Genomic DNA, 57,671 nt, shown 5'->3' on the forward strand with positions numbered 1-57,671 from the left:
CAAAGTCCGATATTTCCTTTTCAATACCGTTGATGATAATGGAAATTCGATGCTTACCTGGATAAAATTTTCTTGTTGTAATGAGTACAAATTTTTGTCTTCGGTTAATCACTAAACTTCCGCCAGGTAAATAATCACGTTCAGAAATTTTAAATACCTTTTTACTCAATTGGCCATTTTGTTTCATATAGTAAATACCATATTCCAATCTAACTTTTTGTGGGGCAGTATTTTCATTAGCGATACTGAAGGAAAACTCCAAATGACTGCCAATATTTACAACCGGGGTTAAAATCTTGAAATTTGAAAGATTTATGCCTTTATCGCTCAATCCATAATGTTTTAAAATTTCCGAATGCCCTTGTTTTAAAAGGGTTCGGCTTCCATGCTTTACAATAGCATCTGTATCCTTACTTAATCCCGACCATCGCTTTGCAATTTCCAGCACAACAGATGGATGATCTTTTGCAATATCGTTTAGGTTATTGGCTACACTTCTTCGTACATATTCAGAAGTATCTGCTTTTAAGTTTTCTAAAATTGGTAATATGTCAGAAGGATCTTTTTTTAAAGCTGGAATACCCATAGCCCAAGGTAATCGAGGTCTGCTACCTTCACTTGCCAATCTTCTTACTTTATGATTTTCATGTGTCGACCAATTTAGCATTACCTCAAGCATTGCATCTCGATATTTTAAAACAAAAGGGCGAACGGCAAATTCGCAACTTATAAATTGTGTAGTGAATTCAAGCGCTTTTACTGCACTTTCAAAATCATCTAAGCCATAAGTTTCGATGTAATCGGGAAGAAACATATAAGGCAAAGAATCTTCGCCAATGCGTTCAATTCTCAATTGATTGATGATTTTATCAAGGATTAAAACACACTGAGTAAAGTTTTGTGGCATAAAATGATGCAAAACAAGTGTGGTATGCTTCATCCTTTCTTTAAGTGCTTTTGATTCAAAGTCCTCAACGTAAATCATTTTGATAAACTTATCCCTATCGAAGCCATTTAAGGTTTTAACGAATACGTTAGATAAATTTTCGTAAAAATTTGGAGCGAATAAATCTTTTAGAAGGTAGCTCATATCTGTAATTGAATCACAAATTAAATGATAATTTTAACAGCGTTTAAAAAAGCTTTTGCACAATTCGGTTAGTATTTTGTTGATATTTGCTTAATGGAAAAATTTAATATCGGATGGATTGGACTGGGTAATATGGGTAATCCAATGTCGGCACAGTTAATTAAGGCAGGTTATAAGGTAACGGTTTTCAACCGAAGTAAGGATAAAGAACAAGCACTTTTAAATATGGGTGCGAGTTTAGCTGCTCATCCGGCTGATTTGATAACCGAGAATGAGATCGTTTTCGTGATGGTTTCTGATGATGAAGCAATCAAACAAATCTTTACCGGAACAGATGGTTTGCTGAAACATGATTTAAGCCATAAGATTATCGTAAATATGAGTACAGTTTCGCCTGGCATAAGTAAAGAAATGGCTTTGCTGTGTATAGCAAAAGGTGGCGATTATTTGGATGCTCCTGTATCTGGCAGCGTTAAGCAAGCAGAAACCGGAACCTTAGTAATCATGGTTGGTGGAAAAGAAACGACTTTCAATCAGGTTAAACCTGTTTTTGAAAAACTTGGAAAACTAGCAAAACTCGTTGGCGAAACAGGTGCAGGGAATAATGCTAAGCTTGCCATAAACGGACTTTTAGCATTACATGCGCAAGGTTTGGCTGAAGCAGTTTTATTCGCTCAATCGAAAAATATCGACACCCAAAATTTACTTACTTTGATAGAAAATAGTGCTTTAGGTAATGTTTTCAGCAAAATAAAAGGCGAGGCAATTGTAAATGATAATTACAACGCTGCTTTTGCCTTGAAACATATCGTTAAAGACTTAAACTTAGCTAAATCTGAAGGCTTAGCATCTCCACTCGCTCAAGCTGCACTCAAAACTTATGAAGATGCTAGTCAAGCATATGGAAGTGAGGATATTATCGCTGTCTTAAAAGCGTTGAAAGCTTAGTTATTGGTGAAAAACTTTATGTTTTAATGGTTTTACGCAAACTAGTAAAACATAATTATTCATTTACGTAGTAACCAACACACTTCGCAAAGTTGTGCCTATCTAATAATATTGCAAAACTTTAGTTTGTTTGACTTGTTAGAGATTTAACAATCAAATCTAAAAGTTATGAACATCACATTAGAACAAGCAGAAAAAGTAATTGCAGCGGCAAAGGAAAAAGCTTCAGCCATTGATACCAAAATGAATATTGCTGTTGTAGATTCAGGTAGTAATTTAGTTGCTTTTGTACATATGGATAACAGTTGGATTGGTTCTGTTGATATTTCGCTAAAAAAAGCTAAAACAGCGGCATGGTTTCAAATGGATACAAAAGCATTGACACCACTTGTACAGCCGGGTGAAGCATTATTTAACATAGAGCATTCAAATGGCGGGCTAATAACTTTTCCGGGTGGGGTTATTCTAAAAAACTCAGATGGCGAAATAATCGGTGCAATTGGTGTATCTGGAAGTACAGTAGATGATGATCACGAAGTTGCTGTTGCCGGAGCAGAGGCGGTTTAATTTCACTAATTTCTATTCATTAAATTAGGATAAAAACGCAAAAAAATTTGCCCACCGATGGGATTTTTTCCATAGAGATTATCTAAGGCACTATTGGTGCTATAGATAGAAAACTGCCCACCTATCGCCGAGCGGAATTTGGAAAATTTAAATACATCGTAGTTTAAACCTAAGCTCAAAGCATTAACGCCGAATAAGTTCTTATTAAAACTATTTTCATCCAGGTTTAATTCTTCTGCTGATTTTTGAACCCACTCATAACGACTATAGATCGAAAGTTTTTTAACTCGGTAAGCAGCTTCCAAAAGCACAGCATTTTCACCTTCATGGCCCTTGCTTTTATTCAAGCCCCATAAAGCGGTTGCGTTTAAGTTTTTTTCATCGCCCATTGGCAAAGCGTAAATTGCCGATGCGATGGTTCGGTTAACATTCTCATTATCGTGAAGTATTTCTGGGCTTTTAATCCAACCTTGCGAAACTTGCAAAGCCCAATTTTTATTCGGGTTGAAAGATAATCTGGCAGAATATGAATCAAATCGTGGTTTGTCAAAGTCAAAACGATTTTCATCAGGCTCTCTGCCAGTAAAAGAAGAAGCTTCTATTTTAATTTTATTATATCTAAAACCTACTGTAGCAACTCCAAAAGTAATGTGTGTACCATCATTCCAATGGTGTGATATTGGGGCATCGGGGTTTGCAAGTGCAGATGGACGGTGCATAAAGGCGACAGAACCTAAAGCGGGTTCACCGGGATAACCCAAGTAAAAAGTAAGATCCGATTTCTTCGAAAAAGCATATGTGTAGGCTATAGAGAGCTCAGAAAATAAATCGTGCGGATGTTGCTTATCAACCAAGGGAATTCCTTTCCAGCTTTCTCCGGTTTGAAACAATAGTGGGTAACCTGCGCCACCTTCGGTTAATCTATCAAAAGAAAGCATGGCACCAAAGTGCAACAAGCCCTTTTTGCCAACTTTACGCTGTCCCATTGCCATAAACCAGTTCGGCGCATCAAATTTATCGCCACCTCTGCTGCCTTTGTTTCCAACATCTTGCTTAGTGTATCGTAAAGCTATGTTTCCATGTAGCATAAACATCCATTTTTTCGAATGGAGCATTATGCCGTACATAGGTGCAACATCTGGTAACCATGAAGTTCCTGAACCATTTCTATTCATTGGTAAATTTAGAGAATAGGCATGGCTCATTGGCGTAGCATCTTTCATATTATGCATGTCATGGTCCATGTGTTTCATACTGGTATCAACCTTATTTTTAGCCGTATCCTTTTTGGCAGATTGATGCATTTCATGTTGTGCATTTGCTATCGAGGTAATACCGATAAATAAAATACCGAATAATTTGATTTTCAAATCCATATAGAGTTGATTAATGATTTCTTGTATGTAGTGCAAAATTATGCTGATTTATTTTCGTGATGTTACATCATTTATAAAATGATTTATATAATTTTTGAAATATTGAAAAGAAAAAATAAATAATATTTGTTTCGTACGAAAAACATCGTACCTTAGGAGTATGAAAATAAATAATGGAGATAATAATTTACCAGAACCTACAAAAGCCGAGTTAGAAATCCTTCAGGTTTTGTGGGAGTTTGGTCCCTCTACCGTTCGTTTTGTAAATGATAAGTTAAATGAGCAGCGGGAAGTGAATTATACATCTACCCTTAAACAGATGCAAATTTTAACTGAAAAAGGTATTTTGAGGCGTGATGAAAGCCAAATGAAACACATTTACATTCCGGTTGAAGCAGAATCTAAAACTAAAAATCAATTATTAGACAGGTTTGTAAGTACGCTTTACAAAGGCTCCGCTTCTTCTTTAGTTATGCAATTACTTGGCAATGAAAAAACCTCTAAGGAAGATATTGATAAAATCAAAAAATTGCTTAACGACTTAGATAATTAAATCAATTATTTATAAAGAACCACAAATTATGGAGTTTAATTTATCAGATATTTTTGCGCCGAATTGGCTAAACGCTTTTGGTGCAATGTTATTTCACTCGCTTTGGCTTGGTTTATTACTATCGTTTTTGGTAGCAATAATTATTTTCTCTACCAGAAAAGCTACAGCAGGCCTGCGCTATAATTTGCTAACTGGTGCAATGTTTTTGTTTGTATTGGCGGTTTCATTTGTGTTTTGCAAGTCTTTTAATTATCCGGAAATACTAAAAATTCGGGCTTCGGCAACTGAACAAATTGCTGAATCAATTTCAACACCAAATAGCATTGCTGCAAATAAAATTGAAGCTGGTATTGATGGTCTGATGAATATTTGGAATATCTACTCACCGGAAATTGTCCTTTTATGGCTTATTGTGATTTGCATTAAGAGCATTCATTTGTTTGTTGGCTTAAACGGTGTGTACCACTTAAAGCGAAACAAAATATATGCCGCTGGAATAGTTTGGGAAGAGAAATTGGATGTTTTGGCTCATCAATTTGGCATTAAAATAAAGATAGGAATCATGCAATCTGGTTTGGCGCAAGTGCCAATGGTCATAGGTCATTTTAAGCCTCTAATCCTGATTCCATTGGGCTTACTGAATAGTATTTCAACAGAAGAAGTTGAAGCCATTTTATACCATGAATTGGCGCACATTAAACGTAAGGATTACCTGGTTAACCTTTTACAAAGTTTTGTAGAAATAATATTTTTCTTTAATCCAGCCGTGATTTGGCTATCAAAACTCATTCGTGATGAACGTGAAAATTGTTGTGATGATTTAGCAGTAGCAAAAATAGAAAACAAGAAAAATTATGTCAAGGCATTAATCGTTTGTCAGGAATTTCAATTAAATGCACCAAAATATGCGATGGCTTTTAGCAATAAAAAAAGCCCGTTGTTCAAAAGGGTAAGCCGGATGCTATACAATAACCAAAAAACGCTAAATAGAATGGAAAAAACAATTCTTAGTGCTGCATTAGTATCTGTTATGGTATTTTCAGCAGCGTTCAAAAATTTAAGTGCGAAAGATACTTATGTGAAAAATACAGTTGATGTTAGATTAAATCAACCTGCTCAAAGTTTACAAGATTCCTTAAAAAATAAATTAGTTAAGCAAAAGGTCGATGCTGTTAAAAAAGAAGTTGAAAGGCAACGAACCAATTTAGATTTAGAGAAAGAAATTGCAATTCGTATGGAATCGCAAGAATTGAAATCTAAAGCAAGTGAAGGTGATGCGAAAAGTAAATTGGCAGATGAAAAATTCGCAGTAGAGCAAAAAAAGTATGATGCGGAACAGAAGAAATATGAAAGCGAGCAAAAACGCTACGAATCTGAACAGAAGCGTTATGAAGTAGAGCAAAAAATTAGAGCGGAGATTCAAAAAGCTAGAGAAAAGAGAGGTGGAAATAACAATAAGTTTCCTGTGCCACCTACTCCACCAGCGCCGCCAAGTCATGGCGCACTTAATGTTCCGGTAGCAGCCCCAGTTCCACCAATCGCTCCTGATGAAGAAGTTTTTGTAAAACAACAGTTGAAACTTCGTAAAAGCAGTTCTAAAACTTCGGTTAGTACCAGTTCTCAAACATCTGTTGAGTCTGTAAGTGTTACAGATGCGGATGAATCTGAACACAAAAAGATTATTAAAGAAATGATAAAGGATGGGCTTATTAAAAATGAAGCCAAATTTTCATTCTTTCTGGATAAAAACAGTTTAATAGTGAATGATAAAAAACAGAGTGAACAAGCTCATCAGAAATATAAAAGCAAATATTTACCTAGTATCAGTAGTGTTTTCTTATATCAAAATGGAACTTCAAAGCGCAATTAGTTTATAGAAAAAAATTGTAGCTTTAATACGCATCCCGTTTAAATTAAATTTTAGGGGTATGCCTACAATTATTAAAGTACTTCCTAATAATACACGCATCGAATTTGATAAAGGCACTTTTGACGATTGTTGCGTGTATATTTCCAAACCCAACGAACGCAGGTATGCACCGCTCGATACAGATACTTTGGGCGTTTAAACCAATTGGGCGAAAAATATGCTCACCAAAAAATCTATAACGATTTTGTTAAATTTTATTCACTTACCGATAAAAATATCAGTCAGGTAATTTTAAGGTTAATTGATGCGATAGCAAAAGAATATGCAGAAGATGAGCTTGAAATTAATATTTGGTTTACAGTAATTTATGCGGGCATGATTGCCGAAGAAAATAAGGCTCATGCCATTTTGAAAAAACGCATTAAACGATTGGGTATGCACCAAGTATTCGTTCAGCATTTAACTCCGGTTTATGCTGCCAACTTTTCAAAAGGTAAAAAATGGAAAGAATTAGATTTATTTATGAAAGAGAGTGGATTTTAATTATTAATAATTCATAATTAAAATCTCATTTATTTCACCGCGTTTAGTTGCATTAGAATTAATCATCCTTTTTGCTTTTACCCTAAAAATTGTGTTTTCAGGCTTATCGTAGAGCTGGTCAAAAAAATCATCATCAGCATTAATATTTTTAGGATCAGAATTACTCAGCAACCAAAATTTGTTTCGCAAGGTTAAATTTTCCGTAAAAAGAGCAAGTCTTTTTTGTTCAATATCATTAAAATCTCCAGTTGCGTAAGCGTTAAAAGATGCCGTTTTGCTAATAGGTTTGTAAGGTGGGTCGAAATAGAAAAAAGCATTATGTGAGGCAAAATTAAGCGTGCTTTCGTAATCGCCGTTTAGGATGGTAACCTTTTGCAATAACTTACTGATGGCTAAAATATTGGTTTCATTGCAAATTTTTGGTCTTGCATATCGTCCGAAAGGAACGTTAAACTCATTCTTTTTATTAACGCGATAAAGACCGTTAAAACAAGTTCTGTTTAAGAAAATAAACAATGCAGCATTAATAATATCTGCCTCTGATTTTGAATTAAATAGCTTTCTTTTTTCTAAAAAATAATTCTTTTTGACTTCGTCATTTAATAAGGCATAGTATTGATTTTGAATATCTTCTAAAAGATAAATCAATTCCTTTGGTGACTCTTTAATACTATGATAGACATTAATCAAATCAGCATTTACATCATTAATAATAGCCTCTTTTACTTCGAAATTTTGAATAAACCAGAAAAATACCGCACCACTGCCAATAAATGGTTCAACGTAGGTTAAATCCTGTAAAGTTTTTATATTTTCGGGTAAGTACTTTTCAATGGCAGGAATTAATTGTGTTTTTCCTCCTGCCCATTTTAAAAATGGTTTTGCTATAATTGATTTTGTATGGTTTGGCAATGGTTTAAAGGCTGCTGAATGAATACGCAAGTTATAAAAATAGATTGATCTGTAATTCAAAAGATACTTTAGTTTACACAATTAAGTCCAAACCCTGTTAAAAATGAGAACAAAGTTGTTCCGCACCATTTGCTTATTCGCATTTTGCTTGCTATCATCTGCACAAGCTTTTAGTCAGTATTTAAAATTCGAAGCTGAATTTAAAAATATAATGGAGCGCTACAAAAATGTTGGTGTTTCATTAGCAGTTGTTAAAGGTAACGAAGTAGTTTTTAGCAAAGCTTATGGCTTAAAAAATATCGAGCGAAATGAAGCCTTAACCGAACAGAATATTTTCCGTATTGCTTCCATTTCAAAATCATTTTCGGCAACTTCTATCATGCAGTTGTTAGAGAAAGGAAAAGTGAAACTATCTGATGATTTTGGCGATTTGATGGGTTTTAAAATCAGAAATCCAAAATTTCCGGATAAGGTAATTACGCTGAAAATGGTAATGTCGCATACATCTAGTTTAAATGATAGCCAAGGTTATTTTAGTTTAAATGTGATTAATCCAGATACAAATCCAGACTGGGCAAAATGTTATAGCGATAATGAACCTGGAAGTACATACGATTATTGCAATCTAAATTATAATATGGTTGGTACGCTGATTGAGAAAATTTCAGGAGAGCGTTTCGACCAATATGTGAAAACCCATATTCTAAATCCATTGAAATTATATGGCGGTTATTGCGTTGATTCTTTAGATAATACTCGGTTTGTAAGTTTGTATGAGTATAATGCGAAAACCAGCGTATTTACCGAGGCCGCCCAAGCTTATGCGCCCAGAAGAGAAGAAATTAGCAATTACGTTATGGGCTATAGCACTCCAATTTTTTCGCCAACTGGCGGAATGAAAATTTCGGCTGTTGATTTGGCAAGGTATATGGCTATGCATATGAATTTGGGTACATTTAATAAAGTGAAAATTATCTCCAGAAAGAGTGCGAAAATAATGCAAACCAAAGTTTCTGAACCTGAGGAATATGGGCTTGCATTGCAAAAAACCAGTTCGCTTATTCCGGGTGTTGAATTAACCGGACATACTGGTTCTGCTTACGGTTTATACAGCACCATGTTTTTCTCCAAAAAAGAAAATTTCGGAATTGTAATTGTTACAAATGGCTGCAACCCAACTTATACGGATGGTTTTCCGGATTTTTCTCGTGCGGCGATAAATTGTGTGTATAATAACCTGGTTAAAAAGCTTAATTAAAAAGATACCCGCTGTAAGCCAAACCTTTTGCCACACTTTTAAAGTTATCGCCAGAGTTTAAGTTAATATGCGGAAAACGAGTTTTAAATAAACTTTGTACGGCCGGAACTAAGGAAGTTCCACCTGTTAAAAACAAGCTATTTATTTCTGCTGGATTAATATTGTTCTTCTCCAGAAACGCATTCAAATACTCATTAATTCTTTTAAGGTCTTTATCAATAATGGCATTATAATCTGATGAACTGATGTTATCATCAATAGAAATGCCCATGTTTTTGTATTTGAAATTGCTTTGGTTTTTCGAAGAAAGTTCAATCTTTGTACGTTCTATAGATTGAAAGACTGAATAGCCGAGATTGTTATCCACCAAAGTAATCAGGTTTTTAAATTTCGGGTCGTTACCAGAATAGTAATAATAGTTTTCGATGTCTTTTTTGATTCTCAAACCATTAAAAAAGTTCATTTTGTCCCAGGTACAAATATTTGCAAACAACGATTTAGGAACCATTAATTTTTTACCCGGACTGGCTTCATACTGTGTGTTTTTACCGAAATGAGGTGTGCCTTGTTCCCACATAAATGCCGAGTCGAAACTATCGCCGCCAATGTAAATGCCACCGGTGGCCATCATATCATCTTTCCTGTCTAGACTTCCTACTTTAGCAGGATCAAGAACCAAATAAGTAAAATCTGTTGTGCCGCCGCCAATATCTGCAACCAAAACATTTTCTTTTTGATTCATCGTTTTTTCGTAAGCAAATGCTGCACCAATTGGCTCGAATTGAAATCTTAATTCCTCAAAACCTGCTTTTTCGGCTGCCTTGTTTAGTCGGCTTTGAGCAAGCGTATCTTTCTGGCTGCTATCATCATCAAAAAATACCGGACGACCGATAACCGCTTTCTTACAATCTGTGCCAATAATTTTATCTGCTCTTGATTTCAACTCTGTTAAAATAATGGCAACCAAATCAGAAGCATTGTAACGCTTATTTTGAATTAGTGTTTCTGTAAAGCTACTTCTCGATAAAATCTGTTTTATGGATTTAATAAAACGACCCTTCATACCGTCTTCTAAATAGGTTTCTATCGCTTTTTCGCCAACCACGTATTTTTGTTCGCCAGCAAGTGCGTGGTTTTCTGGAAAATAAATGAGTGAAGGAATAATTATCGTATCAATGATTTCTGCTCTTTGCTCATCATAAATAGATAGTGCAGAGTTGGTTGTTCCAAAATCGATTCCATACAGATATTTGCTCATTTCGAAGAAGATTAATTTAACAGATTTTCGGCGGGGTTGCGAAAGTATGAAAAATTGGTCGATTCTCCAATCTTAAATAAATAAGTCCTGTATGTAAAAATGATTTTCCCACGTTCAACTTAACGTAGAACTGATATTTACAGCAAGCTATAGGTTTAGTCCAGCCACACCACTATATTTACGTTATACTTTTTATCCGGCATTGTCTAGATTTCGGATTGCAATAATTTGCCAACCTACTGTCATTAATAGAAATCTAGCGAGCCGGCAAATTTTTGTTTCTTTTTGTTGTCAAAAAGAAAAAGCCAGTCTGGCTCAGACAATATTGGAACGATTTCCAAAGTTTAGTGACTTATCCAAATGATTAAGAAAGAATTAAGGTCATCAAATCGCTTTAAGATTCCCATTTTCATGGGAATGACGAACACTTAAAATTTTATTCAGCAAATAAGTTACCGAATTAGTAATATAAATCTTTGCTATATTCAAATTACATATAAGAACTATTGCTTATCAATTTTATATAATCTTCCACCATCGGTAACAGCATATAAAGCGTTGTCAGTTCCTTGTGTAATATCTCTAAAGCGCTGACCTTCACCACTCAATAATCTTTCTTCACTAATAATTTTATTATTTTCGATTACTAATCTAACAATGTGAGTTCCGCTTAATGAACCTATAAAAAGATTGTTTTGCCATTCCGGTACACGGTTCCCTTTATAAAAAGTCATTCCGCTTGGAGAAATTACTGGATCCCAGTAATAAGCGGGTTGCTCCAATCCGTTTTGTTGTTGTGTTGCAGAGCCGATTGCTGCGCCACCATATTCGATGCCATAAGTTATGGTTGGCCAGCCATAATTACTGCCAGGCTGAATTCGATTCAGTTCATCACCGCCTCGTGGTCCATGTTCGCTTTGCCATAAATCTCCGGTTGTAGGATGAATAGCCAAACCCTGAGGATTTCGGTGACCCATGCTGTAAAGTTCAGGTAATGCACCAGTGGCTGTAAATGTTGGGTTTCCTGCTGCTGCGGCACCACTAGTTGTAATTCTTACAATTTTACCTAAGGCTGCAGAAACCGATTGAGCGAGTGGTCTTGTCGCTAAATCAGAACGTTCGCCTGTACTTACGAGCAGATTTCCGGTGCGGTCGAATAAAATTCTACCACCATAATGTAAGGTTCCGTTATAAACCGGATTAGCTCTGTAAATAATCGTGGCATTTTCAATTGTACGCTCATTATCTGCAAGCCTCCCTTTTGCTACCGCGGTTTGCGTTCCGCCAGTTGAGTTAAGTGAAAATACCCAATAAACCATTCGGTTTGTGCTAAATTGAGGATCGATACATAAGCCCAATAAACCACCTTGTCCAGAAGCATTTACTGCCGGAACTCCGGTTATTGCAGCACTTAGCGTACCTGTATTGGTTGCAATACGCATGGTTCCACCTTTTTCCGTTATCAATAATCTTCCATCTGGTAGTGGTGTAATTCCCCAGGGTGATGAAAGATTAGTTGCAATTGCTGTACCACTAAAGGCCGTTGTTGTAGCTACTTTTCCAACTCGTGTTTGCCCGCTAAATGCAGGCTTGTAATTTGTATTTGGTGCATTTGTTTCCACACCAGGTCCCGTAGCTGGTTCTGTTCCCGGTTCATCAACACCACCATCATCTACCTTAGAACATGCAGTAAATACCAGTAGCGAAGCTACCATTAGTGAGTAATAAAGTTTTAATTTCATCATGTTTTCAATTTTAGGGTTTAACATAATAGATGGTAATACTTTAACACTCATCAGGTTAAAAGGTTCTATCGATTATATGGAATTTTATTCTCTAGCTTGCTTCATTTCTTAATATTTGCAGAGGTGGTTTATTTAAAATACTTCTGCTACTTAAATAACCGGTAATTACCACTAAAGCTATAACGCTTGTAAATAATATTATTGTTGGCAAGAATGGTGGAATAAAGTTTGAATCAAAACTAAACTTTGCCAGACCCCAACTAGCAGCCAATGCCAAAATTAAACCTGCTGCAGCTGCAAGCAAGCCCAGAAAAAAATATTCAATTACATTAATGGCCAATATCTGCTTTCTGCTGGCGCCCATTGTTCTCAGCAAAATGCTTTCTTTTATCCTTTGATTTTTACTGGTAAGCACAGCTGATACTAAAACTATCCATCCGGTTATCATGCTAAAACCAGCCATAAACTGAATTACAAAACCAATTTTACTTAATATTTCATCTAGTAGTTTTAATACTAAACCTAAATCGATAACTGAAATGTTTGGAAATTTGCGCACTACATTGCCTTGAAATGCAGCAGAAGTTTCACTATTTGGAATCCTGGTCATTAATACATGAAATTGCGGAGCTTGCTCTAAAACGCCGGCAGGAAATACAACCCTGAAATTGGTTTGCAGTCTGGTCCAGTTCACTTCTCTTAAACTGCCAACAACGGTAGGTAACAACATTCCTTGAACATCAAAGGTAATTTTATCGTTCACCTTAACTTTAATGCTGCGGGCGAAGTTCTGATCTAACGAGATATAAATTACATCATTCGGGCTATTAACTTTTGGTATCCATTTTCCATCCACGATTTTTTCAGCAGCCGTTAAGGTATCCTGATAAGTGGCACGAAGTTCATTTCTAAAAGCCCTGTTGTTGGTGCTGTCTTGCCCAGCTTTCTTTCCGTTAATTTCCTCAATGCGCATGGTAATCACCGGAACCTGATTCATCAATGGCAACTTGTAAGATTTGGTTAAATCTGCAACGGCTTGCTTTTGGGAAGTCTGAATATCAAACAAAACCATATTTGGCTGATTGGTTCCCGATGATAATGTAACGCGATTGATTAATATCCCCTGAACGAAATAGAGCGTACAAATGAATGCCGTTGATAGTCCGATAGATACCGTAAGCATTAAGGTTTGGTTATTTGGGCGATATAAGTTTGCAAAACCTTGTCGCCATAAATAGCTTAATGATGAGGGAATTAGCTTTCTAACCAGATACATCAAGACACTTGAAAGTGCCATGAGCAGTAAAAAAGCAATTAAAATCCCAATGGTAAAGGCTAAGGTTTGTAACCAGCTTTTCATTTGTAAATAGGTAAAGCCTGCAACAAAGCCCAACATTAACAAATACACAATTGCTTTTAAATAATCTCTCCTTTTACTTGAGTTGCTTTCAAATGTTGCTCTTATTGCATTTAACGGAGAAATTCTTCTAACCGAAAGGAGCGAGGGTAAAGCAAACAAAACAGATATTACCAAACCAAGTAACAAGCCTTGTCCAATAGCAGACCATGAAATTTGCATCGTAATTTCTACCGGGAGAAAATCTTTCAGCACAATTGGTAACAAAAATTGTATCAATGTGCCCAATAACGAACCAATTGCAGCTGCAATAATTCCGATGAACGAAACCTGCATAAGGTAAATATAGAAAGCATCCCAAGCTTTTAAGCCCATACAACGAAGCGTGGCAATTGCAGAAAGTTTTTCTTGAATGTAAACGTGGATAGCGCTTCCGACACCAACACAACCTAGCAATAAAGCAATAAAACCCGTTAGTGCTAAAAAGCGATTCAAATCTCTGAACGAGCGCCCGGTTTGTTCTTTCCTTTCAGCAACGGTATCAATGTCTAAGCCTTCTTTTTCGGCTTTAGATTCAAGATTTTTAACAACCTCGTTAAGTTTATCATCACTATTAAACTTATAATAAAACTTATAATTTATTCTGCTTCCGGTTTTTACCAACCCGGTTTTATCGAGATATTTTAAAGGAATATATACAATTGGCGCAACGCTTGCTGCAATTCCGGTTTGCCCGGGTGCTTTATCTAAAGTTCCGGCAATTTTAAATTTTAACTCGCCGACAATAATCGAATCTCCCGTTTTTGCACCAAACTGAAGCATTAGCGTTTTATCAACCAAAGCATCACGGCCTTTAAAAAAACTTTTTGCAGCGCTTAATGGTGTGGTTTCTATTGTTCCATAAAATGGATAATTACCTTGCAGGGCTTTCATTTGCACCAATCGGCTTCCTCCACCTTTTAAAAAATAAACCATCGAGGCAAATGTACTTTCAGTTGCCCTATCATCGCCCATGGTTTTTAGTTTGGCTTCCGTTTGCTTGTTTATTGCCTTACGACTCTCAATAATTAAATCGGCACCGGTTAGTTCTTTCGCCTGCCGGTCTAAATCGCTTTGCAGATTATCCTTAAAAGAATAAACAGCTACAAGTGCGGCAATTCCTAAAACGATAGAGGAGATAAAAAGGAGTAGGCGTGAACGGTTTTTGCGGCTGTCTCGCCAAGCCATTTTGAAAATCCAGGATAGCGGAACGGTTTGTTTTATTTGATTATGCATAACTCGGATTTTCGTCAGCGATGATTAATCCACCTTTCATTTTTATAACTCTGCTTGTTCTCGATGCCAAATCCAAATCATGCGTTACAATAACCAGTGTTGTACCCGCATCTGTATTTAAATCGAATAGCAGTTTTATAATTTTTTCACTTGTTTCGGCATCAAGATTTCCAGTTGGTTCATCAGCAAATAAAATGGCTGGTTTGTTGGAAAATGCCCTTGCCAAAGAAACCCTTTGTTGTTCGCCACCAGAGAGTTGTATTGGATAATGATGCGCTCTTTCTGCCAATCCAACTTTGTCTAAAAGTTCTATAGCTTGGGGTTTAATATTTTTTATGCCCCTTAATTCTAAAGGTACCATCACATTTTCTAGAGCGGTTAGCGTAGGCAGTAACTGGAAATTCTGAAAAATGAAACCTACATGTTGGTTACGTAATGAAGCCCGTTCATCTTCAGATAATTTATCTAGTAAAACTCCGGCAAGTTCAACATTACCTTCAGTAGCTCGGTCTAAACCCGCACAAAGACCTAATAGCGTAGTTTTTCCACTTCCTGACGGACCTGTTATGGCAACAGTAGAGCCCGTTTCTATGCTCAGGTTAATGTTATGTAAAACCGTAAGATCGTGACCTGCACTCTGATAAATTTTGCTTACATTTCGGATGTTCAGAATATTTTCCAATGGCTGAATAATTAAATATGAGGACAGCTACATAGCAAACTTAGTATGCATTTAGCTGTTAAAGATATTGTTTTTTGATAATTAGAGATTGAAATTATAGATATGTTACGAAAACGTATAATGAGTTTAATTGTTTTTGCCGGAATGTTTACAGCCTGCTCAAACAATAAAAGTTCAGAAGAGATTGTTGATAAAGATTCCGTTAAAAATGGCGCAATCGAAGTGGAATCGCCAATAAAAACAATCTTGTTTTTTGGTACAAGTTTAACCGCCGGATTAGGATTAGATCCTACTGAAGCTTATCCTGCAATAATTCAGCAAAAGATTGATGCAGAGAAATTGCCTTATAAAGTAATTAACGCTGGATTAAGCGGTGAAACTTCTGCTGCAGGCAAAAGCCGTATCGATTGGCTATTGAAGCAAAAAATTGATGTTTTTGTATTGGAACTTGGTTCTAATGATGGTTTGCGTGGTTTGCCAGTTGCAGAAACTGCCAAAAATTTGCAAAGTATTATTGATAAGGTTAAAGCTAAATATCCCGAAGTGAAGATTGTTATTGCAGGTATGCAAATGCCGCCAAGCATGGGTGCCAAGTATACAGGCGACTTTAAAAATATATTTCCAGAGGTTGCAAGAAAAAATAATGCTACGTTAATTCCATTTCTTTTAGATAAGGTGGGTGGTGTGGCAAAACTTAATCAGGCAGATGGAATTCATCCAACGGCAGAAGGCGATAAAATTTTGGCAGATAATGTTTGGGTGGTTTTAAAACCTTTGCTTTAAACTAACAGATTGCAGTTTTTTTGCAAAATAAGATTATTTAATTTTTATCGTTAAATATTTTTGAATGAACAGTTAATGTTATAAATTGGCGTACGCTCGGAAATTTTAACATTTTACATGACTCCCGTTACAGAACACATCCGCCCGATCCCCGAGAATGAAGTTAGCAGGCTTGCAGATTTAGCCGAATTCGACCCTGATTATACAGATCTTCAAAACGATTTTGAACATTTAACTGCACTGGCGGCCAAAATTGCCGGCACTGATATTTCTTTAGTGAATCTCATAGATTCTTTTACACAATGGTCTATTTCTCATTATGGAATCGATTTAGAACAGATGCCAAGAGAAGAATCGATTTGCCAGTACACTATTATGGAAAGCGGGCACTTCGAAGTAAATGATTTATCATTGGATGACAGATTAAAAAATTTCTTCTACGTTGGAAATCCATTAAACTTAAAGTATTATTTTGGTGTACCACTAACCACACCTAATGGTCATAATATTGGCGCATTATGTGTATTGGATACTAAAACCAATAGGCTTACTGAGGATAAAATAGAATTACTTAAACTCATTGCAAATGAAGTTGTTGATAAGCTAATTAATTTGAAAATTCTCCATAGGGTAAAGGCTGAACTGGATGAATACAAAAGCGATCAGCGTAAAACGGCTCATGATATAAGAGGGCCACTATCTGGCATTACGGGTATAATTGATATTATTCGTAAAAAGATGGATAAAGCAAAACCTGAAGACATTCTTGATTATATTGAAATGATAGATAAGACAACGAAGGCTGTTTTATCCTTGTCAGAAGAAATTTTAAGCAGGAAAAAATTTCCAAAAGATGATGATTTTGACCTGACCATATTTAAAGATAAGTTGGAGAAGTTATACCTTCCACAGGCAAAGGCTAAAAACATTTTCTTTAAGGTTGCAATTGGAAATATGAACACCAAGGTTTTATTCGCCAAGAGTAAACTTTTGCAAATTTCTGGTAACCTGATATCCAATGCAATTAAATTTAGTTCCGATTATGGAACGGTTACGGTTAAGCTCGGGCTGGAAATAAAGGATAAATCGAAAACTTTAAAGATGAACGTTTCTGACAATGGAAATGGTTTAAGCGAAACTGCGGTAGAAAAAATACTAGCTGGAAATCTAGAAACAACCAAAGGAACAAAAGGAGAGCGTGGTTACGGTTTAGGTTTGCCAATGGTTGTAGAAAATATCAGAAGTTTAAATGGCGATATACAAATAGAATCTCAGGAAGGATGGGGTACAAACTTTGAAGTAACCATACCGCTTACGTAAAAATTAAATAAGATGATTAATTATCAGAACACCTAACAATCCAAGTATGGAAACAATGGTTTCCATCATGGTCCAGGTTTTAAAGGTTTGTTTTAAGCTTAGGTTGAAATATTCCTTAAACATCCAAAATCCGGTATCGTTTACATGAGAAAACATTAAACTGCCTGCACCAACGGCTAAAACCATTAACTCTGGTGATGCACCAATACCTATTAACGGTAAAACTATGCCAGATGCGGTAAGTGCGGCAACGGTAGCAGAACCCAATGTAACCCTTAAGGTAGCAGTTATTAACCATGCCAGAAATAAGGGTGATAAATTCAGGCCCATGGTAAGCAATTTAACAGTTTCACCCACGCCACTATCTACCAGGATTTGTTTAAAGGCACCGCCTGCTGCAATAATTAGAATAATCATGGCAATACTTTTAACGCCCTCAACGCAAGATTCCATTGCCTTCGCAACCGGATTAGTTTGAACTAAAACCGTTATTAAAACGGCAATAAGTAAAGCGGATGTTGGATCTGATAAAAAGATGAATATTGGTTTTAATAAATATGGTTGTGTTATGGCCGTTCCAATTGTGCCGGCAATAATTAGGAATACAGGCAATAAAGCTGTAAAAAAACTTTTTCCTCCGGATGGTAAATTTTCATCTTCCGAAATAGTAAACTGCGTCGAATCACTATCTGAAGGTCGTTTAATAATCATTCTCGGGAAATAAACACCGGCAATTATTGCAATGGGTAGACTTAATATTAAACCATATATCAAGGTTTTGCCAACATCAGCCTTAAAAATTGCGGCTAATGATACAGGACCCGGATGAGGTGGTAAAAAACCGTGAGTAACAGAAAGTGCAGCTGCCATCGGTATACCGATGTAAAGCTTGGGTAACCCTGTTGCGCTTGCAATCGCAAAAACCAATGGAATCAATACAACAAAGCCAGCGTTGTAAAATAGTGGAATGCCGACCAATAAGCCCGTAATTAAAACCGCCCATTGAATATTTTTCTGTCCGAAGGCTTTAATTAAGATAAAAACGATTTTACGGGCAGCACCACTATCTTCAATTAATTTACCCATCATGGCACCCAAGGCCAATACCATCACCATTCCTCCCAGGGTACTTCCTACGCCATTGCTAATAGCGCTCATTACTTTAGTGGCAGGCATACCTAAAAATAAACCGGTCAAAATAGCTACTAATAAAAGCGCTATCATTGGGTTTAACTTTTTAATTATCAATATAAAAAGGAGCACTATGCCTAAAAAGACAATGAGTAATGACATGGTTAGAGGTTTAAGGTTGATTAATTTCCTGCATGCATTCTTTTAAATTAAGATATGCTTTTTTGTAAATGGTAAATCTTTGTTTATAGAAAATATGGTTTGCAGGATTGGGATTAATCATATCAAATGTTTTCTTCTTGCTTGGATAATAATCTACAATTCCAGTAGTTTTAGCAGCAAGGTAGGCAGCACCTACTGCTGATGCATCTTCTTCAGTGATAAGCAAAATTTCTTTTCCGGTAACATCAGCTAAAATCTGCATCCAAGTTTGAGAATGAACAAATCCACCGCTTGCATGAATTTTTTGAATGTTGGCGCCGTTTGCTTCCATTTCGGTTAATACATCGTTTAAAGAAAAACAAATGCCTTCAATTACAGCTCTTGCCATATGTTTTTGGTGATGCTGATTCGACAATCCTATAAAAACACCGGAAGCTTTACTATTCCAGATTGGTGCTCTTTCGCCTGTTAAGTACGGGAGGAAAATTAATCCATTACTGCCAATATCTGTTTTCTCCATCTCTTCAAACAAATGGATATAATCTGCTTCATTAAGCTCGTTTTTGCCAAATACATTCTTCATTAGCCATTGTAAGGCTAAACCTCCATTATTAATAGGTCCACCGCAAATAAATGTTTCTCTATCCAAAATGTAATTGAATGTCATGGCCTTTTTATTTACGATTGGCTTAGTACTCGCAACACGTAAAGCACCAGATGTACCAATTGTTAATGCTGCCGAACCTTCAAAAATTGCTTCGCTTCCTAAATTTGCCAAACAACCATCACTTGCGCCAATTACAAAACTTAGATTTTCACTTTTGAGCAAATGCTGATGTATTTGAGTTATTTTCGAACTGCTATACGATGTTGAAACAGGTTCAGATAGATTAGCGGTGCTGATATTGCAAAGTTCTAAAGCTTTATTATTCCACTTGAGTGTATCAATGTCAAATAACCCTGTGCATGAAGCAATAGAATAATCAACTACATATTCGCCAAATAGTTTAAACCAGATGTACTCTTTAATAGAGATAAATTTATCAGTTTGAGCAAATAATGCAGGCGCATTTTCCTTTAGCCAAATAATTTTGCACAATGGCGACATTGGGTGTATAGGTGTTCCCGTTTCAGCGTATAGTTTTAAACCAATCTCACTACTTAACAATCTCTCGGCAATGGTAGCGCTGCGATTATCTGCCCAGGTAAGCATTGGCGCTAATGGTAAACCTTCCGCATTAACTAAAATTAAGCTATGCATTGCACTACTTAAACCTATTGTAATTGGTTCAGCGCCTAGTTCAGTTTTTAAATCAGCAATACATTTTAAAAATGCTTGCCAAATAACTTCAGGATCCTGCTCACTATATCCAGGTTTAGAAGAATGGGTAGGATAATGGTGCTGACTCGTACTTATGGGTTCATAATTTAAGTTAAGTGCCACAGCCTTTGTGCTGCCAGTACCGATATCGATTCCTATAATGTATTTCATGCAAAACTTTAATGTATGCTTATCAGCTTAATTTAGGAGTTGCTTAGTTTGAGTAGATTGCCTAACATTCAATGTCGCTTGAATCCTAAAGATACCATATTCTGTCGGCTTTGTTTCCGGATTTAATCTTTTAAGCAGCTGCTTAACAATTTTTTCACCTAAAAGTTGAATCGGTTGTTCAATTGCTGTGATTGATGGTTTAATAAATTCAAGCAATTCAAAATCATCGAACGAAATTACCGCACGAGAACTAATTAGTTGCTCTTGCCCAATTCGGGATAATTTTAATCCATCCATTGTTAAATAGTTGGTCGAAAAAATAACCGAGTCCAAATCGGGGTTTTGCTCCAGAAACACTTTAATGCTTTCTGTGGCGTCTTCAGAATTGGTATATTTTATTTTTAAAACATTTTGTTGCTTGCCGGCATGCTCCATTGCGGCACTATAACCATTCAAACGATCTATCATTTGTTGTTGTTGTGTATCAATGGTTACAAATGCAATATTACTAAAGCCTTTATCCAACAAGTGTTGACCTGCATTTTGGGTTGCCAAGTAATTATCGGTAAGGATATAGTCGGCCTTTAAATCAGGTAAATACCTGTCAAATAACACAACAGGGGTTTTACCATTTACCAACTCACCAATTTCCTCTTCTAATCCCTCTGCCGTTGCAATAATGTAACCATCAACATGCCTTTCCTTAAACAGGCTCAAAATTTCATTAATCCTTTTTTTATCATTTCCGGTACTGCTAAATATGATTTTGTAACCATCTGCAGAAGCCTTCTGGTCTATTACGCTGGCAAGACCAGAAAAAAATGGTTTTGAAATATCATCAACTAAAAAACCTATAATTTTGGTTTTGCCGGTTCTTAAACTGCGGGCGATGGAGTTTGGTTGATAGCCTAATTCGGCGACTACGCTTAATACTTTTTCAGTTATGCTGGCGCTGATGTGTTTTTCTTTTGCTCTACCATTTAAAACAAATGATACGGTGGTTGTTGATGTACCCACACGGTTTGCGATATCTTTAATCGATATTTTTTCGTGCATTGATTTATTTATGCTTAATAAGTTATTATTAGCCAGAATATTAATAAGGCTTAAAACAAATATATAATTAATAATTGCCCATTAGCATCAAATTGTATTTAAGCTTGCACAAATCATGAAAAATAGAGATTTTCTCACTAAAGATTATGGCTTATCGAGGTTTGCATCGCTTTGTGCTTTATCCACCGAAAGTATTCCATTACCCTCAATCAGAAAACAAACAAGCGCTATCAAAACAATTAGTGAAAGCCAAAACTCACTATAAGGTTTAAATATGCCATGCGATAAATTGACGAAAAATGTTGCACCCACGAGTATTGGCAAATTAAGGAGGCAAAAGGTACGTGTGTATGTGCCCAATGTTATCGCCAGGCCACCTATAATGTGCATTAAGATAATTAAGTGTGCGAATAAACTGATGGAAACCGCTGCGCCTAAGTGTGCACCTCGCATTAAAGCATTAAATGCATCAAGATTAATCCAGAAAGCCACACCTTTCCAAATTAATACTATGCCTAAAATAATTCTAAAAACATCAATCCATGCAGGATGGTGACTATCGCCCCATTTCTGAATTTTTTTTATTGCGCTCATAATAAATAACTTGGTTAGTTTAATTTACGAAAAAAGCATTAATATCTACTAAAAAATATAATATTATTAACTGGCATTTGATAGCTGCAAGGATTTAGTTCTAATTCTACTTAAAGTTTCTAATCGCATACCCAAATAGCTAGCCAAATAGCGTAATGGAATCCGGTTGGTATTTGAATATGTATTTTCGAATTTAAGATACCTGCCCATTGCAGAAGGTACTCTGGCAAGAATTGCACGTTCAGCGGCAGCGTGATATTGCAATTCAAGCAATTTTCTGCTTATCAGATTCGTTTCGGGGAAGTGAGCCAGGAAATCGATATTTTGATAGGGGATAGAAATTAGTTCACTATCTTCCAGTGCCTGAACGTATTCATATGATGGTTTTGAATGTTGATTTGGGTTACGGATAGCCGCGATGAGTTCATTGTCGATGCCGAACCAAGTACTGATGTCTTTTTGATCTTCCTTTACAAAGCCTCTAACCAAACCTTTAACCAAAAAATAAATGGAGTTGTTATTTTCCATTGGGGAAAGAATGAACTTATTCTTCTTAACGTGCATATACCTGCAGGTTTTCAAATGATAGTTTATAAAGCCTTCGGATAGGGGATGAAACTGCTCAAAGAAATTTAAAAGCGGTTGTATAAATAAAGGATTTTCTGAATCTTTTATCATATAAGTTCGGGAATAATTTAGAGATGTATGCTAATGCGGGAGAAATCCATTGAGGTAATTTTTCCCATTATCAAAGGTATCCTCAATTATTCCAAAGCAACTAGAATTATAGCTCCTTAAGCCCTAACGATTCAACGGTTAGATGAATTTATATTCTTAAAAATTATTCTTAAGGTTTACTGATTGAAATAACTGCTTGGTAAAGAGCCTTTTTCTTTTTTAAAGGCGTTGTAGAAAGTAGCCAGGTTCTTAAAGCCCGATTCTTGCGCAATCGCTTCTATAGTCATCCTCGAACCCTTCACAGGATAGACCTTTAGAAAACATTCTACCCGATAAGCATTAATCCAATCCCTGAAATTCTTTCCAAACTCCTTATTTATAACGTAAGAACAATGATGAATGGGGATATTTAGTTTAGTAGCCAAATCAATAATTTGCAAATCTGATTTTAAATACAACTGCTCCTCTTCCATTTCTTTTTTAATAAGTAAGTTGTAGTATAATAGCTGCTCATCTGAAAGCAGGTTTCTTTTTTTACTTACCGCAATCTGTTTTTGAACGGATTCTTCTTCAACCAAAACTATTGGCTCAGGTGATACGGCTTGTACAAGATATGATTTTCCCTCCCACGTAGTAGCAACCAATAAGTAACCGTAAAAAAGTTTAGGTCTGTGAAGTGCGTAAGATAAAATCAATAATAGTGCAACGCAGTTAAAAATAATGAACGAAGTATGATTTAAAGGGATATTTAATGAAAGATAAATAATTGGCGCTAACCCTATAATTTGGAATAATGTAGCTACACCCAGAATAAATAATACCCAATCTCTCCCTAAATCTTCTTGCTTGTAGGTTTTAATAATGCCAGATTTTAACACAGACCGCCAGCAAAGAAATAAATAAAACAGCATTAATGCGGTTCTACCCAAACTATGAATATAACCTGGAAATAGCCCGTTTCTCGCCTTCAAAGTTAAATATCCGTTTTTTGCAAGCTGCTCTGAAATAAGTGACCAATCGAGCTGTGGCATTCCCGGCCACGGAATTACGTGTATGATTGCCAAAAGTGCCGGCAAAAAATGAAGCCACTGTATTTTTGAAATACCTTTTCTATCAGTTAAAACACCAATAACATATAAGTAAAAACAAGCTGGTGCTGCAAAATGAAATGGAGTAAGTATTTGAAAGATAATAGATAATACTTGCTCATGACCAGTGGTAATGGCTATAGAATTTAAAATCTGGCCAAATCGGGTAAAGAAGACAATAGAGAGCAGGATGTTATTGGTCCGGTTACCTTTTTTAGCAAAAAAAAGATGTACCGAAAAAAGTAGAAGAAAAAAACAAGTAATACTAACTAAGAAATTTAGGGAATACATAGCGTTGGCTCTAATATAGCGCTTTGTTGTAAATTTAGTAATGCATTATGTTAATTTTTTGTACTATTTTAAAAATGATTCATTAACCAAGAGGCTATATACGGCTGGGCGATAGGGAATATCAGCATTTCTGATTAGACAACTCAAGTTTTAGATTGATGGCGCAATCAACATCCATAGGCTAAACTGAAAGATTGGGCCTTTCTGGCAATTTCTTGCTCTTAATGAAATCAAGCTGTTGCTTTTTGCCCCATAAGCTAAAGCCTGGAAATAAATGGGTGTTATTTTACTTAATAATAAATTATTAATCGAGTTACCATATAATTATAGGTTTCCATCAATTAGCGTCCACCCCTGGATTGGTACCTAAATGTTTGTCAAAAATGGAAGACACGCGTTTCTCGTTAATGCTTTTCTAATTCGTTCAGTATAATGTAAGAGGATAGTGTATTGACCAAGTGCTCCTGATTTTGCCCATGCCGCATACTGGCGGTCAATAGCTTCACTGCTGAGGAATTCCGTCCGCTGTGTCTTGTAATTAAAAATGTAAATTCTCTGTGGTCCATTCCTGTATCTCCTTTTGTGAAAAAAGTTTCCAGTTCACAACGGAACGATGAATCTTCGTTCGTATTTACCAGTGCGGTAAGTTCATATTTGGCAGATACCTCAACTATGCCGTAGTCAGGAAAGTCAACACAAACGCTTATCTCTTTTCTCATTACTTAAATTTGTTTAGCAAGCGTAGTTATATAAATGATCCGCTAATTGTTGGTAATCACTAAGGGAAATGATTGCTTTATAATTTATTTAGGGAGGATTTTTTTTAGATTGCCCGAGCCATCGAATTTTAAACTATCAATGCACAATTCACGCAGAACATATTCCTGATTCTGAGGTACAATCCGGTGGTATAATATATAATCCTGTCCTTTAAAATTGAACACTGTATGGTGACCAGGGCCAATTGTTCTAGTTGATGGAATGGTTTGTAGTATTGGTGAATTTACGCCGGTAGTGAATGGGCCGAAAGGGCTTTCACCCACAGCATACCCAATTTTATAGGTTTCATCTATCGCCTTTCCGGCAGAATACATCAAAAAATATCGGTTGTCTTTTTTTATCATATGCGGCGCTTCAAAGTAATTAGGTGGAGTAATTTCCTGCGGAAGCCCATCAAAACTGTGCATATCGGCTTTTAGTTTAACGGCCATGCACTTTCCGTTAATCCAGTTAAATCCTGAACCCCAATATAAATATGCTTTTCCGTCGCTATCAATAAAGCAATCAGAATCAATGTTATGGACAGTCTTGAAATCTGTTGCCCGGATTAAAGGCGTATTATCAGCTTTTAGGTTTTGCCATGGCCCGAGCGGGTTGCTGCTGACACCGGCCCAGATTTCACTTCCGGCAGAAACATACATGTAAAATTTACCATCAATCCCTTTTACCACTGATGGTGCCCATACTTTTGAATCATTTGAACTTGAGCTTGTACATAATGCTTTGGTTGGCCAATTCAGCTTATGGCGCTTGAAACTATTGAAATCCTCGGTTTCGAATACCGCCAGTTCATCTCCGCCCCAAGGGTCGATAGTAGCATATATAAAATAATGTCCCTTGTTTTGCACAACCGTCGGATCTGCAAAGTAACCTTTGATAATTGGTTTTTTTAAGCCCTGTGAAAACACTTGCAGACTCAACAGGCTTATGAGCAAACTCAATTGGAAAATCTTCTTCATAAAATTAAAAGGAACTGTTCGATACCCTGAAGTTTGCCATTTGCAACTTGCTGACATTTATCTTTTTGACGGCTTTGCCTGCATAACCCGGTTTACTTTTACCCCAGATAACCTGACTGTTTGACAATCGTATTGTACCTGTATTTTCGAAATAGAAACCGGCAATATCACTTTTTACCAATCCCTCTACGTTGCTTGGTCTCCTATCATAGTAGCCGCCTTCCAGATTGGTTGTCTTGTTCATAGTAACACTAACCTGGTCAAAGCTGATGTCCGATACTCTGTCAGCAGAGGCGCTGCTGACGTATACGCCACCTTCGCCGATGCACTGGATGTTGCTAAAGCTAATATCGCGTACTGCGCCAACCTCACCCTTGGTGCTGCCTTTTGGTAAACGCCAGCCTGCATCCTTATTATTAGCGGTTGCACGTGGATAGGCAGTTATATAAATTGGCTCTGATTTCCCCCACCAGACATCTGAAAAAAGTTTTGATTCAATCACCAGATTGGAGAAAACCACATTACATACCGTTCCTTCATCCCTGTTCTGAATGCCCACACCCCTGTTACTCTTGCGTATATTACAGTTGTTAATCAAAATATTGCTGATTCTATCCATGTTTTCTGAACCTATTTTAATCGCACAGGAACTGGAAGTCATCGTACAATTACTAATGACGATATTTTCACAGGCGCCATATTCTTCAAATTCCCTGCGGTTCTTCAGACAAATACAATCATCCCCTGATTCAATGTAACAATTGGTAATTCTTACATTCTTACTATGGTCTAAATCAATCCCATCACTGTTCCTGATTTTGATGCTGTTCAGCAAGGTGATGTTTGATATCGCAACATCATCACACCCAACCAGGTGGATGGTCCAGTAGGCTGAATTTTGAAAAGTGACACCCTCTATATTCAGTTTTTTGCAACCGATAAGCGTTAGAATGTGTGGTCGCGGGTCTACGATTTCAAATGGTTTTAATTCGTAGGAATCTTCCAGTTCTGCCCCCATGAAGGATATGCCGTTTCCATCAATAACACCTGTTCCGGTAATGCTAACCCGTTCCAGTTTCTCGCCACCAATCCAGATGGTGCCTTCGCCTTTATTATCTTTAAAGGCACTTTTGGTATAAATGCTTTCATCAGGGTTCGCTAAGATTTTCGCACCACCTTCTATTCTTAATTCCACAAAGGATTTTAAATCAAACGGACCAGCCAAATAAACATGCCCACCAGGTACTAAAACTTGACCGCCACCTGCTGCCGAGCATTCATCAATAGCCTTTTGAATAGCCGCAGCATCATTTGTTTTTCCATCGCCCTTGGCTCCATATTTTATAATATTATATTGCGCTTTAGCGATGAAATGTAGAAAAAGAGCAAATGTTAGGGCAATAATAATTTTGGTTTTCATTGTTGATGATGAATTTTAATACGTTGAGATTGGTTATAATTATTTACCAGAATACAGTATAAAGTGCAGCCAATATGCCGCATATAACTACAGATGCTACAGCAAAAGATGGGGTAACCTTAAACATACTCTTATCTATTTCTAAGCCTTGACTATTGTCTTTACTTTTCGGGTCGGTTAGGGTTACAAGTACCATTAAAACAATTATAATTACAAAAACCCACGACATTCTGTTTAAAAAGGGTATTGGTTCTATTAGGCCGTTGGTTAAAATTGGTAAAAACTTAAGTAAGATAGAAAGCGGGATGGTAAGGAGGGCGGCAGATAAGGCCGCTCTCGAGGTTGTCCTTTTCCAGAAAAAACCTAATAGGAAAATAGCAAAAACTCCGGGAGAAATAAATCCAACATATTCTTGAATAAATTGATAAACCTGGTCAAAGCTCCTTAAAGCCGGGGCTACAACAATCGCAATAAGTGATGCTACTACAACCGACCATCTGCCAATGGAAACTAATTTGCGTTCCGAAGCATTGGTATTAAGGTACTTTTTATATATATCTAAAGTGAAAATTGTTGCAATACTATTTGATTTGCCTGCCAAAGATGCTACGATTGCAGCGGTTAAGGCAGCAAAAGCCATTCCTTTGATGCCTGCAGGTAATAAATTCATCAAAACAGGGTAAGCATGGTCGGGTTTAACAACACCGGTTGCATCTAGCATCTCTGCTTGAAAATATCCACGTTGGTATAGCACAAATGCTGCAATTCCTGGTATAACAACAATTACCGGAATAAGTAATTTCAAAAATGCTGCGAATATTAATCCGCTTCGGCCTGTTTTTAAATCGGCACCTAAAGCCCTTTGAACAATATATTGGTTACAGCCCCAATAGTTTAAGTTATTAATCCATAGCCCACCAATAAGAACTGCAATTCCTGGTAGCTCATTATAAAATTTATCTCCCTTACTAAAAATCATATGAAAGTGGCTTGAAGCTTCGGTTTTTAAAATTGGAAGCGCTCCTAAAACCGTTTGAGTATCTAATTTCTCAGAAACCAGCTTTAATGCCATGTAACATGTTATTAAACCGCCTACAACCAACACAACAACCTGTATAACATCAGTGTAGCCTATTACCTTCATGCCACCCAAGGTTATTATTGCAGAAAATATAGCTAAAAAGATGATGCAAGTGCTGAAAGGGATACCGGTAATGGTTTCAATGGCTATTGCACCAAGAAAAAATATAGATGTTAAGTTAACAAAAACATAAACTAAAAGCCAAAAAACCGCCATTAAGGTACTTACTGTATTATTATACCTAGTTGATAAAAACTGAGGCATAGTGTAAATTTTATTTTTTAAATAAATTGGCAGAAAGAAAACAGCAACAATAATTAGTGTAGCTGCGGCCATCCATTCGTAACTTGCAATAGCCAAACCCATTGCAAAACCCGAGCCCGACATGCCTATGAAATGTTCTGCTGATATATTGGAGGCAATAATTGAAGCGCCGATTGCCCACCAGGTAAGGGAACCTTCTGCTAAGAAATAATCTTTAGTATCGGTTTGTTTTTTCTTTTTACTCCGATAAACCCAATAACCATAGGCGGATACAATAATAAAGTAGATAAAAAATACTGCACAATCAAGCCCCGAGAGATGATTCATAAGGAAAGTTATATTTGGTTTTTTTAAAAGTCTGAAAAAAACTTAATGATAAGAACTTTGCAGTTCTATTTAATTACTTAAACGTTTTCGGGTAGTTGAGGAGAAATGAAGTTTAGCAACCAGTTGATGCCCTTTTAATTAGCACTGATGATAAAACGATATTCTGATCATCATCGACACCTTTTTTATTTAAAATTTTAAACAAGCATTTTGCTGCCTCGTTGCCAATTTCGAAGGCCGGTTGGGTTATGGTTGTGAGTGATGGATTAAGTAATTTTGCTGAGCTTAAATTTGAAAAACTTAATATTTTAACGTCAGAAGGTATTTTCAATTGCATTTCGTGACAGGCAGAGTAGGCAGGTATTATAAATTCTTCTATTGATGAAAAAAGTGCATCGGGTTTGTGTTTATCAAAGAGCTCCTTTATGTTTCTTGCGTTAATTTCTTCTTCATCGTGATAGGGAACAACTAGCTCCTCTGAGAAACTTAAACCATGTGCCGAAAGACAATCTTGGTAGCCCGAAAACCTGGCTCTTCCGGCAGGTAGTTTTTCAAGCCCATATAAGTAGGCAATTTTGGTGCACCCAGCCTCAATTAAATGTTCGGTTGCCGAAAAAGATATCTTATAATCATCAGTAGTCACTTTAAAAGCATTAATGGATTCGTAAACCCTGTCGAAAAATACCAAAGGGATTTTGCTTACTAAATCGCTGTAATAATCATTATTGTTTCTGTTACTAGATACCGAAGTTAAAATACCATCCACTCTTCCATTAAGTAAACTGCTGATAAATGACATTTCCATCTCTACATTTTCATGCGTTTGATAGATAAGCACATGATAGCCGTAATTTCTTGCAATTTCTTCGATGCCTTTTATAGCTAAAGAGAAAAAGTTGTTTGCGATATTAGGAATAATAACCGCAATAGTTTTGGTTTTATTACTTCTTAAGTTACTCGCAGCCGGATTGGGAGTATAATTGAGCTCTTTTGCAAGCGACCAGACTCTGTTTTTTGTTTTTAAACTAATTTCATAGCTATCATTTAATGCTTTTGAAACCGTAGCAATTGAAATATTCAATTCCTGCGCAAGCCTTTTGATATTTACCTCTCCCGACATTTTGTTACGCTGTTTTGCTAGTTATTTTACCTAACCAAATAATAAATAAAACATTTTCTCAATGTTCACATCGGTTGGTTGGTGGCTTTTTAAATTTAAACGGTTGGATTAAGAAATTTCGTCGTACAAGTCTTAAATATCTCCGCTTAAATATGAAAATTATTTGGTTAAATATATTGGATGTGTTCTGGTTTAAAAGCATTCAGAACATCCGCAGTTGCGAAAATAAAAAATAATCGTAACAATAACATTTATTTAACATGCCCCTTACGCATTAATCAAAAAGGCCATCTTCTCCAATTTTAGTTTTTAATTAAAAAAAAATATTTAATTATTTGTTTTTCAGTTTGTTGTATAAATATAATGAAAATTTACGTAATCGTTTAAGTAAATATAATTCGCTAAAAATAAAAAGTTAAGATTTCAAAAGCACAACTTTAACTTATAAAACCAAAGAAATTTTAACCAAATTATTTCTAGCCTTATGAGTAACGAAAAGCAATTTTCTCAGGATAATCAAAATCCTCTGAAAAATTTAGATCAATGGGAAGAGGATATTTTAACCCGTTATCCTGATCCTGCAAACATCAACGCAGATAAAAAGGAAGAGCAATTTAGAAACTACGAAGAAACCGAAAAAGACGGTGTGAAGGAGTTTTATAGATTAAACCATACCTATCAAACCTACGATTTTGTACAACAAAAAAAGGCTGAATATTTAAAGTTTGATAAAGAAGAAATGCCGATTTGGAGTGCATTTGATTTTTTAAACAAACTTGTTGACGATTCTGACCCAGATACGGATTTAGATCAAATGCAGCATTTGCTTCAAACATCAGAAGCCATAAGAAACGATGGGCATCCGGATTGGATGGTTTTGGTCGGACTAATCCACGATATGGGCAAAGTTTTGTGTTTATATGGCGAACCTCAATGGGCTGTGGTTGGCGATACTTTTCCTGTTGGATGTGCTTATTCAGATAAAATCGTTTATCCGGAATTTTTTAAATATAACCCCGATTACAACAACCCAACTTACCAAACTAAATTAGGCGTTTACACCGAAAATTGCGGATTGGACAATGTTCATATGTCGTGGGGCCACGATGAATATGTTTACCACATGATGAAACCGTATATCCCGGAAGCCGGATTGTACATGTTACGTTACCACTCTTTTTATTCGCAGCATAGAGAAAATGCATACAACCATTTAATGAGCGAAAAAGATCACGAATTATTCAAATGGGTTAGATTATTTAATCCTTATGATTTGTATTCAAAAAATCCTAATCAGAAAAGCTGGGCAGAATTAAAGCCTTATTACCAGGAATTGGTGGCAAAATACCTTCCGGTTACTATAAAATTCTAAAATAAAAATCTTTCAATAACCAAATTTAACTAACAATTTATGAACCAAAATCTACAACATCATGAGATTTAAAATTACAGGCTTAAAGTACAGTTGCATTCTTTTGCTACTAATGCTTGTTGCGCAATCGTTCAACAATGTCTACGCTCAAACAGAGCGAAAAATTACCGGAATTTTATCAGATAATACTAAGCAGCCCATTACAGGAGCATCTATTGCTGTAAAGGGAACTAACAAAGTAACCTCCAGCGGAGCTGATGGTGCTTTTACAATTTCTGCAAAAACCGGCGATAAAATAGTTTTCAGTTTTTTAGGTTACGAAACCAAAGAAATTACAGTTAGTATGGTTTCAAACTATCAGGTTACTTTGGCTGATGCCACCGCATCGTTAAACGATGTTGTTGTGGTTGGTTATGGTAAAAGTTCGAGAAAGGCTTTAACAAGTTCCATCTCTACAGTAAAAGGTGATGATTTAAACAAAGGTGCAATTAGTGATGTGGGGCAGATGTTGCAAGGTAAAGTACCAGGTTTAAACATTAGCCGAAGTGGCGACCCAAACCGTAATGCAGCTATTATTATGCGTGGTGCCTCTACTTTAAGAGAAGGCGCACAATCTCCTTTATTTGTTATAGATGGTGTGGTTGGTGCAGATATTTCTATTCTTGCGCCTGATGATATTGCATCTATCGATGTTTTAAAAGATGCTGCTGCTGCTGCTATTTATGGAAACAGGGCTGCAAATGGTGTAATTATGGTTACTACCAAGCGTGGCGTTGCAGGGCAAACTCAGATTGCATATAACGGATATTTCGGTGTAGAAAATGTATCAAAACGTTACGAAATGATGGATGCCGACCAATTAAGAGCCTTCTTAGCAAAAAATAATTCGGCTTTAACACCTGCTAACGATAAAGGTGCAAACACAAACTGGCAGGATGAAGTTCAGCGTACTAATGCAATGTCTTACAACCATAACGTTTCATTGAGTGGCGGAAATGAAAAAACAACCTATAATGCAAGTTTAAACTATTTTAAACAAGAAGGTATCGTTAAAACAAGTGATTTAGGCAGGTTTATTGGTAGAATTGGTATCGAGCAAAAGGCACTTAACGATAAATTAAAAATCGGTTTAAATATTAGTAATTCGGTTTCTAATGCCAACTTGGTGCCATATCGTAATACTGTACTGGCGCAAATGTTAACTTATCTTCCAACTGCACCAGTTAGAAATCCTGATGGTTCATATTTCGATAACTTAACACAATCTAGTTATTACAATCCGGTTTCGATGTTAGAAAATGGTAAGGAAAATCTAAAGAACAAGAATATTCTTGGAAACTTAACCGTTAATTTAAAATTACCATGGGGATTCTCTTACGATGTGTCGGCATCTTACCAAAATAGCCAAAATATTTATGGTGCTTTTTACAATAGCATTTATACATCTAGATATAATAATGTAAGAAACACTCCGGATCCTCCTGCAAACCCAACTTTTGTTTCTTTGGTTGGTACAAATGGTGTGGCTGTCCGTAATGCTTATCAAAATACAAATAAAATAATCGAAACTTATTTAACCTGGAATAAAAAAATTGGTGACCACGATATTAACGCTGTTGTAGGCTATTCTTATCAGCAATCGTTAAATAATGATGGTTTTCAGGCTACTTCAACAAATTTCCCAATCAATCAAGTTGGTTACAATAACTTAAGTTTAGGTAACCCTTACGCGGTAAGCGATTTTAGAGTTGATTTTAACCCAAGCACAATTTATCAGGAAATATTAATGATTTCTGACTTTGCAAGGGTAAATTATAACTATAAAAATAAATACTTATTGCAGGGTTCGATAAGGAGAGATGGTTCTAACGTTTTTGGTGAGAACGAAAAATGGGGTTATTTCCCATCAGTTGGTGCTGCATGGAATATAGACCAGGAAAGTTTCTTTAAAAACGTAAACGTGATTAAAACCTTAAAATTAAGAGGTAGTTATGGTATCGCAGGTAACTCTTTAGGTTTCCAGCCCTTAACAACAAAATTAATTTACGGTGCAGTTGGTCAGTTTTACTATAATGGTGCACCAAGAGAAGGTGCTTACGGAGCTATCCAAAACGAAAATCCTAATTTAAGATGGGAGAAAACAGCAACTACAAACCTTGGTTTAGATTTTGGCTTATTTAATGGCCGATTAACAGGTTCGGTAGATGTTTACGATAAAAAAACTACTGATTTAATCATGAGTTTCTTTGTTGATCAGAATCTTTACCCATCAGGTATGTTAACTGCTAACGTAGGTAAATTGAGTAACAAAGGTATAGAGTTTGTTTTAAACGGTACACCGGTTATTAACGATAACTTTAGCTGGACTACAGGTTTTAACTTAGCACATAACAAAAACAAAATTGTTTCGCTTTCTGATAGCAAGTTCAACATCGAAAATCAGTTAACGGTTTCACCTGATGGTGCCGGCCAAAGTGGTGCGACCTTACAGCTTTTGGCACCTGGCCAATCAATTGGTACATTCTACACCTTTCAGTATGCCGGTAAAAACGCGGCTGGTGTTTCTCAATATTATGATGCAGCAGGTAATATCAAAACCCAAAATTTGTTAAACAAAACAGATTACTATATTTTGGGCAATGCACAACCTAAAGCATTAATTGGCTGGAACAACAATTTCCGCTACAAAAACTTCGATTTAAGTTTCTTTGTGAGAGCTGTTGTTGGAAATAAAATTATGAACGTAACTCGTGCCGACCTTTTTAGACCAAGCACTGCACAGTTTACAAATATTCCTGTTGAGGTTGAAAACGAATCTACAGCCGATTTTAACTCATATAAATACTCAAGCCGTTTCTTAGAAAAAGGAGATTACCTTCGTTTGGATAACGCTACATTGGGTTATACTTTCAAAAAAGGAATAATTCCGGGCATAAATTCTATCCGTTTGTACACCACTGCAAATAACTTATTTGTAATTACAGGATACAAAGGAATTGACCCTGAGATTAACCAAGGTGGAATAGCTCCAGGTGTGGATACAAATAACTTCTATCCAAAAACAAGAACATTTTTATTCGGCTTAAACGTTTCATTTAATTAATAACTAAGAAGATGAAAAATCTTATTAAATATATTGCTGGTACAGCGCTATCGCTAGGCGTATTAACATCGTGCCACAAACTGGATTTAAAAGTTGAAACACAACTAACTCCAGAAACATTTCCACAAACCGACCAGCACTTTGTGCAACTAACCGGGCAGGTTTATGTTCAACTTCGCCAAAATTGGAGTACCGATTACTTTTTTATGCAAAGTTTAAGTACCGACGAGGCTATTATGCCCGCAAGAGGTGGTAACTGGTACGATGGCGGTGTTTATGAAGCACACCATAAACACATTTGGAATAAGGATAATGGACACGTAAACAGTGGTTGGGGATGGCTTTCTGGTACAATTAGTAAGGCAAACCAAAGTTTGTTTTTGCTTAAAGATGCGCCAGATTCGCCTGCAAAAACTTCTGCATTGGCCGAAGTGAGGGCAACCAGAGCTTTAGCTTTCTTTATGATGATGGATTTGTGGGGTAATATTCCAATTGTTACCACTTTCGGAGAAACTACTTCACCTGAAACAAAAACAAGAGCCGAAGTTTTCAATTTTATTGAAGCTGAATTAAAAGAAGTGTTGCCTAGTTTAAGCACAGCGACTGGTGCAGCAACTTATGGCCGACCAAACCGATACACAGCTTACGCAATTTTGGCTAAAATGTATTTGAATGCCGAGATTTATACTGGTACACCTAAATATAATGAGGCGGTAGCTGCATGTGATGCAATTATTGGTGCTCCATCTGCCCCTTACAGTCTAGAAAGCGATTTCAAAAAAATGTTTTTTATCGATAATGGTCCACAAATTAAAGAGTTTATATTCGCTATTCCTTTCGATCCTGGTTTCAGTAATGGTAATATGATTTACTCACGTTATTCGTTACCACGTTCGTTACAAGCTAAGTTTAGCTTAAAATTTACACCAAGCGCACCTATGAGTACCTTGCCTGAGTTTTATGCAAATTTTAATGATGCGAACGATAAAAGAAATGCGCAGTGGATAAAAGGTCTTCAATTTCTTAACGATGGTCGCCCGGTAACTGTAGCAACAACTAAAAAGGGTTATGACCAATTCTATACTGGTTCTGATGGTTCTACTCCACTAACTTATCAGGTAGACATTACGCCAAACGTTACATTAAGAGATGCTTCCAGACCATTTGATGCAGGTAATGATGAGGTTGCATGGAACATGGGTTATAGAAATAATAAATTCTATTGTGATAGTACTTCATCAAACAGAAATCAAAACAATGATGTGCCTGTATTTAGATATTCGGATATTTTGTTGATGAAAGCAGAAGCTATTTTAAGAGGTGCAACGCCAACTTTAGGTCAAACCGCTTTAAGTTTGGTTAACCAGTTAAGAGCTGTTCGCACAACATCCCCTGCCTGGACGACCATCACTTTAGAAGATTTATATAAAGAACGTTGCCGCGAATTATCGTGGGAATGCTGGCACCGTAACGATATGATTCGTTTTGGGAAATATGAAGGCAGTTGGGGTTTCAAAACCGATGCACAAACTTTCCATAGGTTAATGCCAATACCGGCGTCGGCTCTGGTATTAAATCCAAAATTAAAACAAAACCCGGGTTATAATTAATCCGATTTTAAAAGTAATTTCCTCGATATTTGAGGAAATTACTTTTTTATAATTTTACCTGTTGCTATACATCACATCCTAAATTTTAACTATGATTAAACCAATACTAACCTTTTTTTTATTTACCGCTTCTGTTTATGTTCAAGCTCAGGTATTGTTTAAATCATCTTTGGCAAATGTTGCTGCAAGAAAAACATTAACAAAGGAGCCAGCTGCCTTAAATTTTATTGCCATGGGCGATTGGGGGCGTAACGGTGCCGACCACCAGAAACAGGTGGCCAAGCAAATGGGTATAACTGCAACCGATGTTAAAGCTCAATTCATTATTTCTACCGGTGATAATTTTTACCCGAGTGGTGTGATAAGCGCTCAAGATCCACTTTTCAGAACATCTTTCGAAGATATTTATACCGACTTCTCCCTTCAATGGGATTGGTACGTTACTTTAGGTAACCACGATTACAAATCAAATCCTGATGCGCAGGTAGAATATTCAAAAATTAGCCGTAGATGGAAAATGCCTGCACGTTATTATGCAAAGAAATTTCCAATAAATGGTGATGTAAATAACCAGGTGTTGATTGCTTTTATAGATACCAATCCGCTAATAAAGGAATTTTATAAGAATGCAGAGTATGGACCAAATGTTAAAGGACAAGATACAACAGCGCAAAAACGTTGGTTAGTAAAAACCCTTAGCGATACAGATCCATCAATAAAGTGGAAAATTGTGGTCGGGCATCATCCAATTTACACCGGAGGAAGCAGAACCGATGGCTACGATACGAAAGCAGTTCGTTCATCAATAGAATCTACGTTAAAAAAATATGATGTCGACGTATATTTAACCGGTCATGAACATAGTTTGCAACATATTAAACCAGCTGGTAAAACGCATCATTTTATTTCTGGCGCAGCCTCAGAAAAAACACCCGTAAAATTAATACCCGATGCAGAAATGGTGGCATCTGTTTATGGTTTTATGCTTTTTAGCATTACCAATTCACAAATCAGATTACAAACCATAAATGATGAAGGTGAAATAATTTACAATACTGTTATAACGAAATAATATTTGCGTTAGAATTTCTTTAAATGAATTTAAAACAGTCAGATAAAATCGAATCAGGTAATAAGCCAAAAAGACTAATTTCTTTGGATGCTTTGAGGGGATTTGATATGTTTTGGATTGTTAGCGGTGAAGGTATTTTTCACTGTATAGCAGATGCTATCATGAAAAATAATGGACTTGTTAGGAATTCACACGATTGGACTATAGCTACGAATAATTCATTATCTTTTATTGAGAAATTTTTTATAGGTATAAGTAACCAATTGCATCATTCTGTTTGGAATGGTTTTACCTTTTATGATTTGATTTTTCCGCTCTTTATCTTCATTTCTGGAGTGTCAATGCCCTTTTCATATCATAAATATCTTCAAAATCCTCAGAAGCATAATTCAAAAAAAATATATTTTGCTTTAATAAAGCGAACCTTAATGCTCATCACCCTTGGTGTAATTATAAACGGACTATTTAAATGGAACGGATATGAAAACACACGTTTTGCAAGTGTTTTGGGTAGAATAGGACTTTCAACTTTCTTCGCTGCATTAATTTACTTAAATAATTCGCTGCCTAAGCAAATCTATTGGTTTGTAGGTATTTTATTAGGTTATTATTTAATGATGATATTAGTTCCGGTTCCAGGTTTCGAAAGTGGAATTTTAACGACTGAAGGTAATTTAGCCGCTTATTTTGATAGATTGTTTCTTCCTGGGAAATTGCACAGAGTTGTTTACGATCCTGAAGGTTTGTTAAGCACAATCCCATCTATTTGTTCTGCGTTGCTTGGTGTTTTTACAGGTACTTTTTTAAAAGCAGATTTGACGAACATTAATGCAACTAAAAAAACAATTTATATGGTGCTTGCAAGCATGGTTTGCATGGCTGCAGGTTTGCTTTGGAATTTATTTTTTCCAATTAATAAAATTATGTGGACAAGTTCTTTTGTGCTCTTTGCAGGCGGCTTAAGTTTAATCATTTTTGCAGTTTTTTATTTTATTATAGATGTAAAAAACTACATCAACTGGAGTTTGCCTTTTGTGTGGATTGGTACAAATTCAATATTGATTTATGTATGTGCACATGGGCTTTTTAATTTTGAATCAACCTCAAACTTCCTTTTTGGTGGATTAATAAATTTTCTACCCGAAAATTACCACCAAGCTGCGTTGTGGTTCGGTGTTTTACTTGTTCAGCTTTGTTTGCTAAAGTTTTTATACGATAAAAAGTGGTTTCTAAAAATATGAAATATAAAGTTTTATTCTCAGTTTCTGTTCTTGTATTGTTTTCAATTAAATCTTGGTCGCAAGATTTTTTGAGTGCCTCAAATGCGCTTATAGAAAGGGTTGTGCCAAAGCACCATCAGTATTTTATTACCAAAAGTATAAATTCAGAAAATGATAAAGATGTTTTTGAAATTGAAAGCAGAAATGATAAAATTATTTTAAGCGGAAGTAGTGGTGTAGCAATTGCATCGGCATTTTACCATTATTTAACCGAATATGCACATTGCCAGATAACATGGAATGGAACCAATTTGAAATTGCCGGCGAAACTTCCTCAGCTAGCTAAAAAAATAAGAAAACAAACACCTTACGAATACCGCTATTATTTAAACTACTGCACTTTTAATTACAGCATGAGTTGGTGGGATTGGCCACGATGGGAAAAGGAGATTGATTGGATGGCGCTACATGGTATTAACATGCCATTGGCTATTACCGGAGAGGAGTATACATGGTATTTGTTGTATAAAGAAATGGGTTTTTCTGATGATGAACTAAAAGGCTTCTTTACTGGTCCAGCTTACTTCTCATGGTTTTGGATGGGGAATATTGATGGTTGGGGCGGGCCGCTTCCGGTTAGTTGGATGAAAAGCCATTTTGAACTACAAAAGAAAATATTAAATCGCCAACGTGCTTTGGGTATGAAACCGGTTCTGCCAGCTTTTACGGGTCACGTTCCGGCAGCTTTTAAAAATAAATTTCCTAATGCAAAATTAAAGGCAACCAATTGGACCAATGGATTTGCAGATACATATATTTTAGATGCAGAAGACCCTTTGTTTGCAGAAATTGGTAAGAAATTTTTGCTTAAGCAAACCGAAATGTTGGGTACCGACCACTTGTATTCAGCAGATACATTTAATGAAAATGAACCCCCTTCATCCGAACCAGAATTTTTAAGTAAGTTATCGGCAAAGGTTTACGCAGGCATGTCGGCTGCTGACCCAAAGGCAATTTGGGTAATGCAAGGTTGGCTTTTTTACAGTGATAGAAAATTTTGGAAAGAACCACAAACCGAAGCGCTTTTAAAAGCTGTACCAGATGATAAAATGATTTTACTGGATTTAGCTACCGAAATTGAGCCTGTCTGGAAACGCACCAGTGGTTTTTATGGCAAGCCCTGGATTTGGAATATGCTGCATAATTTTGGTGGAAACACGAATCTTTTTGGTAGGATGGATGTAGTGGCCACAGAGCCGGCCGCGGCGCTAAATAATCCACAAAGTGGAAAAATGAAGGGGATTGGTTTAAGTATGGAAGGTATTGAACAAAACCCAGTACTTTATGAATTGATGATGGCTAATACCTGGCAAACTACAGCCATTGATATTAACACCTGGTTGCCAAAATTTGTTAGAAACAGATATGGTATTGAAAACGCTAATGCGGTAAAGGCATGGGATATTTTAAGAAAAACAGTTTACACTGTACCAAAGGATAAATATATTAGAGATGGTGCTGAATCTATCATTCAGGCTCGCCCTACATTAGATTCGCTAACCAGATGGGCAAAAACCACTTTAAATTATAATGAAAAAGATTTATTACCAGCTTGGGATGAATTCGTAAAAGCATCATCAGCTTGTAAAGCTAGCGATGGTTTTCAATATGATATTGTTGATGTTACCAGACAAGTTCTTGCAAACTATGCATTGCCAGTTCAAAGAAAATTTGTTGAGGCTTATAAAAAAGGTGATACAAAAACTTATCAAACAGAGAAAGCCAAATTTCTGAATTTAATTAATGATATGGATAAGCTTTTAGGTACTCGTAAGGATTTTATGCTTGGTCCATGGGTAAATCAGGCTAGAGCTTGGGGCAATAATGCTGAAGAAAAAGCCACATATGAAATGAACGCTAAAGATTTAATTACATTATGGGGTGACGCAAAAAATCCGCTGAATGAATATGCTTGCAGGCAATGGAGCGGCTTATTGAACGATTTCTATAAACCTCGTTGGGAATTATTTTTTAGCAAAATGGAGCAGGCGATGCAACAGAAAAAGCAGATTAATGTAGAACAGTTTAATGATGAGGTAAGTAAATGGGAATGGAAGTGGGTTAATATGAGGAAAGATTATCCACTAAATGCGGTTGGTAATCCGGTACAAACTGCAATCGATTTGCATACAAAATATCGTAAAATTATAGGCTCCGCTCATCAATAGTCAGGTGGTGCGGCGTAAAGAAAGATGGTCAGTAATTTGGAAAAATAAAAAATCTTAACGCTCAGAAAAATCTGAAAATATCGGAGAAATATGCTGACCCTGCTCTCAAACTCAGGCATTAAAGTTAAATGATCGATAGTTCCGTATTATGAAAAATATTTTTTATCAGTCTACATATCAGAAAATCTTTATTCCAGTCATATTTTTGGTAATGTACGGGGTGAGCATTATGCTTAATCCCGCTGATGCGTACGGCCAGCAGCAGGATTTTGTAAAATATGTTCAGCCGTTTTCTGGCACTTCAGCCAGCACAACACCCGCCAGCCAGCACATTGAAGATAAAACAGAAAGGCTAGCAAATACAATTCCAGCCGTAGCGCCGCCTTTTGCAATGACACAATGGACACCGCAAACCCAACTTTCAGAAACAAAATGCCTTGCGCCATATTACTATAGCAATAAAAAAATATACGGTTTCAGGGCAAGCCACTGGATCAGTGGTTCTTGCACCCAGGATTATGGCAGTTTTACCATAATGCCTATTTCTGGCAAGCTTCACACCAGCACTGCGGTTTACGCTGCTGATTATAGCCATGATCAGGAGGTTGCCACCCCTGCTTATTACAAGTTAAATCTGCCGAATTATAACTTAAAAGTGGAGCTTACCGCGACCTTACGCTGCGGAGTAATGAAAATTACTGCTTTAGCAACCGATAGCGTATATATTTTAATTACACCAAACAGTGACCAGCAGAAAGGTTTTGTCAAAATTGATTCTGAACGAGGCGAAATAACCGGTTTTAATCCCGTTCACCGCATTTATCAGGGCCTTGGTCAGCCTGCAGGTTTTAGCGGCTATTTTTATATTAAAATGAAAGGTCCTTTTACAAAAAGTGGCGTATTCTCCGAAAGTAAAGTTTACACCTCGCAATCCATCAGTAACAAAAAGGACTTGGGTGCTTATATCGGTTTCAAACTGAACAAAGGGGAGACTATATTCATTTATTCTGGCACATCTTTCACCGGCACATCTTCCGCAAAACTCAATCTGGAGAAGGAAATTGGAAACAGCAGCTTTGCAGAGGTTATGGAGCGCACAAAACAGGATTGGCAGCATTCGCTAGGCCAGATTTCGATAGCTGATAAAGAGGATCGTAAAAAGCGGATTTTTTATACTGCACTTTATCATGCCCAGCAGCATCCAAGGCTTTTTAATGACGTAAATGGCGAATACCCTCTATTCTCAGGCAACTCTCAGACTGGTTTAATAGATAAGGGCAATTATTATGACGATTTTTCCATGTGGGACATTTACCGTGCACAGCTTCCGCTGGTTGAGCTGTTGAAACCTGATCTGGTGAATTCATTTGCACGCTCACTTATTTTAAAAGGTAAACAAGGGGGCTGGCTGCCTATTTTTCCATGCTGGAATAGTTACACCGCCGCCATGATTGGCGACCATAGTACCGCTTTTTTGGCCTCTGCATACAATAAAGGCATTAGGGATTATGACATTAGTCAGGCTTACGAACTGATGCGGAAAAATGCCTTTGAAATGCCGGATTCTGCCGATTACCTGAACGGTAAAGGTCGCAGGGGTATTAACAGCTATATAAAATATGGATATATCCCTATGGAGGATAGTATCCCTCATGCCTTTCATAAAAAAGAGCAGGTAAGCAGAACATTAGAGTATGCTTATGATGATTACGCCCTGGCCACCATTGCTAAAGATTTGGGCAAGACAAATGATTACCTGGCGCTTATGAAAAGAGCGGGAAACTATAAAAATGTATTTGATAAATCTGTAGGCATGGTTAGGGGTAGATTTGCGGATGGCAGGTGGTACAATCCATTCGTAGCCGATCGCCGGGAGCCGTATATCACCGAAGGTACACCCAGACAATATACTTTTTATGTACCACACGACCTGCCAGGCCTCATCAAACTTGCCGGAGGCACCAAAAAATTCGAAAATGAACTGGATTCAATTTTCCAGAAGAAGGAATACTGGCATGGAAATGAACCCGGACACCAGATACCTTTTTTATACAACTATACTGCATCACCCTGGAAAACACAAAAGCAGGTGAACAGAATTTTAAATGAGGAGTACAGCGACGGCCCCGGGGGCTTAAGTGGGAATGATGATGCAGGACAAATGTCGGCTTGGTACGTTTTTGCATCACTCGGATTTTATCCTGTTGATCCCGTATCCGGACAATACCAGCTCACCTTGCCACAATTTGAAAATGTGAGGCTCTTCCTAAGAAATGGTTCTGTACTTAACATCAGCGTAAATAGGAAAAATAAAGCCGCCGTAAATATATCCGGAATTACCTTTAACGGGAAAAAATTAAAAGGCCTTGAAATTGCACATAAAGATTTCCAAAAAGGAGGGAATCTAACTTTTTATGCTCAATAAAAACAAATGATGGCGAAGTTTACTAAAATTTTATTAAATAACATTCTTAAAAACCATCATACACAAATAATATGAAACATAAGGGGCTTACTTTTTTGATAATATTTTTTTTATGTTCCGCAGGCGGATTTGCGCAGAACGGGTTAAAATTATGGTATGATAAGCCTGCACAGGATTGGACTCAGGCCATCCCAATTGGGAATGGTAAGATTGGGGCAATGGTGTTCGGTGGCATTGAGAATGAACTTTTTCAGCTCAATGAGAGTTCCCTGTACAGTGGGGGACCCGTAAAGAAAATCATCAATCCCGGCGCTAAAGCCTATCTGCCTGAAATCAGGAAGGCACTTCTGCAGGAAGAGGATTTTAGTAAAGCCAATCTGATCGCAAAGAAGATGCAGGGATTTTATACCGAATCCTATATGCCATTGGGAAACCTTTTGCTAAAGCAATCCAATATCAACAAAATCGTAACCAATTACACAAGGGAACTGAATATCTCAACAGCAGTGGCTAAAACGAGCTTTACTGCCGGAGGCATAACTTTTACCAGAGAATCCTTTACTTCGCTGACAAAAAATGTTTTAATTATCCGCCTCACTTCGTCAAAGGCTGGGGCCTTGCATTTCGACCTGTCTGCAAATAGTTTACTAAAAAATAGTATGCGGGCAGAGGGAAAAAGTCTTATAATAAATGGTAAAGCACCGGCTCATGTTGATCCCAGCTATTACAACAAGCCAGGAAGAAAGCCCATTATCCAAGACGACACAACAGGCTGTAACGGCATGCGATTCCAATATAGAGTAACCCCGATTGCAAAAGACGGTATTCTGAAGCTCAGTGATTCAGGTATCCATGTGTCAGGTTCAACAGAAGTAATGCTTCTGGTGGCGGCGGCCACCAGTTTCAACGGATTCGATAAATGCCCGGATGCTGAAGGTAAAGATGAAAATGCAATCGCTTCAGCACTAATATCCGGTTGCATTAACAAGCCTTTCGATTACCTTAGAAATGAGCATGTTAAAGCCTATCAAAAACTCTTCAACAGGGTTGAGCTCAAGTTAAATCCTAAGGTTGTGCACCTGAACGCCAAGCTCCCCTCAGATATACGGTTAAAAGCCTATACAGCAGGTGCAAAGGATACAGAACTGGAAGCCTTATACTTTCAGTTCGGGAGATATCTACTGATATCCTCCTCGAAACCCGGTAGTCCTCCAGCAAATCTGCAGGGAATCTGGAATAAGGAATTACGTGCCCCCTGGAGCTCCAACTACACGATAAACATTAATACACAAATGAATTACTGGCCTTCGGAAGTTACTAATTTATCAGAACTTACCGAGCCCCTGTTTGATTTCATCCAGGATTTATCGGTAACTGGAAAACGAATAGCTGGGGAGTTCTATGGCGCCCGGGGATGGGTTGCCCACCACAACTCGGAAATCTGGGCAACTGCAAATCCCGTTGGGGACCTTGGTGATGGCGACCCAGTCTGGGCAAATTGGTACATGGGAGGCAATTGGCTAACCAGACATCTGTGGGAACATTATCTTTTTACGGGAGATAAAAAATTTTTAAAAGAAAAAGCTTATCCGCTTATGAAAGGTGCGGCAACGTTTTCACTAGACTGGCTGGTGGAAAATAAGGATGGCTTACTGATTACTGCGCCATCAACCTCTCCTGAAAACGAATTTTTTGACGCCAACGGTGTTAAGCAGGGACTTTCGATGGGCACCACAATGGATATGTCGATAATCCGTGATTTGTTCTCTAACACAATAGCAGCTGCTGATGCGCTGGGCATTGATTCCAAATTCCGTGATACCCTTGTTGCCAAACGTCAGAAACTCATTCCCTTAAAAGTTGGCCAGAATGGCGGTATTCAGGAATGGTTTAAGGATTTCAGAGAAACAGATCCCCTGCACAGGCATGCTTCACATCTTTACGGGCTTTATCCTGGATATGAAATTTCGGAAAAAACACCAGTCTTTTATGCGGCTGCGAAAAAATCACTTGAACTTAGAACAGACTTAGGTACTGGCTGGAGTAAAGGCTGGAAAATTAACTGGTGGGCAAGGTTGAAAGATGGAGACCATGCATATAAACTTATAAGGGGACTGCTCAATTATGTAGATGTGACCGATGGAAACGGTCGGCAGGGTGGTACCTACCCCAATTTTTTTGACGCCCATCCTCCTTTTCAGATAGATGGTAATTTTGCCGGGACTGCTGGCATTGCAGAAATGCTACTGCAGAGCCATCTGGGATATATTCATTTACTTCCCGCCATACCTAAGGATTGGAAAGATGGCAGCGTTAAGGGATTAAGGGCAAGGGGAGGATTTGAAGTGGCAGTATCTTGGGATAACGGAAAAATAAGCAGCGCAAAAATTACTTCGCTTTTGGGAAATGAGTGCGAAATTCATGCCTCAGTTCCTTTCTCTATATCAGGAGTAAAGGTTAAACTGGAAAGAACAGCAGACGGATACCGAATGAAATTTAAAACCGCCAAAAATACAATTTACACCTTACATAAAATTTAGACCAGTTGAACAGGCGATATTTCTTTTGTGAGGTTGATTTGTGCAATAGCAATCGAATATCCTTTGGAGATTTCATTAAGATAACTTCATTGTTAAGACTTCTTTCAGTTCTTAATGGCCATTTACCATGAACCTAATTATTTTCCACCAAATCAATTAATCGCCCATCTTGAAGCCTGAATGAATAGCTTAATTTCAGGTTTTGTACAATAAGATTTAAACTTACCTGCTGAATTTTTGATTTTGTTCACTGGTTAAATCGTATAAATAGGAATATTGGTCGAAAGGGTCCATGGGCAATTTCATGAAATTAACCATCAGCTGGGAACACCAATCTAATAAAACCATTGGCGCCAAACCGATTTCCGCTTTACACAGTTGAAAGCCCTTATACGCCTGTTCGATGATATTTAAAAGTAAGTCTGTTTTAGATTTTTGTTTCGAACATATTCTTTACATTGCGCACTAGATAAAAAGTGCAGAAATAAATAACTTTGGAAACTAGAAAATCGATTTAGTGAAAGTTTTATAAATTCGCAATGGTATTGATCATAATCAACATTTTATTTTGCATTTCCTTCATTGGTTTTGCTTACGTTAACCTTAATGATAAAGACTCTTGGCTTTGGGTGCCAATTTATATGGCTGCTGCAATTTGCTGCGGACTTGCTGCTGCCGGTTTTTTTTACCCTTACGTTTACCTGGCCTTAATTGCTTTCTACCTAATTTATGCGATAAAAATTTTTTTCGCAAAAGATGGTGTTCGCGATTGGATTACAAAGTACAATAAACCAAGTTTGGTAGAAAGTATGCAGGCTACAAAACCTTACATAGAGCAAACCAGAGAGTTTTTTGGATTGCTTATTATTGCAGGTGCCTTGCTTATGAATTATCTGGTTTCGGCAGGGGCTTTTGCATAAAATAAAAACGTGTTGTTATGGCGATTAGTGATGATTTTGGAAATATAAGCGAACTGCTTTTAAATATCATAAAAGATAACATCGATGAAACTGCGTTTAAATGGATTATAAAGGCAGGTTCAGCAGATGAAATTGGTAACCTCGGACAAGCATTTGTAATGCTTCCCCGTAAGACAGGGAAATCTCTTTTGCATCTTTCAGAATTGCAGAAAAAAGCAATTGAGCAAGCGGACATAATTTACATTACCGACTGGAGTATCGACCGTTTGGCAAGAGTTTGGTTACTTAGTGTTCAAAGCTTTGCTGATGCTCAAAAGTCTCATCCTGTTATTGAGCAATTATTTTTATCAGCCGAAATGAATGAAGCTGTAGCTTTGTATTCGGCTTTGCCATTTTTAGCTGAACCCGAAAGTTGGGTAAAAAGATGTTCAGAAGGCATAAGAAGTAACATTGGCTCAGTGTTGGAGGCTATCATGGAAAACAATCCTTACCCTTCAAAATACCTTAATGAAGCAGCCTGGAATCAATTGGTTTTGAAAGCTTTTTTTACTGAAAAAGATATTAATAAAATTTACGGGTTAGATGAACGTGTGAACGAACAATTAGCTTTAACATTAAGCGATTATGCCCGCGAACGTTACGCAGCAGGGCGACAAATAAACCCCCAATTATGGCGTTTGGCCGGCCCGTTTTTAAACGAAGAAATTTTTGAAGCAATTAAAATCGGCTTAAACAATCAAGATGAAATAGAGCATAAAGCGATAGCGCTTGCCATTTTTGCTTCTGATTACGAACCCGCAAAAGTATATATTAATCAATTTCCCGAACTCTGCCAGGTTAATAAATAGACCAAAGAATTCGATAACAATTAAATTTAAGAAAATGTGTTGCAGCAATTCAATAGAAAGAGATAGGGCGACGATGGGTGAACCTGAAGCTTTTGATATAAGTGCCATTAAGGGAATGAAGTTTTTTGACCCGCATGTGCACATGACTTCCCGCACAACAGACGATTATCAGGCGATGGCTGATGCCGGTGTTGTGGCATTGATCGAGCCTGCATTCTGGCTCGGGCAACCCCGTACTGGTTTAGATAGTTTTAGAGATTATTACAGCAGTTTAATTGGTTGGGAAAGATTCCGCTCCTCACAGTTTGGAATTAAACATTATTGTACGATTGGTTTAAATTCACGAGAGGCAAATAATGAAGCGCTTGCAGAGCAGGTTATGGGAATCTTACCTTTGTTTATTTATAAAGAAGGTGTTGTTGGTATTGGGGAAATTGGTTTTGATGATCAAACAGCTGCTGAAGAGAAATATTATCGTTTACAACTGGAACTTGCCAAAAGCGCCGGCTTACCCGTTCAGATTCATACGCCCCACCGCGATAAGAAAAAGGGAACACAACGCAGTATGGACATAGCCCTGGAACATGGTTTAGATCCTTACCAAATCATCATCGACCATAATAATGAAGAAACAGTAAAAGAAGTTTTGGACAGAGGCTTTTTCGCTGCTTTCACGATATACCCTTTTACCAAAATGGGTAATGAACGCATGGTTGAAATTATAAAACAATATGGTTCTGAACGTATAATGGTAAACTCAGCAGCAGATTGGGGCATCAGCGACCCATTGGCCGTGCCTAAAACGGCTGCTTTAATGAAACTGAAAGGTATTGGTGATGCTGATATCGAACTGGTTACTTATCGCAATGCGATTAAGGCCTTTGCACAAAGCGGACAAATAAATGAAGCTGATTTTACTGCTCCTAAAAACATCGATCAAAGCGAAAAATTTGAAGGCAATACAATATTACGCGGCGGACAGCAACCAAGAACCGATAAATCTTCGATCATTATTAGCTAAATAGAATTGGGAAAATTATTCGCTTATCTGCGCATCATGCGCCCGGCAAACATTGTAACTTCTGTTGCTGATATTCTTGCAGGTATTGCCATTTCAGGTGTGTTAATCAACAACGGTACAATACCCTGGCTTGCCATCATTTGTCTGTGCCTTTCTACCGCTTGTTTGTATGCTGGTGGGATTGTTTTTAATGATGTTTTCGATGCTGAACTTGATAAAATCGAAAGACCGGAACGTGCTATTCCAAGTGGAATAATCAGTTTAACAAATGCAACTATTTTAGGTGCAGCTTTAATGATTTCAGGAATCGCCCTCGCTTCGTTAACGAGCTTGACTTCTGGTTTATTTGCATTAGCCGTTAGTTTTTTTGCATTACTATATAATAAAATAGGAAAGCAATATCCATTGTTCGGTCCACTTAATATGGGCATTTGCCGTGGTTTAAATTTATTGCTGGGTTTAAGCATTGTGCCCGTAATGCTGCATCAACATTATTTTTTGGCAGTAATTCCGGTAATTTATATTTTCTCCATCACGATGACAAGTCGGGGAGAAGTGCACGGCGGGAACATTAAAAATCTTTACGTCGCTGCTATTTTATATGCAATTGTAATTGGTGCCATTGCCTGTTTTGCATTCCTAAACGACCGTTTATTATGGTCTTTGCTTTTTCTTTTACCTTTCGCCTGGATGATTTTCAAACCCTTATCCACAGCAATTAAAAATCCGATTGGTAAAAACATTGGTGGCGCCGTAAAAGCTGGCGTTATCTCTTTAATTTTAATGGATGCAGCCTGGGCTGTTACTTTCGATGCATTGATTCTAGCCTTTATCATTGCAGCATTATTACCTTTATCAATGTGGCTTTCCAAATTATTCGCAGTCACCTGATTTTATAATTTTATCAAAAAGATTATCCAAACTTTTATGGAACATTTACAACAGTCCTTTACCGTTCAATATAATTTTAACGTATTCTTTACATCAGCACTATTTTCAATTGAAAACGAGTTGTTTAATGATTTCCTGAAAGGATTAAATCCGGCAAAGGCTTTGAAAAAGATTTTCTTTGTGATAGATGAAGGTGTTGCAGATGCGCACCCGAACTTAAGTCAAGACATTAAAAATTACTTCAGCAAATACAACCAAACGCAATTGGTTCAGGATATTTTAATTATCCCGGGAGGTGAAATTGTAAAGAATGATACCCAATATTTTGATAGGGTTTTGGAAGCGGTAAATACATATGGCATCGACCGCCATTCTTTCATTGCAGCCATCGGCGGCGGTGCCTTGCTCGACATGGTAGGTTATGCGGCCAACATCTCACATCGCGGCATTAAACATATCCGCATACCTACAACCACATTATCTCAGAATGATTCTGGTGTAGGTGTTAAAAATGGCATCAACTATTTTAATAAAAAAAACTTCCTGGGCACTTTTTCACCTCCAGTTGCTGTTTTTAATGATGATTTGTTTTTAAAAACTTTATCCGACCGCGATTGGCGTTCTGGTATTGCAGAAGCCATAAAAGTATCCTTGATAAAAGATCGGGAATTTTTCGAATGGCTTGAAGCAAACGCCGAAGCCATGGCAAACCGGAATTTGGAGGTGATGAACTACCAGATTTGGAAATGTGCAAAGTTGCACATGGAACACATCAGAAGCGCTGACCCTTTCGAAAGTGGCTCAGCCCGTCCATTAGATTTTGGTCATTGGAGTGCACATAAACTCGAATATTTAACCGATTTTGAAATCAGACATGGGGAAGCGGTTGCAATGGGGATTGCTTTAGATACGGTTTATGCTCAACTTTCCGGAAGAATCAGCGCTGAAGATTCACAAAGGGTATTAAAATTAATTGAGGCATTTGGTTTCGACTTGATGCACCCATTATTAAAGGTAACTGCCGGCAACAGCCCTATTTTACAGGGTTTAGAAGAATTCAGAGAGCATCTTGGCGGTGAATTAACCATTACGCTGTTAACAGGAATCGGCAGTGGCGAAGAGGTTCACGAAATGGATACAGCATTGTTGAAACAAGCTGCTGAAATATTAAGTCATCATGCCAATCTTGAGTCTACCATTTAACCGCTATGGAAATTAATTCAGCACATCTAACCTTCTGTACAAACATTTATGCCGGCGAGGGCTGGCTGGCACATTTTGCAGTCTTGAAGGATAGTTTTCCGGTTTTAAAGGCACAGCTATCACCCGAAAAATCCATGGGTATAGGCCTTCGTCTATCTAATTTGGCAAGTATTGAATTGTTGGAAAACAATCATCTAGAAGATTTTAAAAAATGGCTTAGCGAAGTTGATGGCTATGTTTTTACAATGAATGGTTTCCCTTACGGCGGCTTTCACCATACAAGGGTTAAAGACCAGGTTCATGCACCAGATTGGACTACACAGGAGCGTGTGGATTATACAATCCGCCTTTTTAAAATTCTTACCGAACTGCTTCCGGAAGGAATGGATGGAGGTATTTCTACATCTCCCTTAAGTTATAAGCCCTGGTTTTCTAACACTAATGATCGTGAAACTGCAACAGCAACTGCAACCAACAATATCTTAAAAGTTGCCGAAGCACTTCAGGAGATAAAGAATAGAACTGGTAAAACCCTTCACCTTGATATAGAGCCAGAACCAGATGGTTTTTTAGAATCGGGTCCGGAATTTATCCACTGGTATGAGCAGGTTTTCCTTAAAACAGGGAAATTAGACGAAGCAATTCTAAAACAACACATCTGTTTATGTTACGATGTTTGCCATTTCGCCATCGGTTATGAACCGCATACAGCAATCATTGATGAGTTAAAAAACAAAGGTATTTCAATAGGAAAAATTCAAATCAGTGCGGCTTTAAAGGCTAAATTACCTGGGGAAGTTTCAGAAAGAACGGCAGTGATTAGCGAGCTTGCCCGCTTTGATGAGCCAACTTATTTACATCAGGTAATTGCAAAACAAAATAACGGAAGTTTAGTTCGCTATCCTGACCTTTCAAACGCTTTGGCTGATAGGGATAATGCTAATTCTACAGAATGGCGTGCACACTTTCACGTTCCCATTTTTGTTGAAGATATGGGCTTAGTACAATCTACTCAATCTGATATTAAGGCTGTTTTAGATCATCAAAAAAAACATCGCTTTACAAATCACCTTGAAGTTGAAACTTATACGTGGGAGGTGCTGCCTACAGCATTAAAGGCGCCTTTAAACGACTCGATTGTCCGCGAATTACAATGGGTTAAAAACATTTTAGAATTTTAAATCATGCATAAAACAGTTGTTATCGATATCGTTGGCTTATCTACATCAGTTATTGGTGAGCATACGCCCTTCCTTAAAAAATACATTGCTGAAAAACACCTTACTAGTATTGAGCCCTTATTGCCTGCGGTAACTACAAGTGTTCAATCAAGTTATCTAACTGGAAAATATCCATCTGAAAATGGCATTGTGGGTAATGGATGGTATGATAATATAGATAGCGAAATTAAATTCTGGAAGCAATCGAATAAACTTGTTGATGCAGAAAAAATTTGGGATAAGGCCAAAAAGGAAGATCCTTCATTTACCTGTTCAAACATGTTCTGGTGGTACAACATGTATTCAAATGCAGATTATTCGGTAACACCACGTCCGAATTACTTAGCTGACGGACGTAAACTACCCGATTGCTATTCAGAGCCAGCCGAACTTCGCGATCATTTACAGGAAAAGTTTGGGCAGTTTCCACTGTTTCAGTTTTGGGGGCCTGGAGCAAATATCAAATCATCCAGATGGATTGCTGATGCTGCTATGGAAACAGAGCGGTTGCATAATCCAACACTAACATTAATTTATCTCCCTCATTTAGATTATTGTTTGCAAAAATTTGGTCCTGATTTCGAAAAGATAAATAAAGACTTAAAGGAAATTGACGAAATAGTGGAAGAGCTTGTTAAGTTTTACGAAAAGAAAAATGCTAAAATTATCTTGCTTTCCGAGTATGGTATCGAGCCCGTAAATACGCCTGTTCACTTGAATAGAATCTTCAGGGAAAATGGCTTAATCGGGATTAGGGAAGAACGGGGTCTGGAATTGCTTGATGCAGGCGCTTCAAAGGCATTTGTAGTAGCTGATCATCAGATTGCTCATGTTTACATTAACGATAAAAGCGTTACTGATAAAGTTAAAAAATTACTCCAAAATGCTGCTGGCGTGGATTTGGTTCTGGATAAGAAACAACAGGAAAACTACAGTATTAACCATGAAAGGTCTGGAGATTTTGTAGTCACAGCTAAAGAAAACAGCTGGTTCACCTATTATTTCTGGTTAGATGATGCAAAGGCACCAGATTATGCAAGGTGTGTTGATATCCATAAAAAACCAGGTTATGATCCTGTTGAGATGTTTATGTCATCAAAACTTCGTGCAGGATATAAATTACTTAGGAAAAAATCTGGCTTTCGTTATGTAATGGATGTTATTCCGCTCGATGCAACGCTGGTCAAAGGGTCGCACGGAAGAATTGGAGTGCCTGAGGCTTTTAAACCAGTGCTAATAACGGATTCTAAAATCGCCAACAAACTTCAGGCTCCTGATATCTATGATGTAATTTGGGATACGTTAAATCAATAATCCACTTTAGAAAATGGATGTGATGGGTATTCCATAAGATCTGCATCCTGGAAGAACTAATCTGGTTGATCACTTTGCCCTGGATCTATAACTTAAGTAGTGATGTGTGATAACAGGTTGTGATTGGTTCAGACTGACGCTGTCGTATATCCAATTGTTACGGCATAAAATCGAAAGCTTCAAGCAATTGTCAAAAATGGTATCTTTAATATTGCTGACAGAATTCGATGCAGGTAAATTTTAACTGATTGGATTTATCCAGCGACGTAATAGCGGAAAAAATATTTGGCAACCATAAAATCTCTGCGCACAACTGCGCAAAAAAAAAATAATGCAAAAATATCGATATTGCTGTAAGGTTATTCAAATTCTTCGACTAACTACAGATAATATGCTATTTTGAACAAAACGGAAACAAGTACCCAGCTATTGACGCCTAAGCTCTGGGTGAAAAACTATTCAGATTATTTATTTGGTTATGCCATATCAAGAATAAATGACCCTCAATTGGCCATGGACTTAGTGCAGGATACCTTTTTGGCCGCATTGCAGAAGGTAGAAGGATTTGAGGGGAAAAGCACCGAAAAGACATGGCTTACCGCTATCCTGAAATACAAGATCATTGATGTGTATCGTAAAAAATCATTTGGATTAAAGAATATAGAGCTGCATAGCGAGACCAAAGAGGATGACTTCTTTAATGGTGATGATGGACACTGGAATAGTGCCTTTCGTCCAACTGATTTTATGGATACTAAGGATCCATTAGAGGGAAAGGAATTTGACCACATCATGAACCAATGCTTGAAAAAATTGCCAAAGCTTTGGTTTGCTGTTTTTACCTTAAAACATGTAGAAGAGGAATTGACAGAGAAAATTTGTAACGGACTTGGCATCACTTCAGCTAACTTTTGGGTAGTAATGCACCGAGCCAAACTGAATCTGAGAAGTTGCCTCGAAAAAAACTGGCTGTAAATAACCATAGAGATGAACAAACTTAAAGCTATAGCCTATAACTGCAAACAGGCAACATTTTTGATTGAGAAGAAACAGCTCGCTACACTGACGGTGCGGGAGAAGCTGGAACTTAAAATACATCTTACCGGATGTGCTGTATGTAAATTGTATGAACAACAAAGTATCTTTATTACCAGATTAACAAAGCATATCTTTAATAATAAGGCAAATAGATCTTATAAATTGACTGATGATTTTAAGGAAACTTTGCAAAAGAACATCGAAAAGGAGCTCGATAAAAAATAATTTAAAAAATATTTCAGTTTCGTTGTAAGGTATCGCTAATATGGCCTACCAAAGGAGAAAACGTAAATAGTTTAATCCTACATCAAAATGAAAAAGTCCATTTTAATCCTGATGATACTTTCAGTAGCATTCAGCGGTGCAACGCTTGCACAAACCACCTCCGAGCGAAAAAAGGAATTTAATATAGACAAAGTTAGCTTAGCAATTGAAGGCTATGATCCCGTAGCCTACTTTAGTATAGGTAAAGCTGTAGAAGGTAAAAAAGAGATATCGGTAACCAATAACGGTATTGCCTATAGATTCTCAACTAACCAGAACAAGGAACTTTTCAAGGCCAATCCTTCCAAATACGAACCCCAGTATGGCGGATGGTGTGCTTATGCCATGGGCGAAACTGGTGAAAAGGTTGAAGTTGATCCAGAGACTTTTAAGATACTGGATGGCAAACTTTATCTCTTCTACAACAAGTTCTTCAACAATACCAAAAAATCTTGGAATAAGGACGAAAAGAACCTGAAAGCTAAAGCTGATGCCAGCTGGGCAAAATTTCTTAAATAAATCAACCAACCAACCCATACCTAAAATTTTTTATAATGAAACGTACATTCATCGTAGCCACTTTATTTCTGTTTATCCTGTTCGATGCCAATGCACAGAAATCTGAAATTTTTGCACCAGCAGGCAAGGCCATAAAAGGATATGATCCTGTTGCCTTTTTCACACAATCCAAAGCAGTTAAGGGAGCCGATTCGCTTTCTTACCAGTGGAAGGAAGCGACATGGCATTTCAACAATACCCAAAACCTGAATATGTTCAAGGCAAACCCAGAAAAATATGCCCCGCAGTATGGTGGCTATTGTGCCTACGGCTGTTCAAAAGATTACAAGGCACCAACACAGACCGATACATGGACAATTGTAGATAATAAGCTTTATTTCAACTACAATGACAAGGTAAAGGAAATATGGATCAAAGATCAGAAAGAGCGAATTAAATCAGCCGACGAGAAATGGCCAAACATCAAAAACAAAGGGTAATGAAAGCGTTAATTAGTGCGTTTTTTATATTAACAGGCACGGTGCTTCATGCGCAGGAGACAACAAAAATTGCGGTAACTACAGGCTTTGGAATCATTAGCTTTCCACCAGGGCTCTCCTCGGTGCTGAAATCCTCTGTCACCTTTAATTCAGGCCTTGAACTAAAGCTTAAAAAAAATTGGTTTATACAGGGTGATGTTAGCCTAAATTCCATTGGCTACGACCAGACCATTCGCGAGAATGCTTCTGTTTTCCTTTTTAAAAATGCCAATAGCTCTCTGTTTCAAATTAGTTTAAGCGGCGGTTACTTATTCAGGTTTTTACCATCAAAATTCGGTTTGGCGGTATATGGCGGACCAGGGTTTCAGCGTTTTGGGGAGCCCAGGGTCGCTAATGATAATTTAGCTCAGGTAACCACGCAAAATAATGTGTTCAGCACTAGTATTTATGGAAAAGTAGGAAGCCGCTTATCGTATAAAACAAACTCTTCCTTCCTTCAGACTATCTATGTGGAGGCAACCTATTTTACTTCGTCCATCCAAGTTCAGCAATACCGTTTGCAGGGTTTTACCTATTGTATTGGTACCAAGTTTAGTTTAAACTAGCTCGTTATGAAAGTAAAGAATATTATCATTTGGATCATTCGCCTAGTGGCGGTTGTGATTCTTTTACAAACCCTTTATTTTAAGTTTACAGCGGCGCCGGAATCAGTATTCATCTTTACCAAATTAGGTATTGAGCCTTGGGGAAGGATCGGAACAGGGATAATTGAGCTAATCGCATCAATACTAATTCTTTTTCCAAAAACGACCATCTACGGAGCGTTGTTGGCAATGGGTACAATGGCTGGTGCTATCTTTTCACATCTTACCATCTTAGGCATTGTTGTGGCAGATGACGGAGGGGAACTATTTGTTCTAGCCTTCATAGTATTTATCTCCAGCTCATTTTTGGTATACCTCAATGGGAATCAGCTAATTAAATTATTTGCAAGATCATGAAACTAAAACAACCATTGGAGAATTTGCTTTACCAGTTTGGCAATGTTTTAAGTGAGTTGAATAACCATCAGTTTACCAGCTCTATAACAGTCCTTTCTGGCTCTACCATCGGTCAACATACCCGTCATATCCTCGAGTTTTTTATTGAGCTGAATAATGGCTATGATTCAGGTGTTGTGCATTATGATCAGCGCAAGCGAAATCATGCCATTGAATCAAACAATGCTTTTGCCCTTGAGCAATTACAGAATATCATTTCAACTCTTGAGAAACCAAACAAAGTTTTGATCTTAAAAGCCGATTATGATAGTTCAGATGATCGGAGAGTAGATGCCACAGATTTGGAGATTACGACCAATTACTTTCGTGAATTGGCTTACAACCTGGAACATACGGTGCACCACATGGCACTGGTTAGAATTGGGATAAATGAAGTTTCAAGCCTTGAGCTTCCTACACAGTTCGGTGTAGCCGGTTCTACCTTAAAATTTAGGGAAGCATGTGTACGGTAACCTATGTTCCAATAGCAGATGGGTTTATTCTCACTTCTAATCGAGACGAAAAGAAAACCAGGTCTATTGCAATCAGGCCTACTCTTTGCAACAGTAAAAATTTCAAAATTGTGTATCCAAAAGATCCCGATGGAAAAGGTTCATGGATTGCTTTCAATACAACTGGAATTGCAATAGTTTTGTTAAACGGAGCATTCGTTAAACATGAAAGCAAACCATTCTATCATAAAAGTAGAGGACTGGTACTAATGGAAATAATCAGCGCAAACAACCCAAAAGCTGAACTCTCCAATTTAGTTCTTGAAGGTATTGAGCCTTTTACATTAATTGTCTGTGAGAAACATTTCCTAACCGAATTTCGATGGGATGGCGTGTTGGCACATACAATAAACCTTGATCCGAAAATGGCCAATATCTGGTCTTCAGCTACACTTTATGATAAGTTTGCGGGATTGAAAAGAGCAAAGTGGTTTGAGAATTGGCAGCTACAAACATTAGCTCCAAAAGAAATTGATATTATGAATTTTCATCATTTTACAGGAGAGTCATGTTTTGAAGGATTGGTTATCAATCGGGAAAAGGTAAAAACTGTTAGTATAACCTGCGTAGCAGTGAGAAGGAAAAAAATCTCGATGACATATAAAGATTTACAAAATGAAACGATTGATGTTGTTACGGAAAGTTTATGTTAAACTCACCAATTGGGAGTATTGGCCAATGGAGGCCATCTATCTTCCAATTTTTGGTTATTGGATTTACCTAGGTGTTAAAGCTAGATCACTGTTTTTTTTTAGCGCAGCCAACCCATTAATAGAAAATGCAGGGTTTGCTATGGAACGTAAAAGTTTGATCTATCAGTCCATGCCCAAAAGCAGCTATCCAAATACCATA

At 37.2% G+C, this 57,671-nt stretch carries 50 protein-coding genes and 1 pseudogene (2 of these 51 running past the window's edge); 33 read left to right on the top strand and 18 right to left on the bottom strand.

Features of this window, described 5'->3' with window-relative positions; translation table 11 throughout:
* On the bottom strand, positions 1-1,090 hold the 5' portion of the coding sequence (locus QWY86_RS04525) for a DNA alkylation repair protein (RefSeq protein WP_290239230.1). 11 nt of this gene lie to the left of the window's left edge; 1,090 of the gene's 1,101 nt are visible here — the first part of the coding sequence; its start codon is at positions 1,088-1,090; the stop codon falls past the left edge of the window.
* Positions 1,091-1,183: 93 nt separating this feature from the next.
* Between QWY86_RS04525 and QWY86_RS04530 the strand changes: the two genes are divergently transcribed.
* Both QWY86_RS04530 and QWY86_RS04535 read left to right on the top strand, forming a co-directional pair.
* On the top strand, positions 1,184-2,038 hold the full coding sequence (locus QWY86_RS04530) for an NAD(P)-dependent oxidoreductase (RefSeq protein ID WP_290239231.1): 855 nt from the start codon (positions 1,184-1,186) through the stop codon (positions 2,036-2,038).
* 168 nt (positions 2,039-2,206) lie between these two features.
* The gene (locus tag QWY86_RS04535) at positions 2,207-2,605 is read left to right on the top strand and encodes a GlcG/HbpS family heme-binding protein (RefSeq protein ID WP_290239233.1); all 399 of its coding nucleotides are present in this window, start codon (positions 2,207-2,209) and stop codon (positions 2,603-2,605) included.
* 5 nt (positions 2,606-2,610) lie between these two features.
* On the opposite strand, the gene QWY86_RS04540 is transcribed toward QWY86_RS04535, so the two are convergent.
* Positions 2,611-3,981 carry a hypothetical protein gene (locus QWY86_RS04540; protein ID WP_290239235.1) on the bottom strand — a complete coding sequence of 457 codons (1,371 nt, stop codon included), beginning with the start codon at positions 3,979-3,981 and terminating at the stop codon, positions 2,611-2,613.
* Positions 3,982-4,141: 160 nt separating this feature from the next.
* Here QWY86_RS04540 and QWY86_RS04545 point away from each other — a divergent pair, with 160 nt between their 5' ends.
* The 4 genes and pseudogenes from QWY86_RS04545 (at position 4,142) to QWY86_RS04560 (ending at position 6,947) form a co-directional block, all read left to right on the top strand.
* On the top strand, positions 4,142-4,534 hold the full coding sequence (locus QWY86_RS04545; RefSeq protein ID WP_290239237.1) for a BlaI/MecI/CopY family transcriptional regulator: 393 nt from the start codon (positions 4,142-4,144) through the stop codon (positions 4,532-4,534).
* A gap of 28 nt (positions 4,535-4,562) precedes the next feature.
* On the top strand, positions 4,563-6,404 hold the full coding sequence (locus tag QWY86_RS04550) for a M56 family metallopeptidase (RefSeq protein ID WP_290239239.1): 1,842 nt from the start codon (positions 4,563-4,565) through the stop codon (positions 6,402-6,404).
* A 58-nt stretch (positions 6,405-6,462) separates the two neighbouring features.
* Positions 6,463-6,537, top strand: a pseudogene (locus tag QWY86_RS20190) (hypothetical protein); the annotation flags it as partial.
* Entirely contained in the window at positions 6,534-6,947 is a 414-nt protein-coding gene (locus QWY86_RS04560) for a DUF7004 family protein (RefSeq protein WP_435406624.1), read from the top strand. The pseudogene QWY86_RS20190 and the gene QWY86_RS04560, both read left to right, overlap by 4 nt.
* A gap of 3 nt (positions 6,948-6,950) precedes the next feature.
* Here QWY86_RS04560 and QWY86_RS04565 read toward each other — a convergent pair whose 3' ends face one another.
* A complete protein-coding gene (locus tag QWY86_RS04565; protein ID WP_290239245.1) occupies positions 6,951-7,919 on the bottom strand; it encodes a DNA adenine methylase in 969 nt (322 codons plus the stop codon).
* Between the two features lie 43 nt (positions 7,920-7,962).
* On the opposite strand from QWY86_RS04565, the gene QWY86_RS04570 reads away from it, so the two are divergent.
* Entirely contained in the window at positions 7,963-9,117 is a 1,155-nt protein-coding gene (locus QWY86_RS04570) for a serine hydrolase domain-containing protein (protein WP_290239247.1), read from the top strand.
* Here the strand turns inward: QWY86_RS04570 and QWY86_RS04575 are convergent.
* From QWY86_RS04575 to QWY86_RS04590, 4 genes are all read right to left on the bottom strand, one after another.
* Positions 9,110-10,375: an Hsp70 family protein gene (locus tag QWY86_RS04575; protein WP_290239249.1), complete on the bottom strand. Its 1,266-nt coding sequence runs from the start codon at positions 10,373-10,375 to the stop codon at positions 9,110-9,112. The genes QWY86_RS04570 and QWY86_RS04575 overlap by 8 nt on opposite strands.
* A gap of 503 nt (positions 10,376-10,878) precedes the next feature.
* On the bottom strand, positions 10,879-12,171 hold the full coding sequence (locus tag QWY86_RS04580) for a PQQ-dependent sugar dehydrogenase (RefSeq protein ID WP_290239251.1): 1,293 nt from the start codon (positions 12,169-12,171) through the stop codon (positions 10,879-10,881).
* A gap of 40 nt (positions 12,172-12,211) precedes the next feature.
* A complete protein-coding gene (locus tag QWY86_RS04585; protein WP_290239253.1) occupies positions 12,212-14,752 on the bottom strand; it encodes an ABC transporter permease in 2,541 nt (846 codons plus the stop codon).
* Complete coding sequence (locus QWY86_RS04590; protein ID WP_290239254.1) at positions 14,745-15,434, bottom strand: ABC transporter ATP-binding protein; 690 nt, start codon at positions 15,432-15,434, stop codon at positions 14,745-14,747. The genes QWY86_RS04585 and QWY86_RS04590 overlap by 8 nt, the downstream gene beginning before the upstream one ends.
* A 120-nt stretch (positions 15,435-15,554) precedes the next feature.
* Between QWY86_RS04590 and QWY86_RS04595 the strand changes: the two genes are divergently transcribed.
* Together QWY86_RS04595 and QWY86_RS04600 are read left to right on the top strand one after the other, a co-directional pair.
* Positions 15,555-16,217, top strand: coding sequence for an arylesterase (locus QWY86_RS04595; RefSeq protein WP_290239256.1), 663 nt, complete (start codon positions 15,555-15,557; stop codon positions 16,215-16,217).
* A gap of 117 nt (positions 16,218-16,334) precedes the next feature.
* Positions 16,335-17,537, top strand: a complete 1,203-nt coding sequence (locus tag QWY86_RS04600) for a GAF domain-containing sensor histidine kinase (protein ID WP_290239257.1) — start codon at positions 16,335-16,337, stop codon at positions 17,535-17,537.
* A 3-nt stretch (positions 17,538-17,540) separates the two neighbouring features.
* Here the strand turns inward: QWY86_RS04600 and QWY86_RS04605 are convergent, their stop codons facing one another.
* The 11 genes from QWY86_RS04605 to QWY86_RS04655 all read right to left on the bottom strand — a co-directional run bounded on the left by QWY86_RS04605 (position 17,541) and on the right by QWY86_RS04655 (position 29,980).
* Positions 17,541-18,830 carry a gluconate:H+ symporter gene (locus tag QWY86_RS04605; protein WP_290239260.1) on the bottom strand — a complete coding sequence of 430 codons (1,290 nt, stop codon included), beginning with the start codon at positions 18,828-18,830 and terminating at the stop codon, positions 17,541-17,543.
* Between the two features lie 10 nt (positions 18,831-18,840).
* A complete protein-coding gene (locus QWY86_RS04610) occupies positions 18,841-20,322 on the bottom strand; it encodes a gluconokinase (protein ID WP_290239261.1) in 1,482 nt (493 codons plus the stop codon).
* Between the two features lie 27 nt (positions 20,323-20,349).
* Positions 20,350-21,378 carry a LacI family DNA-binding transcriptional regulator gene (locus QWY86_RS04615; RefSeq protein WP_290239263.1) on the bottom strand — a complete coding sequence of 343 codons (1,029 nt, stop codon included), beginning with the start codon at positions 21,376-21,378 and terminating at the stop codon, positions 20,350-20,352.
* Between the two features lie 144 nt (positions 21,379-21,522).
* Complete coding sequence (locus tag QWY86_RS04620; RefSeq protein ID WP_290239265.1) at positions 21,523-21,972, bottom strand: DoxX family protein; 450 nt, start codon at positions 21,970-21,972, stop codon at positions 21,523-21,525.
* Between the two features lie 66 nt (positions 21,973-22,038).
* The gene (locus QWY86_RS04625; protein ID WP_290239267.1) at positions 22,039-22,650 is read right to left on the bottom strand and encodes a Crp/Fnr family transcriptional regulator; all 612 of its coding nucleotides are present in this window, start codon (positions 22,648-22,650) and stop codon (positions 22,039-22,041) included.
* Positions 22,651-22,826: 176 nt separating this feature from the next.
* Complete coding sequence (locus QWY86_RS04630) at positions 22,827-24,029, bottom strand: helix-turn-helix domain-containing protein (protein ID WP_290239269.1); 1,203 nt, start codon at positions 24,027-24,029, stop codon at positions 22,827-22,829.
* A gap of 404 nt (positions 24,030-24,433) precedes the next feature.
* Complete coding sequence (locus QWY86_RS04635; RefSeq protein ID WP_290239271.1) at positions 24,434-24,748, bottom strand: hypothetical protein; 315 nt, start codon at positions 24,746-24,748, stop codon at positions 24,434-24,436.
* A gap of 84 nt (positions 24,749-24,832) precedes the next feature.
* On the bottom strand, positions 24,833-25,768 hold the full coding sequence (locus tag QWY86_RS04640) for a family 43 glycosylhydrolase (protein WP_290239272.1): 936 nt from the start codon (positions 25,766-25,768) through the stop codon (positions 24,833-24,835).
* Positions 25,769-25,772: 4 nt separating this feature from the next.
* Positions 25,773-27,188, bottom strand: coding sequence for a glycoside hydrolase family 28 protein (locus QWY86_RS04645; protein WP_290239274.1), 1,416 nt, complete (start codon positions 27,186-27,188; stop codon positions 25,773-25,775).
* Between the two features lie 43 nt (positions 27,189-27,231).
* Entirely contained in the window at positions 27,232-28,860 is a 1,629-nt protein-coding gene (locus QWY86_RS04650) for a sodium/sugar symporter (protein WP_290239276.1), read from the bottom strand.
* Positions 28,861-28,972: 112 nt separating this feature from the next.
* Entirely contained in the window at positions 28,973-29,980 is a 1,008-nt protein-coding gene (locus QWY86_RS04655; RefSeq protein WP_290239278.1) for a LacI family DNA-binding transcriptional regulator, read from the bottom strand.
* A 484-nt stretch (positions 29,981-30,464) separates the two neighbouring features.
* Here QWY86_RS04655 and QWY86_RS04660 point away from each other — a divergent pair, with 484 nt between their 5' ends.
* The 24 genes from QWY86_RS04660 to QWY86_RS04775 all read left to right on the top strand — a co-directional run.
* On the top strand, positions 30,465-31,352 hold the full coding sequence (locus tag QWY86_RS04660) for an inositol oxygenase family protein (RefSeq protein ID WP_290239281.1): 888 nt from the start codon (positions 30,465-30,467) through the stop codon (positions 31,350-31,352).
* Between the two features lie 61 nt (positions 31,353-31,413).
* Positions 31,414-34,455 (top strand): SusC/RagA family TonB-linked outer membrane protein, encoded by a 3,042-nt coding sequence (locus tag QWY86_RS04665; protein WP_290239283.1) that lies wholly within the window; start codon positions 31,414-31,416, stop codon positions 34,453-34,455.
* An 11-nt stretch (positions 34,456-34,466) separates the two neighbouring features.
* Positions 34,467-36,065, top strand: a complete 1,599-nt coding sequence (locus QWY86_RS04670; RefSeq protein WP_290239284.1) for a RagB/SusD family nutrient uptake outer membrane protein — start codon at positions 34,467-34,469, stop codon at positions 36,063-36,065.
* 91 nt (positions 36,066-36,156) lie between these two features.
* Positions 36,157-37,137, top strand: coding sequence for a purple acid phosphatase family protein (locus QWY86_RS04675; protein ID WP_290239286.1), 981 nt, complete (start codon positions 36,157-36,159; stop codon positions 37,135-37,137).
* A gap of 23 nt (positions 37,138-37,160) precedes the next feature.
* On the top strand, positions 37,161-38,378 hold the full coding sequence (locus QWY86_RS04680) for an acyltransferase family protein (protein ID WP_290239288.1): 1,218 nt from the start codon (positions 37,161-37,163) through the stop codon (positions 38,376-38,378).
* Positions 38,375-40,585, top strand: coding sequence for an alpha-N-acetylglucosaminidase (locus tag QWY86_RS04685; protein WP_290239290.1), 2,211 nt, complete (start codon positions 38,375-38,377; stop codon positions 40,583-40,585). Before QWY86_RS04680 ends, QWY86_RS04685 begins: the two co-directional genes overlap by 4 nt.
* A 148-nt stretch (positions 40,586-40,733) precedes the next feature.
* Positions 40,734-43,010 (top strand): GH92 family glycosyl hydrolase, encoded by a 2,277-nt coding sequence (locus QWY86_RS04690; RefSeq protein WP_290239292.1) that lies wholly within the window; start codon positions 40,734-40,736, stop codon positions 43,008-43,010.
* Positions 43,011-43,081: 71 nt separating this feature from the next.
* Positions 43,082-45,550 carry a glycoside hydrolase family 95 protein gene (locus QWY86_RS04695; protein ID WP_290239294.1) on the top strand — a complete coding sequence of 823 codons (2,469 nt, stop codon included), beginning with the start codon at positions 43,082-43,084 and terminating at the stop codon, positions 45,548-45,550.
* Between the two features lie 539 nt (positions 45,551-46,089).
* Positions 46,090-46,470 (top strand): transmembrane 220 family protein, encoded by a 381-nt coding sequence (locus tag QWY86_RS04700; RefSeq protein ID WP_290239296.1) that lies wholly within the window; start codon positions 46,090-46,092, stop codon positions 46,468-46,470.
* A 17-nt stretch (positions 46,471-46,487) separates the two neighbouring features.
* On the top strand, positions 46,488-47,318 hold the full coding sequence (locus QWY86_RS04705) for an EboA domain-containing protein (RefSeq protein ID WP_290239298.1): 831 nt from the start codon (positions 46,488-46,490) through the stop codon (positions 47,316-47,318).
* 34 nt (positions 47,319-47,352) lie between these two features.
* Positions 47,353-48,339, top strand: coding sequence for a TatD family hydrolase (locus QWY86_RS04710; protein ID WP_290239300.1), 987 nt, complete (start codon positions 47,353-47,355; stop codon positions 48,337-48,339).
* A gap of 6 nt (positions 48,340-48,345) precedes the next feature.
* Positions 48,346-49,230 (top strand): UbiA-like protein EboC, encoded by an 885-nt coding sequence (eboC, locus tag QWY86_RS04715; RefSeq protein ID WP_290239302.1) that lies wholly within the window; start codon positions 48,346-48,348, stop codon positions 49,228-49,230.
* Positions 49,231-49,266: 36 nt separating this feature from the next.
* Positions 49,267-50,433, top strand: a complete 1,167-nt coding sequence (locus tag QWY86_RS04720) for a 3-dehydroquinate synthase (protein WP_290239304.1) — start codon at positions 49,267-49,269, stop codon at positions 50,431-50,433.
* A 5-nt stretch (positions 50,434-50,438) separates the two neighbouring features.
* Entirely contained in the window at positions 50,439-51,614 is a 1,176-nt protein-coding gene (gene eboE / locus QWY86_RS04725; protein WP_290239306.1) for a metabolite traffic protein EboE, read from the top strand.
* A 3-nt stretch (positions 51,615-51,617) separates the two neighbouring features.
* Complete coding sequence (locus QWY86_RS04730; RefSeq protein WP_290239308.1) at positions 51,618-52,967, top strand: alkaline phosphatase family protein; 1,350 nt, start codon at positions 51,618-51,620, stop codon at positions 52,965-52,967.
* Positions 52,968-53,366: 399 nt separating this feature from the next.
* On the top strand, positions 53,367-53,942 hold the full coding sequence (locus QWY86_RS04735; protein WP_290239310.1) for a sigma-70 family RNA polymerase sigma factor: 576 nt from the start codon (positions 53,367-53,369) through the stop codon (positions 53,940-53,942).
* A 12-nt stretch (positions 53,943-53,954) separates the two neighbouring features.
* Complete coding sequence (locus QWY86_RS04740; RefSeq protein ID WP_290239312.1) at positions 53,955-54,230, top strand: hypothetical protein; 276 nt, start codon at positions 53,955-53,957, stop codon at positions 54,228-54,230.
* A gap of 87 nt (positions 54,231-54,317) precedes the next feature.
* Positions 54,318-54,788 (top strand): YHS domain-containing (seleno)protein, encoded by a 471-nt coding sequence (locus QWY86_RS04745; protein ID WP_290239314.1) that lies wholly within the window; start codon positions 54,318-54,320, stop codon positions 54,786-54,788.
* A gap of 35 nt (positions 54,789-54,823) precedes the next feature.
* Positions 54,824-55,267 carry a YHS domain-containing (seleno)protein gene (locus QWY86_RS04750; protein WP_290239317.1) on the top strand — a complete coding sequence of 148 codons (444 nt, stop codon included), beginning with the start codon at positions 54,824-54,826 and terminating at the stop codon, positions 55,265-55,267.
* The gene (locus tag QWY86_RS04755; RefSeq protein WP_290239319.1) at positions 55,267-55,872 is read left to right on the top strand and encodes a hypothetical protein; all 606 of its coding nucleotides are present in this window, start codon (positions 55,267-55,269) and stop codon (positions 55,870-55,872) included. Before QWY86_RS04750 ends, QWY86_RS04755 begins: the two co-directional genes overlap by 1 nt.
* Before the next feature lie 6 nt (positions 55,873-55,878).
* Positions 55,879-56,268, top strand: coding sequence for a DoxX family protein (locus QWY86_RS04760; RefSeq protein WP_290239321.1), 390 nt, complete (start codon positions 55,879-55,881; stop codon positions 56,266-56,268).
* Complete coding sequence (locus QWY86_RS04765) at positions 56,265-56,780, top strand: hypothetical protein (RefSeq protein WP_290239323.1); 516 nt, start codon at positions 56,265-56,267, stop codon at positions 56,778-56,780. The genes QWY86_RS04760 and QWY86_RS04765 overlap by 4 nt, the downstream gene beginning before the upstream one ends.
* Complete coding sequence (locus QWY86_RS04770) at positions 56,768-57,472, top strand: NRDE family protein (RefSeq protein WP_290239325.1); 705 nt, start codon at positions 56,768-56,770, stop codon at positions 57,470-57,472. Before QWY86_RS04765 ends, QWY86_RS04770 begins: the two co-directional genes overlap by 13 nt.
* Positions 57,435-57,671: the 5' end (the start) of an ATP-grasp domain-containing protein gene (locus QWY86_RS04775; RefSeq protein WP_290239327.1), read on the top strand. Its footprint extends 816 nt past the window's final position; the window shows 237 of its 1,053 coding nt (coding positions 1-237); its start codon is at positions 57,435-57,437; the stop codon falls past the right edge of the window. Before QWY86_RS04770 ends, QWY86_RS04775 begins: the two co-directional genes overlap by 38 nt.

The sequence above is a fragment of the Pedobacter aquatilis genome (assembly GCF_030409415.1).
Classification (GTDB): Bacteria; Bacteroidota; Bacteroidia; order Sphingobacteriales; family Sphingobacteriaceae; genus Pedobacter; species Pedobacter aquatilis.

Excerpts from the sequence above, each read along its gene's own strand:
- QWY86_RS04530 (WP_290239231.1), top strand. The coding sequence starts at position 1,184 with ATGGAAAAATTTAATATCGGATGGATTGGACTGGGTAATATGGGTAAT.
- QWY86_RS04535 (WP_290239233.1), top strand. The coding sequence starts at position 2,207 with ATGAACATCACATTAGAACAAGCAGAAAAAGTAATTGCAGCGGCAAAG.
- QWY86_RS04540 (WP_290239235.1), bottom strand. The coding sequence starts at position 3,981 with ATGGATTTGAAAATCAAATTATTCGGTATTTTATTTATCGGTATTACC.
- QWY86_RS04545 (WP_290239237.1), top strand. The coding sequence starts at position 4,142 with ATGAAAATAAATAATGGAGATAATAATTTACCAGAACCTACAAAAGCC.
- QWY86_RS04550 (WP_290239239.1), top strand. The coding sequence starts at position 4,563 with ATGGAGTTTAATTTATCAGATATTTTTGCGCCGAATTGGCTAAACGCT.
- QWY86_RS04570 (WP_290239247.1), top strand. The coding sequence starts at position 7,963 with ATGAGAACAAAGTTGTTCCGCACCATTTGCTTATTCGCATTTTGCTTG.
- QWY86_RS04575 (WP_290239249.1), bottom strand. The coding sequence starts at position 10,375 with ATGAGCAAATATCTGTATGGAATCGATTTTGGAACAACCAACTCTGCA.
- QWY86_RS04580 (WP_290239251.1), bottom strand. The coding sequence starts at position 12,171 with ATGAGTGTTAAAGTATTACCATCTATTATGTTAAACCCTAAAATTGAA.
- QWY86_RS04585 (WP_290239253.1), bottom strand. The coding sequence starts at position 14,752 with ATGCATAATCAAATAAAACAAACCGTTCCGCTATCCTGGATTTTCAAA.
- QWY86_RS04595 (WP_290239256.1), top strand. The coding sequence starts at position 15,555 with ATGAGTTTAATTGTTTTTGCCGGAATGTTTACAGCCTGCTCAAACAAT.
- QWY86_RS04600 (WP_290239257.1), top strand. The coding sequence starts at position 16,335 with ATGACTCCCGTTACAGAACACATCCGCCCGATCCCCGAGAATGAAGTT.
- QWY86_RS04605 (WP_290239260.1), bottom strand. The coding sequence starts at position 18,830 with ATGTCATTACTCATTGTCTTTTTAGGCATAGTGCTCCTTTTTATATTG.
- QWY86_RS04610 (WP_290239261.1), bottom strand. The coding sequence starts at position 20,322 with ATGAAATACATTATAGGAATCGATATCGGTACTGGCAGCACAAAGGCT.
- QWY86_RS04615 (WP_290239263.1), bottom strand. The coding sequence starts at position 21,378 with ATGCACGAAAAAATATCGATTAAAGATATCGCAAACCGTGTGGGTACA.
- QWY86_RS04620 (WP_290239265.1), bottom strand. The coding sequence starts at position 21,972 with ATGAGCGCAATAAAAAAAATTCAGAAATGGGGCGATAGTCACCATCCT.
- QWY86_RS04625 (WP_290239267.1), bottom strand. The coding sequence starts at position 22,650 with ATGATAAAAGATTCAGAAAATCCTTTATTTATACAACCGCTTTTAAAT.
- QWY86_RS04630 (WP_290239269.1), bottom strand. The coding sequence starts at position 24,029 with ATGTATTCCCTAAATTTCTTAGTTAGTATTACTTGTTTTTTTCTTCTA.
- QWY86_RS04635 (WP_290239271.1), bottom strand. The coding sequence starts at position 24,748 with ATGAGAAAAGAGATAAGCGTTTGTGTTGACTTTCCTGACTACGGCATA.
- QWY86_RS04640 (WP_290239272.1), bottom strand. The coding sequence starts at position 25,768 with ATGAAGAAGATTTTCCAATTGAGTTTGCTCATAAGCCTGTTGAGTCTG.
- QWY86_RS04645 (WP_290239274.1), bottom strand. The coding sequence starts at position 27,188 with ATGAAAACCAAAATTATTATTGCCCTAACATTTGCTCTTTTTCTACAT.
- QWY86_RS04650 (WP_290239276.1), bottom strand. The coding sequence starts at position 28,860 with ATGAATCATCTCTCGGGGCTTGATTGTGCAGTATTTTTTATCTACTTT.
- QWY86_RS04655 (WP_290239278.1), bottom strand. The coding sequence starts at position 29,980 with ATGTCGGGAGAGGTAAATATCAAAAGGCTTGCGCAGGAATTGAATATT.
- QWY86_RS04660 (WP_290239281.1), top strand. The coding sequence starts at position 30,465 with ATGAGTAACGAAAAGCAATTTTCTCAGGATAATCAAAATCCTCTGAAA.
- QWY86_RS04665 (WP_290239283.1), top strand. The coding sequence starts at position 31,414 with ATGAGATTTAAAATTACAGGCTTAAAGTACAGTTGCATTCTTTTGCTA.
- QWY86_RS04670 (WP_290239284.1), top strand. The coding sequence starts at position 34,467 with ATGAAAAATCTTATTAAATATATTGCTGGTACAGCGCTATCGCTAGGC.
- QWY86_RS04675 (WP_290239286.1), top strand. The coding sequence starts at position 36,157 with ATGATTAAACCAATACTAACCTTTTTTTTATTTACCGCTTCTGTTTAT.
- QWY86_RS04680 (WP_290239288.1), top strand. The coding sequence starts at position 37,161 with ATGAATTTAAAACAGTCAGATAAAATCGAATCAGGTAATAAGCCAAAA.
- QWY86_RS04685 (WP_290239290.1), top strand. The coding sequence starts at position 38,375 with ATGAAATATAAAGTTTTATTCTCAGTTTCTGTTCTTGTATTGTTTTCA.
- QWY86_RS04690 (WP_290239292.1), top strand. The coding sequence starts at position 40,734 with ATGAAAAATATTTTTTATCAGTCTACATATCAGAAAATCTTTATTCCA.
- QWY86_RS04695 (WP_290239294.1), top strand. The coding sequence starts at position 43,082 with ATGAAACATAAGGGGCTTACTTTTTTGATAATATTTTTTTTATGTTCC.
- QWY86_RS04700 (WP_290239296.1), top strand. The coding sequence starts at position 46,090 with ATGGTATTGATCATAATCAACATTTTATTTTGCATTTCCTTCATTGGT.
- QWY86_RS04705 (WP_290239298.1), top strand. The coding sequence starts at position 46,488 with ATGGCGATTAGTGATGATTTTGGAAATATAAGCGAACTGCTTTTAAAT.
- QWY86_RS04710 (WP_290239300.1), top strand. The coding sequence starts at position 47,353 with ATGTGTTGCAGCAATTCAATAGAAAGAGATAGGGCGACGATGGGTGAA.
- QWY86_RS04720 (WP_290239304.1), top strand. The coding sequence starts at position 49,267 with ATGGAACATTTACAACAGTCCTTTACCGTTCAATATAATTTTAACGTA.
- eboE (WP_290239306.1), top strand. The coding sequence starts at position 50,439 with ATGGAAATTAATTCAGCACATCTAACCTTCTGTACAAACATTTATGCC.
- QWY86_RS04730 (WP_290239308.1), top strand. The coding sequence starts at position 51,618 with ATGCATAAAACAGTTGTTATCGATATCGTTGGCTTATCTACATCAGTT.
- QWY86_RS04740 (WP_290239312.1), top strand. The coding sequence starts at position 53,955 with ATGAACAAACTTAAAGCTATAGCCTATAACTGCAAACAGGCAACATTT.
- QWY86_RS04745 (WP_290239314.1), top strand. The coding sequence starts at position 54,318 with ATGAAAAAGTCCATTTTAATCCTGATGATACTTTCAGTAGCATTCAGC.
- QWY86_RS04750 (WP_290239317.1), top strand. The coding sequence starts at position 54,824 with ATGAAACGTACATTCATCGTAGCCACTTTATTTCTGTTTATCCTGTTC.
- QWY86_RS04755 (WP_290239319.1), top strand. The coding sequence starts at position 55,267 with ATGAAAGCGTTAATTAGTGCGTTTTTTATATTAACAGGCACGGTGCTT.
- QWY86_RS04760 (WP_290239321.1), top strand. The coding sequence starts at position 55,879 with ATGAAAGTAAAGAATATTATCATTTGGATCATTCGCCTAGTGGCGGTT.
- QWY86_RS04765 (WP_290239323.1), top strand. The coding sequence starts at position 56,265 with ATGAAACTAAAACAACCATTGGAGAATTTGCTTTACCAGTTTGGCAAT.
- QWY86_RS04770 (WP_290239325.1), top strand. The coding sequence starts at position 56,768 with ATGTGTACGGTAACCTATGTTCCAATAGCAGATGGGTTTATTCTCACT.